This window comes from Pseudomonas sp. NY15435, from assembly GCF_048068295.1.
In the GTDB taxonomy this organism is placed as follows: domain Bacteria; phylum Pseudomonadota; class Gammaproteobacteria; order Pseudomonadales; family Pseudomonadaceae; genus Pseudomonas.
Genome location: NZ_JBLUQA010000014.1, coordinates 1 through 55599, shown reverse-complemented (window position 1 = coordinate 55599; position 55599 = coordinate 1). Strand labels below are relative to the sequence as shown.

General features: G+C 66.1%; 51 protein-coding genes (1 of these 51 only partly in view). 32 read left to right on the top strand and 19 right to left on the bottom strand.

Features of this window, described 5'->3' with window-relative positions:
* The 6 genes from ACNFH5_RS26290 to ACNFH5_RS26265 all read left to right on the top strand — a co-directional run.
* Positions 1–797, top strand: the 3' portion of a protein-coding gene (locus tag ACNFH5_RS26290) for an HlyD family efflux transporter periplasmic adaptor subunit (protein ID WP_416751165.1). 205 nt of this gene lie to the left of the window's left edge; only the last 797 of its 1002 coding nucleotides appear in the window; its start codon lies off the left edge, out of view; its stop codon occupies positions 795–797.
* A complete protein-coding gene (locus tag ACNFH5_RS26285; protein ID WP_416751163.1) occupies positions 797–2605 on the top strand; it encodes an ATP-binding cassette domain-containing protein in 1809 nt (602 codons plus the stop codon). Before ACNFH5_RS26290 ends, ACNFH5_RS26285 begins: the two co-directional genes overlap by 1 nt.
* A complete protein-coding gene (locus ACNFH5_RS26280) occupies positions 2602–3732 on the top strand; it encodes an ABC transporter permease (protein ID WP_416751161.1) in 1131 nt (376 codons plus the stop codon). Before ACNFH5_RS26285 ends, ACNFH5_RS26280 begins: the two co-directional genes overlap by 4 nt.
* Before the next feature lie 147 nt (positions 3733–3879).
* On the top strand, positions 3880–4983 hold the full coding sequence (locus ACNFH5_RS26275) for an ABC transporter permease (RefSeq protein ID WP_416751159.1): 1104 nt from the start codon (positions 3880–3882) through the stop codon (positions 4981–4983).
* Between the two features lie 66 nt (positions 4984–5049).
* On the top strand, positions 5050–5358 hold the full coding sequence (locus ACNFH5_RS26270; RefSeq protein ID WP_416751157.1) for a hypothetical protein: 309 nt from the start codon (positions 5050–5052) through the stop codon (positions 5356–5358).
* Positions 5359–5379: 21 nt separating this feature from the next.
* Positions 5380–6873, top strand: a complete 1494-nt coding sequence (locus tag ACNFH5_RS26265; protein WP_416751155.1) for an efflux transporter outer membrane subunit — start codon at positions 5380–5382, stop codon at positions 6871–6873.
* On the opposite strand, the gene ACNFH5_RS26260 is transcribed toward ACNFH5_RS26265, so the two are convergent.
* A complete protein-coding gene (locus ACNFH5_RS26260; protein WP_416751153.1) occupies positions 6870–7496 on the bottom strand; it encodes a DUF4157 domain-containing protein in 627 nt (208 codons plus the stop codon). The genes ACNFH5_RS26265 and ACNFH5_RS26260 overlap by 4 nt on opposite strands.
* On the opposite strand from ACNFH5_RS26260, the gene ACNFH5_RS26255 reads away from it, so the two are divergent.
* From ACNFH5_RS26255 to ACNFH5_RS26225, 7 genes are all read left to right on the top strand, one after another.
* Positions 7495–7686 carry a hypothetical protein gene (locus tag ACNFH5_RS26255; RefSeq protein ID WP_416751151.1) on the top strand — a complete coding sequence of 64 codons (192 nt, stop codon included), beginning with the start codon at positions 7495–7497 and terminating at the stop codon, positions 7684–7686. The two genes, ACNFH5_RS26260 and ACNFH5_RS26255, sit on opposite strands and share 2 nt — an antisense overlap.
* Before the next feature lie 82 nt (positions 7687–7768).
* Positions 7769–8173 (top strand): YybH family protein, encoded by a 405-nt coding sequence (locus tag ACNFH5_RS26250; RefSeq protein ID WP_416751149.1) that lies wholly within the window; start codon positions 7769–7771, stop codon positions 8171–8173.
* A complete protein-coding gene (locus tag ACNFH5_RS26245) occupies positions 8170–8661 on the top strand; it encodes an AAA family ATPase (protein WP_416751147.1) in 492 nt (163 codons plus the stop codon). The genes ACNFH5_RS26250 and ACNFH5_RS26245 overlap by 4 nt, the downstream gene beginning before the upstream one ends.
* Positions 8662–8719: 58 nt before the next feature.
* Positions 8720–9658 (top strand): class I SAM-dependent methyltransferase, encoded by a 939-nt coding sequence (locus tag ACNFH5_RS26240; RefSeq protein WP_416751144.1) that lies wholly within the window; start codon positions 8720–8722, stop codon positions 9656–9658.
* A gap of 217 nt (positions 9659–9875) precedes the next feature.
* Positions 9876–11525, top strand: coding sequence for a VRR-NUC domain-containing protein (locus ACNFH5_RS26235; protein WP_416751142.1), 1650 nt, complete (start codon positions 9876–9878; stop codon positions 11523–11525).
* Entirely contained in the window at positions 11522–13837 is a 2316-nt protein-coding gene (locus tag ACNFH5_RS26230) for an ATP-dependent DNA helicase (protein ID WP_416751140.1), read from the top strand. The genes ACNFH5_RS26235 and ACNFH5_RS26230 overlap by 4 nt, the downstream gene beginning before the upstream one ends.
* 224 nt (positions 13838–14061) lie before the next feature.
* Positions 14062–14658 (top strand): GNAT family N-acetyltransferase, encoded by a 597-nt coding sequence (locus ACNFH5_RS26225; RefSeq protein WP_416751138.1) that lies wholly within the window; start codon positions 14062–14064, stop codon positions 14656–14658.
* A gap of 17 nt (positions 14659–14675) precedes the next feature.
* Here ACNFH5_RS26225 and ACNFH5_RS26220 read toward each other — a convergent pair whose 3' ends face one another.
* The 9 genes from ACNFH5_RS26220 to ACNFH5_RS26180 form a co-directional block, all read right to left on the bottom strand.
* Positions 14676–16178 carry an aldehyde dehydrogenase family protein gene (locus ACNFH5_RS26220; RefSeq protein ID WP_416751135.1) on the bottom strand — a complete coding sequence of 501 codons (1503 nt, stop codon included), beginning with the start codon at positions 16176–16178 and terminating at the stop codon, positions 14676–14678.
* Positions 16175–17227 (bottom strand): aminoglycoside phosphotransferase family protein, encoded by a 1053-nt coding sequence (locus tag ACNFH5_RS26215; protein ID WP_416751133.1) that lies wholly within the window; start codon positions 17225–17227, stop codon positions 16175–16177. The genes ACNFH5_RS26220 and ACNFH5_RS26215 overlap by 4 nt, the downstream gene beginning before the upstream one ends.
* 4 nt (positions 17228–17231) lie before the next feature.
* Positions 17232–17576 (bottom strand): cupin domain-containing protein, encoded by a 345-nt coding sequence (locus tag ACNFH5_RS26210; RefSeq protein WP_017519228.1) that lies wholly within the window; start codon positions 17574–17576, stop codon positions 17232–17234.
* 137 nt (positions 17577–17713) lie between these two features.
* Entirely contained in the window at positions 17714–18094 is a 381-nt protein-coding gene (locus tag ACNFH5_RS26205) for a cupin domain-containing protein (RefSeq protein WP_416751131.1), read from the bottom strand.
* Complete coding sequence (locus ACNFH5_RS26200; RefSeq protein WP_416751129.1) at positions 18087–19391, bottom strand: nucleotide disphospho-sugar-binding domain-containing protein; 1305 nt, start codon at positions 19389–19391, stop codon at positions 18087–18089. The genes ACNFH5_RS26205 and ACNFH5_RS26200 overlap by 8 nt, the downstream gene beginning before the upstream one ends.
* A gap of 33 nt (positions 19392–19424) precedes the next feature.
* The gene (locus tag ACNFH5_RS26195) at positions 19425–20504 is read right to left on the bottom strand and encodes an ABC transporter ATP-binding protein (protein ID WP_416751127.1); all 1080 of its coding nucleotides are present in this window, start codon (positions 20502–20504) and stop codon (positions 19425–19427) included.
* A complete protein-coding gene (locus ACNFH5_RS26190; RefSeq protein ID WP_416751124.1) occupies positions 20497–21300 on the bottom strand; it encodes an ABC transporter permease in 804 nt (267 codons plus the stop codon). The genes ACNFH5_RS26195 and ACNFH5_RS26190 overlap by 8 nt, the downstream gene beginning before the upstream one ends.
* Positions 21293–22165: an ABC transporter permease gene (locus ACNFH5_RS26185; protein ID WP_084357710.1), complete on the bottom strand. Its 873-nt coding sequence runs from the start codon at positions 22163–22165 to the stop codon at positions 21293–21295. Before ACNFH5_RS26185 ends, ACNFH5_RS26190 begins: the two co-directional genes overlap by 8 nt.
* Before the next feature lie 89 nt (positions 22166–22254).
* Positions 22255–23304, bottom strand: a complete 1050-nt coding sequence (locus ACNFH5_RS26180; RefSeq protein ID WP_017519222.1) for a polyamine ABC transporter substrate-binding protein — start codon at positions 23302–23304, stop codon at positions 22255–22257.
* Positions 23305–23516: 212 nt separating this feature from the next.
* On the opposite strand from ACNFH5_RS26180, the gene ACNFH5_RS26175 reads away from it, so the two are divergent.
* The 5 genes from ACNFH5_RS26175 to ACNFH5_RS26155 all read left to right on the top strand — a co-directional run bounded on the left by ACNFH5_RS26175 (position 23517) and on the right by ACNFH5_RS26155 (position 28309).
* On the top strand, positions 23517–24449 hold the full coding sequence (locus ACNFH5_RS26175) for an FCD domain-containing protein (protein WP_416751121.1): 933 nt from the start codon (positions 23517–23519) through the stop codon (positions 24447–24449).
* A gap of 86 nt (positions 24450–24535) precedes the next feature.
* Positions 24536–25822, top strand: a complete 1287-nt coding sequence (locus tag ACNFH5_RS26170; protein ID WP_416751119.1) for a glycosyltransferase — start codon at positions 24536–24538, stop codon at positions 25820–25822.
* 94 nt (positions 25823–25916) lie between these two features.
* Positions 25917–26456, top strand: a complete 540-nt coding sequence (locus tag ACNFH5_RS26165) for a GNAT family N-acetyltransferase (RefSeq protein WP_416751117.1) — start codon at positions 25917–25919, stop codon at positions 26454–26456.
* Positions 26457–26560: 104 nt separating this feature from the next.
* Positions 26561–27946, top strand: coding sequence for an NAD(P)/FAD-dependent oxidoreductase (locus ACNFH5_RS26160; RefSeq protein WP_416751115.1), 1386 nt, complete (start codon positions 26561–26563; stop codon positions 27944–27946).
* An 18-nt stretch (positions 27947–27964) separates the two neighbouring features.
* Positions 27965–28309, top strand: a complete 345-nt coding sequence (locus tag ACNFH5_RS26155; protein WP_416751113.1) for a cupin domain-containing protein — start codon at positions 27965–27967, stop codon at positions 28307–28309.
* On the opposite strand, the gene ACNFH5_RS26150 is transcribed toward ACNFH5_RS26155, so the two are convergent.
* Positions 28299–29783 (bottom strand): PucR family transcriptional regulator, encoded by a 1485-nt coding sequence (locus ACNFH5_RS26150; RefSeq protein ID WP_416751111.1) that lies wholly within the window; start codon positions 29781–29783, stop codon positions 28299–28301. The genes ACNFH5_RS26155 and ACNFH5_RS26150 overlap by 11 nt on opposite strands.
* A gap of 236 nt (positions 29784–30019) precedes the next feature.
* On the opposite strand from ACNFH5_RS26150, the gene ACNFH5_RS26145 reads away from it, so the two are divergent.
* The 3 genes from ACNFH5_RS26145 to ACNFH5_RS26135 all read left to right on the top strand — a co-directional run bounded on the left by ACNFH5_RS26145 (position 30020) and on the right by ACNFH5_RS26135 (position 33594).
* Positions 30020–31069 carry an ABC transporter substrate-binding protein gene (locus ACNFH5_RS26145; RefSeq protein WP_416751109.1) on the top strand — a complete coding sequence of 350 codons (1050 nt, stop codon included), beginning with the start codon at positions 30020–30022 and terminating at the stop codon, positions 31067–31069.
* A 351-nt stretch (positions 31070–31420) separates the two neighbouring features.
* On the top strand, positions 31421–32581 hold the full coding sequence (locus tag ACNFH5_RS26140; protein WP_416751107.1) for a GGDEF domain-containing protein: 1161 nt from the start codon (positions 31421–31423) through the stop codon (positions 32579–32581).
* Between the two features lie 128 nt (positions 32582–32709).
* Entirely contained in the window at positions 32710–33594 is an 885-nt protein-coding gene (locus tag ACNFH5_RS26135; RefSeq protein ID WP_416751105.1) for a DMT family transporter, read from the top strand.
* Here ACNFH5_RS26135 and ACNFH5_RS26130 read toward each other — a convergent pair.
* The 3 genes from ACNFH5_RS26130 to ACNFH5_RS26120 all read right to left on the bottom strand — a co-directional run bounded on the left by ACNFH5_RS26130 (position 33587) and on the right by ACNFH5_RS26120 (position 38141).
* Positions 33587–34924: an MFS transporter gene (locus tag ACNFH5_RS26130; protein ID WP_416751103.1), complete on the bottom strand. Its 1338-nt coding sequence runs from the start codon at positions 34922–34924 to the stop codon at positions 33587–33589. The two genes, ACNFH5_RS26135 and ACNFH5_RS26130, sit on opposite strands and share 8 nt — an antisense overlap.
* Before the next feature lie 341 nt (positions 34925–35265).
* The gene (locus ACNFH5_RS26125; protein ID WP_416751101.1) at positions 35266–36345 is read right to left on the bottom strand and encodes a C45 family autoproteolytic acyltransferase/hydolase; all 1080 of its coding nucleotides are present in this window, start codon (positions 36343–36345) and stop codon (positions 35266–35268) included.
* Between the two features lie 59 nt (positions 36346–36404).
* Complete coding sequence (locus tag ACNFH5_RS26120) at positions 36405–38141, bottom strand: amidohydrolase (RefSeq protein ID WP_416751099.1); 1737 nt, start codon at positions 38139–38141, stop codon at positions 36405–36407.
* Between the two features lie 106 nt (positions 38142–38247).
* Between ACNFH5_RS26120 and ACNFH5_RS26115 the strand changes: the two genes are divergently transcribed.
* Complete coding sequence (locus ACNFH5_RS26115) at positions 38248–39162, top strand: LysR family transcriptional regulator (RefSeq protein ID WP_416751097.1); 915 nt, start codon at positions 38248–38250, stop codon at positions 39160–39162.
* Between the two features lie 54 nt (positions 39163–39216).
* On the opposite strand, the gene ACNFH5_RS26110 is transcribed toward ACNFH5_RS26115, so the two are convergent.
* Positions 39217–40125: a LysR family transcriptional regulator gene (locus ACNFH5_RS26110; protein ID WP_416751095.1), complete on the bottom strand. Its 909-nt coding sequence runs from the start codon at positions 40123–40125 to the stop codon at positions 39217–39219.
* A 130-nt stretch (positions 40126–40255) separates the two neighbouring features.
* Here ACNFH5_RS26110 and ACNFH5_RS26105 point away from each other — a divergent pair, with 130 nt between their 5' ends.
* The 5 genes from ACNFH5_RS26105 (at position 40256) to ACNFH5_RS26085 (ending at position 43461) form a co-directional block, all read left to right on the top strand.
* Entirely contained in the window at positions 40256–40990 is a 735-nt protein-coding gene (locus ACNFH5_RS26105) for an SDR family NAD(P)-dependent oxidoreductase (protein ID WP_416751093.1), read from the top strand.
* Between the two features lie 32 nt (positions 40991–41022).
* The gene (locus ACNFH5_RS26100; RefSeq protein ID WP_138216719.1) at positions 41023–41238 is read left to right on the top strand and encodes a tautomerase family protein; all 216 of its coding nucleotides are present in this window, start codon (positions 41023–41025) and stop codon (positions 41236–41238) included.
* Positions 41239–41347: 109 nt separating this feature from the next.
* Positions 41348–42544 (top strand): MFS transporter, encoded by a 1197-nt coding sequence (locus ACNFH5_RS26095; protein WP_416751090.1) that lies wholly within the window; start codon positions 41348–41350, stop codon positions 42542–42544.
* 58 nt (positions 42545–42602) lie between these two features.
* On the top strand, positions 42603–43109 hold the full coding sequence (locus ACNFH5_RS26090) for a DUF2938 domain-containing protein (RefSeq protein WP_416751088.1): 507 nt from the start codon (positions 42603–42605) through the stop codon (positions 43107–43109).
* Positions 43110–43263: 154 nt separating this feature from the next.
* Complete coding sequence (locus tag ACNFH5_RS26085) at positions 43264–43461, top strand: hypothetical protein (RefSeq protein WP_416751086.1); 198 nt, start codon at positions 43264–43266, stop codon at positions 43459–43461.
* A gap of 111 nt (positions 43462–43572) precedes the next feature.
* Here the strand turns inward: ACNFH5_RS26085 and ACNFH5_RS26080 are convergent, their stop codons facing one another.
* Both ACNFH5_RS26080 and ACNFH5_RS26075 read right to left on the bottom strand, forming a co-directional pair.
* The gene (locus ACNFH5_RS26080; RefSeq protein WP_416751084.1) at positions 43573–45018 is read right to left on the bottom strand and encodes a SulP family inorganic anion transporter; all 1446 of its coding nucleotides are present in this window, start codon (positions 45016–45018) and stop codon (positions 43573–43575) included.
* Between the two features lie 86 nt (positions 45019–45104).
* Positions 45105–45668: a TetR/AcrR family transcriptional regulator gene (locus tag ACNFH5_RS26075; RefSeq protein WP_416751082.1), complete on the bottom strand. Its 564-nt coding sequence runs from the start codon at positions 45666–45668 to the stop codon at positions 45105–45107.
* A gap of 172 nt (positions 45669–45840) precedes the next feature.
* On the opposite strand from ACNFH5_RS26075, the gene ACNFH5_RS26070 reads away from it, so the two are divergent.
* The 3 genes from ACNFH5_RS26070 to ACNFH5_RS26060 are packed head-to-tail and all read left to right on the top strand — an operon-like array spanning position 45841 to position 51569.
* A complete protein-coding gene (locus ACNFH5_RS26070; RefSeq protein ID WP_416751080.1) occupies positions 45841–46992 on the top strand; it encodes a MexC family multidrug efflux RND transporter periplasmic adaptor subunit in 1152 nt (383 codons plus the stop codon).
* Between the two features lie 21 nt (positions 46993–47013).
* Entirely contained in the window at positions 47014–50145 is a 3132-nt protein-coding gene (locus ACNFH5_RS26065; protein ID WP_416751079.1) for a multidrug efflux RND transporter permease subunit, read from the top strand.
* Positions 50146–50150: 5 nt separating this feature from the next.
* Positions 50151–51569 (top strand): efflux transporter outer membrane subunit, encoded by a 1419-nt coding sequence (locus ACNFH5_RS26060; protein ID WP_416751299.1) that lies wholly within the window; start codon positions 50151–50153, stop codon positions 51567–51569.
* Between the two features lie 355 nt (positions 51570–51924).
* Here the strand turns inward: ACNFH5_RS26060 and ACNFH5_RS26055 are convergent, their stop codons facing one another.
* A complete protein-coding gene (locus tag ACNFH5_RS26055) occupies positions 51925–52233 on the bottom strand; it encodes an NIPSNAP family protein (protein WP_416751078.1) in 309 nt (102 codons plus the stop codon).
* 302 nt (positions 52234–52535) lie between these two features.
* Between ACNFH5_RS26055 and ACNFH5_RS26050 the strand changes: the two genes are divergently transcribed.
* Entirely contained in the window at positions 52536–53228 is a 693-nt protein-coding gene (locus ACNFH5_RS26050) for an MgtC/SapB family protein (RefSeq protein WP_024765777.1), read from the top strand.
* Between the two features lie 54 nt (positions 53229–53282).
* Here the strand turns inward: ACNFH5_RS26050 and ACNFH5_RS26045 are convergent, their stop codons facing one another.
* Positions 53283–53627, bottom strand: a complete 345-nt coding sequence (locus tag ACNFH5_RS26045; protein ID WP_253449831.1) for a cupin domain-containing protein — start codon at positions 53625–53627, stop codon at positions 53283–53285.
* A 243-nt stretch (positions 53628–53870) separates the two neighbouring features.
* Between ACNFH5_RS26045 and ACNFH5_RS26040 the strand changes: the two genes are divergently transcribed.
* Entirely contained in the window at positions 53871–55208 is a 1338-nt protein-coding gene (locus tag ACNFH5_RS26040) for an OprD family porin (protein ID WP_416751075.1), read from the top strand.
* The last annotated feature ends 391 nt before the right edge of the window (positions 55209–55599 follow it).

Below are 55599 nucleotides of genomic sequence, written 5' to 3'. Positions count from 1 at the left end.
ACGTGCTGGCCAGCCTCGACACCCGCACCCTACGCCTGCAGATCGACAAGGCCCAGGCGCAGATCGCCGCGCAGGAGCAGAACCTGTTGCGCCTGAAGAACGGCTCGCGCCCCGAGGACATCGATCGCGCCAAGGCACAGGACAAGGCCGCCCGTGCCCAACTCGACCTCGCCAACACCCAGCTGCGCCGGCTGGAGAACATCCGCGCCAATAGCCCCGGCGGCCGCGCCGTCAGTCAGCAGGACATCGACAGCGCCATCTCGCAGCAGAAGGTCGCCCAGGCCGAGCTGGAAGACCGGCAGAAGTCCCTGCGCCTGGCGCAGATCGGCCCGCGCGCGGAAGACATCGCCCAGGCCGACGCCCAGCTCGCCGCCGCCCGCGCCGACGTGGCGCTGCTGCAGCACAACCTCGACGAAGCCGACCTCAAGGCGCCGCAGAACGCCACCGTGCGCTCGCGTCTGCTGGAGCCCGGCGACATGGCGTCGCCGCAGCGCCCGGTGTACTCCCTGGCGCTGACCGATCCGAAATGGATTCGTGCCTACGTCAGCGAAACCAACCTGGGCCGTATCAAGCCCGGCCTGAAGGCCCAGGTGTTCACCGACAGCCACCCGGACCAGGCCATCGACGGCCACGTCGGCTTCATCTCCTCTGTCGCCGAATTCACGCCCAAGTCGGTGCAGACCGAGGAGCTGCGTACCAGCCTTGTCTACGAGGTGCGCGTGCTGGTGGCTGACCCGGACAACCGCCTGCGCCTGGGCATGCCGGCCACGGTACGCTTCGCCGACGAGCCGCGCTGATGAGCGACGCTCCAGTCATCCGCGCCGAAGGCCTGGCGAAGCACTTCCTGGTGAAAACTTCTTCAGACAAGCATGGGGGCAAGACGGTGCAGGCGCTGAAAGACATCAGCCTGGACATTCCACGCGGTCAGCTCACCGCGCTGGTCGGCCCGGACGGCGCCGGCAAGACCACCTTCCTGCGCCTGGTCGCGGGGCTACTGCAGGCCGACGCCGGCACGCTCACGGTGCTGGACCTGGACGTCCACGCCCAGCCGCAGCAGGTGCAGGACCGCATCAGCTACATGCCGCAGCGCTTCGGTCTCTATGAGGACCTGAGCGTGCAGGAGAACCTCGACCTTTACGCCGACCTCCACGGCGTCCCCCACAAGGAACGCCAGGAGCGCTACCAGCGCCTGCTGGAGATGACCGACCTGGCGCGCTTCACCGACCGCCCGGCGGGCAAGCTCTCCGGCGGCATGAAACAGAAGCTGGGCCTGGCCTGCACCCTGGTGCGTTCGCCGGACCTGCTGCTACTCGACGAGCCCACCGTCGGCGTCGACCCGCTGTCGCGCCGTGAACTGTGGGAGATCATCCAGCAGTTGATCGAACAGGAGCAGCTCAGCGTGCTGGTTTCCACCTCGTACATGGACGAGGCCGAGCGTTGCGCGGAGGTCTTCCTGCTGCACCAGGGCCATCTGATGGCCAAGGGCGACCCGGCCTCGATCCGCGAACACGCCGACAACCTCTGCTTCATCGCCACCCCGCCCCAGGAAGAGCCCGCGCGCACCCTGCAGGCGCGGCTGCTGGACGACCACCAGAACATCGTCGATGCGGTGCCGCAGTCCGGCGAAGTGCGCTTCATCCGCCAGCCCGACGCCGACCAGGCCACCCTCGACAAGCTGCTCGACGGTGCGCCGGTGCGCCAGGTGGACGCGCGCCTGGAAGACGGCTTCATGTTCCTGCTGCGCGCCCGCAGCGACGCCGAGCAGGTCGACATGGAGTCGCTCAAGGCCGGCACCCGTCGCCACGGAGAGGGCCGCGCCGACAGTGACGAAACGGTGATCGAAGTGAAGGACCTGGTGCGCAAGTTCGGCGACTTCACCGCCGTGGCCAGCACCAGTTTCAGCGTGCACCGCGGGGAAATCTTCGGCCTGCTCGGCCCCAATGGTGCCGGCAAGACCACCACCTTCCGCATGCTCTGCGGGCTGCTGCCGGCCACCAGCGGCACGCTGCAGGTGGCCGGGGTCAACCTGCGCCACGCGCGGGCCCAGGCACGGCGCAAGGTCGGCTACGTTTCTCAGAAGTTCTCCCTCTACGGCAATCTCTCCGTCGCCGAGAACCTGCGCTTCTTCGGCGGCGCCTACGGGCTGGGCGGCAAGCAGCTGAAGCAGCGGATGGATGATGTTTCCCGCCAGTTCGACCTCGCCGGCCAGGAGGACTCGCCCAGCGGCCAGCTCCCCGGCGGCTTCAAGCAGCGTCTGGCGATGGCGGTCGGCCTGCTCCACGAACCGGAAATCCTCTTCCTCGACGAACCCACCAGCGGCGCCGACCCGCTGGCCCGCCGTGGATTCTGGCAGCGCATCACGGCGCTGGCGGCGTCCGGCACCACCATCATCATCACCACCCACTTCATGGAAGAAGCCGAGTACTGCGACCGCATCGTCATCCAGGACGCCGGCAAGCTGCTGGCCATGGGCACCCCGCAAGAGGTGCGCGAGCAGGCCGGCGGCAAGGGCAGCACGCTGAACATGGAGCAGGCGTTCATCCAGATCGTCGAAACCAATCGCGTAGAAAGCAACCGCCAGCACGCCAAGGCGGGAGCGGCATGAGCGCCGGCGGCTTCTGGCGGCGCCTCGCCTCGCTGACCCGCAAGGAAGTGCGGCAGCTGGTGCGCGACCGCAGCAACCTGCTGATCGGCATCGGCCTGCCCATCGCGCTCATCCTCATCTTCGGCTACGGCCTGTCGCTGGACGTCAAGCGCGCCATCGTCGCCATCGTCCTCGACGATCCCTCCCCCATAGCCCGTGACGTCGCCGCCGGGATCAGCCGCACCGAGTACCTGGAGCCACACCTGGTGCGCTCCTTCGCCGAGGGCGAAAAGCTGATGCGCGCCCGCGAGGTGGATGCGGTGGTGCAGTTCCCTTCCGACTTCACCCGCAACCTCAATGACGGCCATGCGCAGATCCAGGTGCTGGTACAGGGCTCGGATGCCACCCGCGCCGCCAGCGTTTCCACCTACGTCAGCAGCGCGCTGGCGGGCTATGCCGAGAAGCAGGCCGACCGTGGCGCCGGCTCGGCGAATCAGGCTGGCGCCGTCACCATTGTCCAGCGCATGTGGTTCAACGCCGCCAACACCAGCACCTGGTACCTGGTGCCGGGGCTGATCGTGCTGATCATGACCCTGGTCGGCGCCTTCCTCACCGCCCTGGTGATGGCCCGCGAATGGGAACGCGGCACGCTGGAGGCGCTGTTCGTCACGCCGGTGCGGCCGGTGGAAATCCTGCTGGCGAAGATCATTCCCTGCTTCGGCATCGGCATGATCGGCCTGGCGCTGTGCCTGCTCGCCGCGCGCTTCCTGTTCGACGTGCCGATCTACGGCTCCTTCATCGTCCTGGTAATCGGCTCCATGCTCTACATGCTGGTGGCGCTGGGCATCGGCCTGCTGATCTCGGCGGTGACCAAGAACCAGTTCCTCGCCAGCCAGATCGCCCTGCTCGCCAGCTTCCTGCCGGCAATGATGCTCTCGGGCTTCATCTTCGACCTGCGCAACGTGCCCACCGCCATCCGCGTGATCGGCAACCTGCTGCCGGCGACCTACTTCATGGAACTGGTGAAATCCCTGTTCCTGGCCGGCGACTTCTGGCCAATGATCTTCAAGAACTGCGCCATCCTCGCCGCCTACGCCGTCGCCCTGCTGGGTCTGGCGAGGCTGGTGACGCGCAAACGGCTGGACTAGAACGTGTTCAAGGTCTCGCCGAGCGCAGCCCAGACAAGGCGGAAACGGGCGAAAAAGCGCAGTTTACGTGGTGTAAATGAGCATTTTGAGCCTGTTTCCAACGCAGTATGGGCAAGCGCAGGCAGACATTGAGCAGGTTCTGACGACATGGAATTTCTCTGGCGCATCCTCAACCTCTGGCGCAAGGAACTGCTGGTGATCCTCAAGGACCCGGCCAACCGCATCGTGCTGGTGGCGCCGGTGCTGATGCAGAGCGTGCTGTTCGGCTACGCGGTGACCTTCGACCTGAACGACGCGCCTTACGCCATCCTCGACCTGAGCCACAGCGAATCCTCCACCCGCCTCGCCTCGCGGCTGGACGGCAGCGGCATCTTCCATCGCGTGGCAACACTCACCCGCGTGGAGGAAATCCAGACGGTCATCGACGAGCAGAAGGCCCTGCTGGTGATCCACATTCCCTCGGACTTCCAGACCCGCCTGGCCCAGGGCGACCCGGCACCGATCCAGGTCATCCTCGACGGGCGCAACTCCAACACCGCCGGCTCCGCCGCTGCCGGCCTCGCCGTGGTGGTGGACGAATTCAACCGGGAGCAGGGCCTGGCCTCCGCGCCGATCAGCGTGGTCAGCCGCTCCTGGTACAACCCCAACCTGGAAACCCGCTGGCCACTGATCCCCGCGCTGATCGCCACCCTGAGCATGATGCAGACGCTGATGCTCACCGCGCTCTCGGTTGCCCGCGAGCGTGAACAGGGCACCTTCGACCAGTTGCTGGTCACGCCCTACACGCCGCTGGAAATCATGTTCGGCAAGGCCATCCCACCGCTGCTGATCGGCCTGGTGCAGGCCACGCTGGTGCTGCTGATGGCGCTGTTCTGGTTCCGAATACCCATGGCCGGTTCGCTGCTGAACCTCTACGGCGGGCTGACGGTGTTCACCATCGCCTGCGTCGGGCTGGGCATGTCGATCAGCGCGGTGTCGCTGAACATGCAGCAGGCGATGCTCTATACCTTCGTGCTGATCATGCCGCTGACGCTGCTCTCCGGCCTCGCCACGCCGGTACGCAACATGCCCGAGTTCCTGCAGCTGGTGACCTACGCCAACCCGCTGCGCTTTGGCATCGACCTGATCCAGCGCGTCTACCTCGAAGGCGCGACCCTGGTCGATGTCTGGCACAACCTGATCCCCATGCTGGTGGTGGCCGCCGTCACCCTGCCGCTTGCCTCGTGGCTGTTCCGCCACCGGCTTGCGTAGCGAGTCACCCGGCATGGCGAGCGAATGCAATATCCTGACAGGGCGTTACCTGGGAAATGGACAACCATGAGCGACACCAGCAGCTTCATCGTCTTCGCCGTCACCCAGCTTCTGCTGCCGTTCTGGCTCGGCCACCGGTACTGCCGCAAGCAGGGCATTGCCACTCAATCCTGGCGCGCGGGCGGCATCTACCTGATCGCTCTGTCGGTAGCGATGCTGTTCTTCATCGGCCTGCTGGGCCTGCCCACCCACGTGAAGAATGTCGGCATGGTGACCAACCGCTCTATGGGCCTGGCCTGCGGCGTGATCGGCATTCTCGGCGGTCTACTGATGGGCTACGTCGCGCGACGTTTCGAAAGCACTTCGGATGACTAGTTTTGCAAGAGGGTGTCACCCATGAACCTCACCTTCCGCTTCGTCTCCAGCGCCCTGCTGGGTGCCAGCCTCGCGGGCTGCGCCGTGGGCCCCGACTACGAGGCGCCGAAAACGCAGACGCCGGCCAGTTGGCAGGCCGCCCACTCCGGCAGCGGGCAGCTGCACCCGGCCGAAGGCAGCACCCGCCTCGGCGAGGACTGGTGGACCCTGTTCAACGACCCGGTGCTGAACAACCTGCAGCGCCGCGCCGACAAGGCCAGCCCCGACCTCAACAGCGCCGTACTGCGCTTTGCCCAGAGCCGCATGCAGCGGCAGATGGTGGCCGCGCAGCGCGGCGTCGACGTCAATGCCTCGGCCGCAGTGAATCGCCAGCGTCTGAGCGAGAACGGCTCCAACGCGCTGATGATCCAGCGCATCGCCCCCACCGGCGACAGCGACCAGATCGCCAAGGTCCTGGCCGAACCCTTCACGCTCTACCAGGCCGGCTTCGATGCCTCCTGGGAGCCGGACCTGTGGGGGCGCATCCGCCGCTCCATCGAAGCCGCCGATGCCAGCGTCGATGCACAGCAGGCGATGTTCGAGGAAACCCGCCTGGGCGTATCGGCGGAACTGGCCCGCAGCTACTTTGAGCTGCGCGGCGTGCAGCAACAGATCGCCGTGGCTCAGCAGGACATCGCCGCCACCGAGGAATCGATGCAGTTGATCCAGGTGCGCGCCGACGGCGGGCTGGTGGACGATTTCGACGTCGAACGCCAGCGCGGCCAGCTCGCCGAGCTGCGCTCCAGCCTGCCGCAACTGCAGGCCAGCGAGAGCGCGGCGCTCAACCAGATCGGCGTGCTGATCGGCGCCGAGCCGGGCAGCCTGCGCGAGGACCTGAAACCCGTCGCGCAGACTGCGCCGCAGACACCCGACCTGAGCCTGGGCCTGCCTTCGGAAGTGGCGCGCCGGCGCCCGGACATCCGCGCCGCCGAAGCCCAGCTGCACGCCGCCACCGCCAACATCGGCGTGGCCGTCGCCGACCTCTACCCGACGATCCGCCTGGGTGCGAACTTCGGCTACGAGTCGGTGGAAGACAGCAAGTTCGGCGACTGGGGCAGCCGCACCTGGACGGTCGGCCCGAGCCTGTCGCTGCCGATTTTCGACAACGGCCGGCGGCGCTCGCAGGTCAACCTGCGCAAGCTGGAACAGCAGGAAGCGGCGGTGTCCTACCAGCAGACCGTGCTCAAGGCCTGGCAGGAAGTGGACGACGCGCTGAGCCATTACGGTGCCGAACGCCAACGCAACCAGCGTCTGCAGGAAAAACTGCGCAGTAGCGATATCGCCTATGGCATGGCCAAGGCACGCTATGCCGGCGGCATGACGGACTTCCTGGTGGAACTGGACGCCCAGCGCGCGTACCTGCAATCACGCCGCGACGTGGTGGATAGCGACACCCAGCTGCGCCTGACGCTGATCGCCCTGTGCAAGGCGCTCGGCGGCGGTACGCCGGCGCCGGAAGCCAGCGCCAGCCGCTAAGGACCGTTCTTCTGCGCGGTGACCTTGCCATCGCGCAGGTCCTTGGCGACCCGGCGCTGCATCTCGTAGGCCGGCGCTTCCACCGCGTCGAAGTCCTCGGAATAGCGCGTGGCGAAGCCCTGCACGCCCCACTCCTGGTACTGCTTCACGTGCCACAGCTCGTGAGCCCAGAGGGCGACGTCCTTCTGCGCGTCGTCCTCGCTGCGGAACACAATCACGTCCACCAGGGTGACGGCCTCGGTATCAGGGTTCTGCATGATCGCCTGGCCAGCATTCAGGTCATCCAGCGCACCGATGGAATAGCGTGCGGCCATGAGCACGTCGTCGGGGTAGTAAGGTTGCAGCTGGGCGCGAATCTCCAGCGGGATCGGCTCGGTGCCGCCCTGCACGGCCTGATCGCGGGACTGCTGCAGCCAGACGGCCAATGCCTGGGCGGCCATCTTGCGAGTGTCAGTGAGCACAGGGCCGAGCACGGCCCCCAGGTCTGGCAGGCACATGCAGGTGTCCAGGCACACCTGACGCTGCCCCGCCGGGCACGTCACGGCAAGGGCGTCGACGGACGCGGCCAACCCGGTGAGCAACGCCAGGGCGCGCAGGAAGCGGGTTGCGAGGGAGGATGGCATGAAAAGGCTCCGCTACAGCGTGGAGAAAGACATGGTGCTCAGACAATGGCGCGGCGCGATCATGCCATGCCGCCAGCAAAAAAAGAGCGCTGGCGCGACGGATGAAACTTCTGGTAGCTTCTGCTCCATGAATGCCGCCAACCGCACCTTCCAGCAGATTATTACCACCATCGCTCCGATGGTGGGTTAGCGCATTCCGCGAACAACCAAACCCGCCTCCCGGCGGGTTTTTTAATGCCCGCCGTCCGAGGCTCCCGATCGAGGAGACACTGATGGACCAGGCAACCCACCCAGAGCAGCACCCGCTGCAAGCGCTCATCCAGGCTGCAGACGAAGCCATCGGCCGCGAGGACTTCAACGCCCTGCTCGAGTTCTACACCGACGACGCCCTGCTGGTGGTCAAGCCCGGCCTGCTGGCGCGCGGCAAGGAACAGATCCGCCGCGCCTTCGTCGCCATCGCCGAGCACTTCGGCCACAACCTGCGGGTGCGCCAGGGTCGCCTGGAAATCCTCGAGACCGGCGATATCGCCCTGGTGGTCGCGCAGACTTTGCTCGACACCAGCCACGGCAAGCTGAGCCGTCGCGCCACCTACGTGTTCCGCCGCGAAGCCGACGGCGCCTGGCGCTGCGCCGTCGACAATTCCTACGGCACCGATCTGCTGGAGGTAACCACATGAATTCACCGACCGGTACGCTGCACCTCCTGTGTGGCAAGGCGGCATCGGGCAAATCCCGCCTGGCGCGGGAGCTGGCCGAGGCGCCGGGCACCGTGATGCTGGCCGAGGAACAATGGCTGGCCGAGCTGTTTCCCTGGGGCATCAGCAATCCTGACGACTACCAGCTCTACGCTCGCCGCGTACGCAAGGTCATGGGCCCGCACGTGGTCGGCCTGCTGCGCGCCGGCACCAGCGTGGCGCTGGATATCCCCGCCAACACCCTGGCCGACCGCCGCTGGCTGATTGATCTGGCGGAGCAGGCCGGTGCGGCGCACTGCCTGCATTTTCTCGACGTCGACCCGGCCACCTGCCGCGACCGCCTGCTGGCGCGCCACGCGATTGCCCCGCTCGCCGCGCCGCTGGACCCGGCCGGCTACGAAGCGCTCAACCGCTACTTCGTCGCCCCACGCCCGGAGGAAAGACTGCAGGTGCAGCGCCATGGCGCCTGAGCGCGTAGAATCGCCGCCCCGATTTGCTCCAATCGCCTGAATCAGAAAGACCGGAAAGATGAACACCGACGCCATCGCCACCCTGCGAGAGCAACTGCTCACCGCCCTGAACCCCGTCCCCGCGGAAACCCGCCGCCTGTTCCATGGCCGCGGCCGCCGCTGGCCGGGGCTGGAGCAGGTCACCGCCGACTGGCTGGAAGGCGTGCTGCTGGTGTCGCTGTTCCGTGAGCCTGAAGCGGAGGAGCTGGCGGCCCTCAGGACGATGCTGAGCGACCTGGCTGACAGCGAGGTATGGCGTGCCAGCGGCGCCCGCAGCCTGATGCTGCAGCACCGCTACACCCTGGAAAGCACCATGGAAGTGCTTGCTGGCGAGACCTTCGACGGCTGGCAGATCAGCGAACACGGCCTGCGCTACCAGCTCGACCTGGGCCGCAAGCAGAACAACGGCCTGTTCCTCGACATGCGTTACGGCCGCCAGTGGGTGCAGGCCAACTCCGCAGGCCTGCGCGTGCTCAACCTGTTCGCCTACACCTGCGGCTTCTCCGTGGCAGCGATCGCCGGCGGTGCGCAGAAGGTGGTCAACCTCGACATGGCCCGCGCGGCGCTCAGCCGTGGCCGCGATAACCACCGCCTGAACGGCCACGACCTGTCGAGGGTGAGCTTCCTCGACCACGACCTGTTCAAGTCCTGGGGCAAGGTGAAGAAGTCCGGCCCCTACGACCTGATCATCATCGACCCGCCGAGCTTCCAGAAAGGCAGCTTCGTCCTCGACAAGGACTACGCCCGCGTCCTGCGCCGCCTGCCGGAGCTGCTGGATGGCGCAGGCACCGTACTGGCCTGCGTAAACGACCCGGCCGTCGGCATGGACTTCCTCCTCCAGGGCATGGCCGCCGAGGCGCCGCCGCTGCGCTTCATCGAACGCCTGGAAAACCCACCGGAATTCGCCGACATCGAGGAAGACAGCGGCCTGAAGGCACTGGTGTTTCGCCTCGACTGATCCGCCGGCCAGGCACGGCCCTTGTAGGAGCGAGCTTGCTCGCGAATCCCGCTTCACGCCGGGCCAACCGGTGCAATGCGTTCGCGAGCAAGCTCGCTCCTACAGCCATCCTGAAAACCCAGCGCAAGGCATCTCCCGATGAAAGGCCGCACTAACCCTTGCGGCCAAGCCACCATCACGCCATCCTTGGCACTGTATGTAAAACCAGTGCCTACCGATGTCCGCGCCGCTCGATCCCAGCCTTTACTACCTGACCAACTTCCACCGCGCCCTCGACTGGATCGACGAGCGCTACGCCGACCTGCTCGACGCCGAGGAAGCCCGGTTCATCGCGGACTTCCGCGCGCTGCCGCTGCCTTCGCGGGCGCTGCTGGTGCGGCTGGTCATGCGCAAGGGGCCGCACTTTCGCGCGGGCAAGCTGAGCTATGTCGAAATCGGCGACATTCCCAGCGCCGCCGCGCCGCTATTGGAACTGGGCTGGCTGGACGACGACTACCCGCTGACACTGGAAGAGCTGCTCCCTTTGCTGCTCAAGGACGAACTGCTCGCGCGCTTTCGCGATGACCTGCCGCGCGGTTCGCTGAAAAAGGCTGAACTCTACGAGTACCTGCACGCCTATCACGGGCAGGTGCTGCCGTTCGAAGGCTGGAACCCGCAGCTCGACCCACTCTACACCCTGATGGTGACGCCGCTGTGCGACCGCCTGCGCCTGCTGTTCTTCGGCAACCTGCAGCAGGACTGGTCGGAGTTCGTCCTCGCCGACCTAGGCATCTTCCGCTACGAAACCGTCCCCATCACCGCCGACTCCCGCGCCTTTCGCTGTCGCGACGATCTGGAAGCCTACATCCACCTGTGGAACAGTGCCGTCCGCTTCGAAACAGGCGAGCCCATCGCCGAGCTATTGTCGGAATTGGGCGACTTCCACAGCGATAACACCTACCTGCAAGCCCGCCACGGCCGTCTGCTGTACCGCATGGCCCACCAACTGGAGCGCGAAGGCGAGCTGGACGCCGCGCTGGCGCTCTATCAGCGCACCACCGCCAGTGGCTCGCGGCAGCGGCAGATTCGCGTGCTGGAACGCCTGCAGCGCTTCGAAGATGCCCACGCCCTGGTACAGACCGCACTGGCCGCGCCGGAAAGCGACGGCGAGCTGCAACTGGTGGAGCGTGCGCTGACGCGGCTGGAACGCCAGCTCGGCCTTCCGAACGGAAAAGTGGTCAAGCCCGTACCGCCGCTGCGTATCGACGTGGAACTGCCGCGCCCCGACGTCAACGTCGAATTCGCCGTGCAATCCGTGCTCCACGAGGAAGAAGCGCCCGTGCACTACGTGGAAAATGCGCTGATCTGCAGCCTGTTCGGCCTGCTCTGCTGGGACGTGATCTTCGCCCCGCTGCCGGGCGCCTTCTTCCACCCTTTCCAGGCCGGCCCGAGCGATCTGAACCGTGGCGATTTCGTCAGCCGCCGCGCCGAAGGCTTTGCCGCGCGCCTGGCACTGCTGGACAGCGACGCCTACCTCGCCGCGATCCGTGAAACCTACGTCGCCAAGTCCGGCATCCTCTCCCCCTTTGTGCACTGGGAGCTGCTCGACGAAAACCTGCTGCAGCAAGCCCTGCACTGCCTGCCGGCGGCGCACCTGAAGCTGTGGTTCGAGCGCCTGCTGGCCGACCCGAGGGCCAACCGCGCCGGCATGCCTGACCTGATCCAGTTCTGGCCCGGCGAGGCGCGCTACCGGATGATCGAAGTGAAAGGCCCCGGCGACCGTCTGCAGGATAACCAGAAGCGCTGGCTGGCCTTCTGCGCCGAGCACGGTATGCCGGTGGAAGTCTGCTACGTGCGCTGGCAGGGCGAGGCGAACGAAAGCGAATGAGCTACGCCATCGCCGTGCGCGCGCTGTGCGAATTCACCGCCAAGGAAGGTGACCTCGACCTGCGCTTCACCCCCGCCCCAACCGCCCAGGAAGGCATGGCCGGGCACGCCACGGTGGTCTCCCGCCGGGGGCTGGGCTACATCGCCGAGCTGCCGTTGCGCGGCGAGTACCCGGGCCTGGTGGTCAGCGGCCGCGCCGACGGCTACGACCCGACCGCCAACCTGCTGGAAGAGATCAAGACCCACCGCGGCGACGTTGCGCGCATCCCCCAGAACCACCGGCTGCTGCACTGGGCACAGGTGAAGGTCTACGGCTGGCTGCTGTGCCAGACGCTGGAAATCGACGCCATCGATCTGGCCGTCGTCTACTTCAACGTCATCACCCAGAAGGAAACCGAGTTCCGCGAGCGCTTCGCCGCCGTCGACCTGCGTGCCTTCTTCGATCTGCAATGCCAACGCTTCGTGCAGTGGGCCGAACAGGAAAGCGCCCATCGCGTCGAGCGCGACCAGGGCCTGGAGGCGCTGCGCTTCCCGTACGCCGACTTCCGCCAGGGCCAGCGCATGCTCGCCGAGTCCGTCTACCGCGCCGCTCGCGACGGCCAGACGCTGATGGCGCAGGCCACCACAGGGATCGGCAAAACCCTCGGCACGCTGTTTCCGCAGCTCAAGGCCTTCCCCGGGCAGAAGCTCGACCGACTGTTCTTTCTCACCGCCAAGACTCCCGGCCGGCGCCTGGCTCTCGACGCCCTGGCAACCCTGCGCCAACAGGACGCTGCCCAGCCGCTGCGGGTGCTGGAACACGTCGCCCGCGACAAGGCCTGCGAGCATCCGGACAAATCCTGCCACGGCGACTCCTGCCCGCTGGCCAAGGGGTTCTACGACCGCCTGCCCGCCGCCCGCGAGGCCGCGCTCAAGCAGCGCTGGCTGACCCAGGAGGCGGTGCGCAACGTGGCGCTGGAGCACCAGGTGTGCCCCTACTACCTGAGCCAGGAACTGTGCCGCTGGGCCGACGTGGTGGTGGGTGACTACAACTACTACTTCGACATGACCGCCCTGCTCTACGGCCTTACCGTGCTCAACGACTGGAAGGTCACCCTGCTGGTGGACGAGGCGCACAACCTGATCGAGCGCGGCCGCGGCATGTACAGCGCCGAGCTGGACCAGAGTGAGTTCAACGCGCTGCGCAAGGTCGCCCCGGCCGGGCTCAAAGGCGTGCTGGAGCGCGTCGGCCGGCATTGGAACCAGATGCACCGCGACCAGGAGGTCGACTACCAGATCTACCCGGCGGTACCGGACCTGTTCATCGCCATGTTGCAGAAGGCCGTCAGCGCCATCACCGACCACCTCACCGACCAGCCCACCGGCAACGAGGCCGAACTGCTGCGCTTCTACCTCGATGCTATGTTGTTCTGCCGGCTGGCCGAAGCCTACGGGCCGCACTCGCTGTTCGACATCACCCGCCACGACGGCAGCGGTCAGCGCACACTCTCCACCCTGTGCCTGCGCAACGTGGTGCCAGCGCCCTTCCTCGCCGAACGCTTCAAAGTGGCCCACAGCACCACGCTGTTCTCCGCCACGCTGAACCCGGCCAATTACTACGCCGATCTGCTCGGTCTGCCGGAAGACACCACCTGGCGCGAGGTGGAATCGCCCTTCCGCGCCGAGCAACTGGAAGTCCACGCGTTGGGCAACCTTTCGACCCGCTACCAGCACCGCGAGGCCAGCCTGACGCCGATCAGCACCCTGATGGCCCGCCAGTTCCGCGCCCGCCCCGGCAACTACCTGGCGTTCTTCAGCAGCTACGCCTACCTGCAACAGGCACTGGACCGCTTCGCCACGGAACACCCGGATATCCCGCGCTGGGTGCAGTCGCGCAGCATGAACGAGATCGAACGCCAGGCCTTCCTCGACCGCTTCACCACGCACTCGCAAGGCATCGGTTTCGCCGTGCTCGGCGGCGCGTTCGGCGAGGGCATCGACCTGCCGGGCGATCGCCTGATAGGCGCCTTCATCGCCACGCTGGGCTTGCCGCAGGTGAACGAGGTCAACGAGGAGATCAAGCAGCGCATGCAGGGCATGTTCGGTGACGGGTATGACTACACCTACCTGTTCCCCGGCCTGCAGAAGGTCGTCCAGGCGGCCGGGCGGGTGATCCGCACGCCGACAGACTCGGGAGTGATCTACCTGCTGGATGACCGCTTCAATCAACCGGCGGTGAGGCGGTTGCTGCCGAGCTGGTGGAAGACGCAACGACTGAAGTTCGTCGCCGATCCAGCGCAACCCAAGGAGCCGCAGGGGTTCCTGTTGTTGTAGTGCCTCGCGCCGACGGCCCCGCTTCGCGCTTGGCCTTGTGCCATGCAGTTCGCGAGCAAGCTCGCTCCTCCAAGGACCGCGCAGGACTCCAGCCTGTAGGAGCGAGCTTGCTCGCGAACCCAACCAGCGCCAGCCTTGCCGACTGATCGCGAGCAAGCTCGCTCCTACGAAAAGCGCTCGGCATCCGGTAGGCTCTGGGTTCGTTCCAAGCAGAGCCCCGAAACATGCCCAACCTCACCTGCCCCCACCTGACCGGCGATCACGTCGAACTCATTCAATTGCGCGCAGAACAAGCCGACGCCCTGTTGGCCGCCGCTGCCGATGGAGAGCTGTGGAACCTCAAGGTCACGGTGGTTCCAGGGCCGGATACCGTCGCTGGCTACATCGCCAAGGCCGAGAAAGGCTTGGAAGAAGGCAGCGTGCTGCCCTTCGCCATCCTCGATCGGCGCACTGGGAAGATCGTCGGCAGCACCCGTTTCTGGAAGGTTGACCGCGCCAACCGCAAGCTGGAGATCGGCCATACCTGGCTCGCCCTGTCAGCGCAGCGCACGCCGATCAACACCGAGGCCAAGCTCCTGCTGCTCACCTACGCCTTCGAGGAACTCGACTGCGTGCGCGTGCAGTTCACCACCGACGAGCTGAACGAGAAATCCCGCGCCGCCATCCTGCGCCTGGGCGCCGTGCAGGAAGGCATCGTCCGCCATGAACGCATCATGCCCGACGGACGCAAGCGCAACTCGGTGCGCTTCAGCATCATCGACAGCGAGTGGCCCGAGGTGAAGGCGCGGCTGCTGGAAAGGCTCGGCCGCGCCACGGCCTGATCTCATTGAGGATCAGATCAGCCCTGGTAGAACACTTCGTCGCTATAGGGATACCACCAGGAATGAATCTGCGGCTGGTGGTCGATGATCACCATCTTCGACCGGCGGAACGCGTCCAGCCCCTGGCGACCGAGCTCGCGGCCCATGCCGGACATCTTCCAGCCACCGAACGGCAGCGCATCGTTATCGATCAGCGGGTTGTTCACCCAGACCATGCCCGCTTCCAGGCGGTCCGCCGCTTCCATGGCCTCGGCCAGGTCGGTGGAGAACAGCGAGGCGCCCAGGCCGAAGGGTGAATCGTTGGCCAGGCGCACGGCCTCGTCGAAATCCTTCACCTTGCAGATTGCCGCCACCGGACCGAAGCACTCCTCGTGGAAGATCGCCATGGCCGGAGTGACGTCAGTGAGGATGGTCGGCTCGTAGTACCAGCCCACCGGGAACTGTTCCGGGACGCGTCCGCCGCAGACCAGCGTGGCGCCCTTGGCGATGGCGTCGTCCACCAGGCGGATAACCTTGGCGCGGGCTGCCTCGCTGACCATCGGGCCGATCTCGGAGCGCTCCAGCCCGTGGCCGATGCGCAGCGCGCGGGTGCGCTCGGCGAAGCGGGCGACGAACTCGTCATGCACCTCATCGACCACATAGAAACGCTCCGCCGAGGTGCAGATCTGCCCACTCAGGTGGAAGGCGGCGGTCACTGCGCCAGCCGCCGCGACTTCCAGCGGCGCATGACGGGAGATGATCATCGGGTCGCTGCCGCCGGCCTCGATCACCGCCGGTTTCATCCGCTCGGCACAGGCCACCGCCACCGCCTTGCCGGCAGCCACGCTGCCGGTGAAGGCCACGGCGTGGGTGCGCTCGGACTGCACCAGGCGCTGCGCGGTGCTGGCATCGCCAGGCACACAGCTGATCATCCCCGCCGGCAGTACCTTGAAGTGCTCCATGAATTTCAGCGTGCACAGCGTGGTGCTTTCCGCCGGCTTGACGATGCAGGCATTGCCCGCCGCCAGCGAGGCAGCCAAGGTCCAGCACATCAGCAGGATGGGGAAGTTGAACGGCATGATGTGCACGCTCACCCCATAGGGCTCGTAGCGCACATGCTGGAACGAGCCGAGCTGCGTGGTGCCGGCCACCTTGCCGGCCTCGTCGCGCGCCATCTCGGCGTAGTAGCGGAAGATCGGCGCGCAGTTGGCCAGCTCGCCCATGGCCTCGGGGAATGGCTTGCCCATTTCCAGGGTCATCAACCGCGCCACTTCGCGCTGGGTGGCCTGGTCGGTCTCGATGGCATTCGCCAGCTGATGCAGGATCGCCGCACGGGATTTCGCGTCCACGCGTTTCCACTCGCGCTGGGCGGCATTGGCCGCGTCGATGGCAGCGTCTACGTCCTGCGCATCGCACAGGGCAATGCGACCGACCTGGATGAGGTCGGCGGGGTTGATGATGTCGCGCACGCGCTGCGTCGCCACGCCCTGGTAATGCGGGCCGATGAAACGCAGGGGCAGATCAACGTGGAAGTCGGTCATGGAATGCTCCGCAGGGATTCGGATGAGGCCAGGCGCTGGGCGATCACGTCGCTCTCCAGCGGCTGGCGCCAGTTCGGCAGATGGGAATCGAGCAGCGCCGCCAGCGGACGCAGGTGCTCGTTGTCGAGCGCGCGCTGGAACAGGCGCAGCACACGCGGCAGGTGTTTGAGGTAACCGTGCTTGCCATCGCGTTTGGCCAGGCGCACGAAGATGCCCAGCACCTTGGCGTGGCGCTGCGCGGCGAGCACCTGGAAATCCGTCATGAAGCGCCGGCCGTCCACTTCCGGGCGCTGGCTGAGGTAATGGGTGAGCAGGGTCACGCGCAGGGTTTCGGGGATGTCGCGGCGCGCGTCTTCGAGCAGCGACATGAGGTCGTAGGCCGGTGCGCCGAACAGCGCGTCCTGGAAGTCCAGCAGCCCGCACGCCGCCACGCCCGCCCTACCCTCCAGCAGCATCAGGTTGTCGACATGGTAGTCACGCAGCACCAGCACCTCGCGGCGCAGGGACACGTCACGCCAGAGCGCGGCGAATTCCGTCAGATAGCGCTCGCGAAGTTGCGCAGCGGCTTTCTCGCCGACCAGCAGCGGCGCATACCAGTCGATGAACAGCACCGCCTCCTCAGCCAGCTTCTGCCCGTCGTAGGCCGGTACGCCCTCGGCTGCTTGTGGGCCGGCGCGATGCAGGCGCACCAGGGCATCCACAGCGAGACGGTACAACTCCGTCTCGTTGTGGCCGGCAGCGAACAGCCGGGTGTAGGTGGCGTCGCCAAAGTCCTCGATCAGCGCCAGGCCCAGTTCACGGTCGGCGGCCAGCACGCCGGGCGCCGACAGCCCGCAGTCGCGCAGCAGTTGCGCCACCCGCAGGTAGGGTGCCAGCGGCTCGGCGCCGGGTGGCGAGTCCATCAGCAGCAGGCCCCTGCCGTCGACGCGGAAGTAGCGCCGCGCCGAGGCATCCGCCGGCAGCGCGGTGATGGCCGCGCCGGCCAGGCCGCTGCTCGCCAGGAAAGTCTCGCGGGCGGCGGTACGGGTGGTTTCGCAAGGCAGGTTCATGGCATCACCGGATCATGTAGACCTTCTTGATGGTCTCGTGCACGGTGCACACGCCCTTCCAGTCCTTTGGGAAGAAGGCCGCGGTGTCCGGCTCGATCTCGATCACCTCGCCGGACTCGTGCACGTAGGTGCAGCGGCCTTCGAGGAAGTGGCAGAACTCGTCGCTGGTCACGTGGCAGAACCACTTGCCCGGCGTGCAGTGCCAGATGCCGCATTCGGACTGGCCTTCGGGCCCCTTGTGCAGGACCACGCCGCTGACATGGGACTCGCCCTCGAGCATGGTCGGGATTACGCCCCAGTCCTTGAGTTCGGTGACTTGCAGCGGGCGATGGATAACGGGGGTCTTCATGTCTTTCTCCAGCAATGGCCACCCACTCGGGCGGCCGGATAAGGCATAGGGCGAATAACCGCTTGCGGCTATCCGCCGATGGGTTCGGCGCAGGATCGACGGCAGATAACGCTTGGGGCGTTATGCGCCCTACGAAATCACGCCAGCATGTAGAGATTGCGCAACGTGGTGTGCACGGTGCATTCGCCGGTCCAGCCGGCCGGGAACAGCACCAGGGTGTCGGGCTCGACCTCGATCACTTCGCCCTCGTCGGAGCGATAGGTGGCGCGCCCGGAAACGAAGTGGCAGAGCTCGTCACGTGGAATCGACAGCCGCCAACGGCCGGGGGTGCAGACCCACAGGCCGGTTTCCGGGCTGTTGTTCGGGCCCTTGAACAGCAGGCGGCCGCTGGAGTGCGAGACGCCCTCCAGCGCGTCGGACTGCACGCCCCAGTCCACCAGGTCGTCATAGTCGCGGGCACCGCGGATGTACGGTGCGCTGGCGGCGCCATTAAAGAAGGGGCTCTTGCACTCAGGCATGGTTCACCGCCTTGCCCTGGGCGAGCTGGTCGAGGATACGCGCGGCGTCTTCCGGGCCCTTGCGCGAACGCATGTAGTCACTGGTGCGCGCGAGGCGCCCCTTCATCAGTTCGTCGCCCAGCAACTGGGCGATATTGCGCGCCAGGTCTTCCTCGCTCCAGTCGTAGCGGTCCATGCGCAGGCCGTGGCCACTTTCCTGGGCACGCATGGCATTGTCGTGGCCGTCCCAGACGTAGGGCATGACGATGGCCGGCTTACCGAAGAACAGGCACTCGGTGAAGCTGTTGTTGCCGCCGTGGTGGATTACCCCGTCGACCTGGGCGATCACCGAGGGCTGCGGGTACCAGTTGGAGACGATCACATTGTCCGGCAGGTCGGTGTACTTCTCCACGTGCTCGCCGACGTTGAACAGCGCGCGGTACGGCAACTTGCCGATGGTGGTGACCAGACGCTTGAGCAGGTCGACATCGCCCGAACCCAGGCTCCCGAAGCTGACATAGAGCAGCGGCTTGTCGTTGTGCGCCTTGAACTGTGGGATCTCGTAGGGCTTGTCGGTGCGAACGCAGCCCTGCAGGTAGTGGAACTGCCGCGCCGGCAACGGATGGCGGCGCTGGAACTTCACCGGGTCCGGGTACAACAGCAGGTTCATGTAGGGCGATTCTTCGAAGAAGGTGCCCAGCGGATACGGACGCTCGCCACACTCGGCGAGGAAGTCGTTGAAGTCGGCATGGATCGGCGCGATCACTTCTTCGAAGCGTTTCTGGAAGCGCGCGTGACCGTCCTTGTCCTCCACGCTCATCCCCGACAGATACGGCGGGATGTCCGGGTCATGCACTTCGTTTTCCGAGCAGGAGATGATCCGCACCCACGGCTTGCCGTAATGCTTGATGGCCGGGAAGAGGATCACGTTGTCCACGCAGATCAGGTCCGGCTTGATCCGGTCGAGGATCGCCGGCAACTCCTTCTGCGCCCACTTGGAGGTGGAGACGATGGCCTCCCAGCACTCCTTCACGTAGTTGTCGAGCTGGTCGATCGGGGCCTTGCGGAAGTTGGGGATGTGGCCGTTGATGAAGTCGGTCCAGTAGCGCGCCATCTCTTCCGCCGGCATCGGCTCGGACATGTTCACGTAGTGCTCCTCGAAGCCGTAGGCCGAGTACACCCCGGTCATCCCCGGATCGGTGAGGAACACCGCCTTGTGCCCCAGCGCCTCGCAGGCCTGGGCGATGCCTACCGAATTGAGGGCCGGGCCGTAGGCGGCCTCGGGGAAGAAGGCGATGACCTTGCGTTCACTACTCATGGTGCTCTCCTGTAAGTCTTGTTCTTGAAGCAATCAGTGAGTCAGCACGCGGCCGTGCCGCGCATCCCAGCCCAGGCGCACCGGCATGCCGGCGGCAAGGCGCAAGAAGTCGTAGTCCGAAGACGGCACGCGGACGATCAGCGGCTTGCTGGAGAGCGCCGTGTTCACGTGCAGGTTGGTGTCCAGGCCGTGGTAGGCGACCTCCGCCACCTCGCCATGGATCTGGTTGTCGGTGGCCGGCGTGGCATCGGTGAGCACGCGCAGACGTTCCGGGCGCAGCGCCAGGGTCACGCTCTCGGGGCTCGACTCGGCGGTGGTCTCGATGTTCAGCACCTGGTCGCCGGCCTGCAGGCGATTGGTGCCCACGCGCCGCCCCTCGATCAGGTTGCTGACGCCGATGAAGTCGGCGACGAAGCGACTGCCCGGGTTCTCGTAGAGTTCGCTGGGGCTGCCGCACTGGCAGACCTTGCCGTCACGCAGCACGGCCATGCGGTCGGACATGACCAGGGCTTCTTCCTGGTCGTGGGTGACCATGATGAAAGTGATGCCGCTCTCGTGCTGCAGACGCTTGAGTTCCAGCTGCATCTTCTCGCGCAGCTTCTTGTCCAGCGCACCGAGGGGTTCGTCCAGCAGCAGCACGCGCGGGCGCTTGACCAGTGCGCGGGCCAGGGCGACGCGCTGGCGCTGGCCACCGGAAAGCTGGTCCGGGCGACGGTTGGCGAGCGGGCCAAGCTGCGCGGTTTCCAGCACCGCGTCGACGCGCTGGCGAATCTCGCCGGCGGGCAGCTTCTCCATCTCCAGGCCATAGGCGATGTTGCTGCGCACGGTCATGTTGGGGAACAGCGCGTAGGACTGGAACATCAGGTTCAGCGGCCGCTTGTTCGGCGGCAGCGGCGAGATGTCCTGGCCGTTGAGATAGATGGCGCCGGAGCTGGGCGTCTCGAAGCCGGCGATCATCCGCATCAGCGTGGTCTTGCCGCAGCCGGACGGGCCGAGCAGCGCGAAGAACTCGTTCTCGCGGATCGCCAGGGACACCTGGTCCACCGCCGTCAGGCCCTCGCCATAGGATTTGCTGACCTGGTCCAGCACCAGCAGGTCGGAAGACTTAGTCATGGGCTTTGGGCACCTTGTTCAGACGTTGGGAGGCGAACAGCGCGGTGAAGCTGACCAGCATCACCAGGGTGGCGAGGGCGTTGATTTCCGGGGTCACGCCGAAGCGGATCATCGAGTAGATCTGCATCGGCAGCGTGGTGGAGGCGCTGCCGGAACCGGAGTTGAAGAAGGCGATGATGAATTCGTCCACCGACAGGGTGAACGCCAGCAGCCCGCCGGCCAGCACGCCGGGGAAGATCGCTGGCAACAGCACACGGCGCGCGGTGGTGAACCAGCCGGCGCCCAGGTCGATGCTGGCTTCGAGGATCGAGTAGTCGAAGTGCTTGAGCCGCGTGCGCACCACCGCGCAGACGAAGGCAATGTTGAATACCACGTGGCTGAGGATGATCGAGTGCAGCCCCAGGCTCATCTTCAGCAGGTTGAAGAAGCTCAGCAGCGCGATGGCCAGGACGATATCGGGGATGATCATCGGCGCCATCAGCAGGGTGTCGGCGATGTTGCTGCCTTTCCTGCCGCTGCTGCGGGCGCGCATTTCCACGCCCAGCGCAAGCAAGGTGCCGAGCACGCAGGCGATGAAGGTGGAGGTCAGTGCGACGATCAGCGTGTTCAGCGCCGCGTGCTGGATCGACGCGTTGGCCAGCAGCTTGGCGTACCACTTCAGCGACGCGCCGCCCCATGCGGTGGGCAGGCCGCTGGCATTGAACGACAGCAGGATCAGCACCAGGATCGGCACATAGAGGAAGGCGTACACCAGCCACAGGTGTGTGCCGAGGGCGATGCCGGATGAGTTACGCATGGCGTTCGCCCTCCGCGCCCTGGGCCCGGCGCGAGACCATGGCCTGGATGAACAGCAACAGCAGCATGATGCCGATCAGGAAGAAGCTCAGCGCCGCACCGAAAGGCCAGTCCCGCGCGGTGAGGAATTGCGCGTAGATCAGGTTGCCGACCATCTGCACCTGCTTGCCACCCAGCAGGTCGGCGGTAATGAAGTTGCCGATGGAGAGCACGAAGACGAATACCGCGCCGGCGGCCACGCCCGGCACCGACAGCGGCAGGATCACCCGGCGGAAGGTGGTCCAGCCGGAGGCGCCGAGGTCTCGCGAGGCTTCCCAGAGCTCATTGTCGATGCGCGACAGCGAGCTGTAGATGGCGAGGATGACGAAGGGGATGTAGTTGTAGACCAGCCCGAGCACCACGGTGGCGTCGGTGTAGAGCAGGCTGATCGGCTCGCCGCTGTAGCCCAGCAGGCTGAACAGTCGGTTGAGCAGGCCTTCGCGGTTGAGCAGCACGATCCAGGCGTAGGTGCGGATCAGGTAGTTGCTCCAGAACGGCAGCATCACCAGGAACAGGTACACCGCCTGCCGGCGCGGCGTGGTGCGGGTGATGGCGTAGGCCGCCGGGTAGCCGATGATCACCGCGAACAACATGGCCAGGCCGGCGATCTTCGCCGAGCGCAGGAGGATGTCGAGGTACAGCGGGTCCACCGCGCGGCGGTAGTTTTCCCAGGTGAACACATAGTCGATGCCGCCGTAGGCACCGCGCTCGAGGAAGCTGTAGACGAGCACCAGCAGGCACGGCAGCAGCAGGAACAGGGCCAGCCAGCCCAGACCGGGCGCGAGCAGCCAGGCCGACAATTTGCGGTCGGCGGATAAAGCGGTCATGCGTAGTTCCCCCAACCCCACGCCAGGCGGGGTGCTTCAGGGTTATTCCGGAGAGAATTGCGGGGCGCCAGTGCGACGCCCCATCGGCCTTACTGGGCGGCCATGATTTCCGTTACGGCGCGGGTGTACGCCTTCTGCGTCGAGCCACCCACATCACGCAACTGCTGTTGCTTGACCAGTTCGGCCGGCGTGGTGGTGAGGTTCGGGTACTTGGCCAGCAGGTCCGGCTTCAGGGTCGCCATCGCCGCCTGGTTGGGTACCTTGTAGAGGATGTTTTCCGCGACCCAGGCGTGGTTCGCCGGCTCCAGCATGTAGTTGATGAAGCGGTAGGCGGCGTCCGGGTTCTTCGAGCTTTTCAGCACGACCATGGTGTCCACCCACAGGTCGGAGCCCTCTTTGGGCACGACGAACTTGATCGACTCGTTGGCCTGGGTGCCGTAGTTGCACCAGCCGTCCCAGGCGTGGGCCATCAGCGCCTCGCCCGAAGCCAGCTTGGAGTAGAAGGTGGTGTCGTCAAAGGACAGCAGGCGTTTCTTGGTGGCGATCAGTTGGTCGCGCACCGCGTTGATCTGGTCCGGGTTGCCGTCGTTCACCGACCAGCCATTGGCGAGGAAACCCGCGCCCAGCAGCCAGCGGTCGGTGGCCAGCATGGTGGTCTTGCCTTTGAGAGCGTCGGAGGGCTTGAGCAGATCGCTCCAGCTCGAAGGTGCCGGGCTGACCTTGTCCGAGCGGTAGCAGATGCCGGTGGTGCCCCAGGTGTAAGGCACGGAGAAGTGGTTGCCGACGTCGTACTCGAGCTTCTGCGCTTCAGGGTAGAGGTTCTTGAGATTCGGCACCTTCGCCGGATCGATCTCGGCGAGCAGGCCCTGCTTGTGCAGGATCTCCGCAAAGGGCGAGGACACGAACACCACGTCGTAGCCTTCACCACCGGAGGCCATGAGCTTGCCCATGATCTCTTCGTTGGTGGCGTGGAGGGATTTGTCGGCTTCGAGGCCAGTGGCCTTCTGGAATTTCTCCAGGTTATCCGGGGCCATGTAGCCGTCCCAGATGGAGATCACCAGATCCTTGGCACTGGCCGTGGTGGCGGACAGCGTGAGCGCGAGGGTCGCCCCTGCGTAGAGCATGGTCTTCAGCTTCATCTTGCGCACCTGACGATGGTTGTTTTTGTGTGTCGACGGCAGCGGAACGAAAAGCGTACTACATGTCTTTTTTTCAAAATAAAAACCGAACCGCTGGCGAAGTCAACAATTTCCTACAACCATTTCCATATTCTTGTTGGACCACCCCCGCTGTGGCATAAGGGGTCGCCCCGCGCCAACAAGCCTGCCGGGGCCCGCTGGAGAGAAGCCGCTTGAGCAAGGACACCGAGAAAAGACCACGCACCAACCACCTGGAACTGGCCCGGCGGATCATCGAGCACGCCCAGGACACTGGGCTGGGGGATGGCGACGGCCTGTCCGAGCAGCAATTGGCACGCACCTTTGGCGTATCGCGCACGCTGATCCGCGCCGGCCTGGACCTGCTGCTGGAGCAGCAACTGGTGGCCCACGAGCCGGGCAAGGGCTATCGGCTTTCGGCAGACCCTTCTGCCCAGGTGCTGGGCCCCGCCCTGCCCCAGGCCGAGGAGGAAGCCCTCGCCGCCTCGGTCCTGCGCGACCGCATGGCCGGCCGCCTCGGCAACAGCCTGAGCGCCAGCGAACTGATGCGCCGCTATGACATCAACCGAGTCGCCGCACAAAAGGTGCTGGCCCAGCTCAGCGAAGACCAGGTGCTGGAACGCGGCGCCGGGCAGAGCTGGTCGTTCCGCCCGCTGCTGAACAACCTCGCGGCGCTGGAAGACAGCCTGCGCTACCGCCTGATCCTCGAACCCGAAGCTTTGCTTGCCCCCGGCTTCGACCCGGACCTGGCGCGCCTCGCCCTGCTGCGTGGCGCCATGGAAGAGCTGCTCGGCGCGCCCATCGAGCGCTTCGACGTGGCGCAATTCCGCGAACTGGATATCGGCTTCCACGAGCTGATCGCCCAGGGTTGCGGCAACCGCTTCGTTGGCGACTCGCTGCTGCAGCACCAGCGTCTGCGCCGCCTGCCCAACCTGCTGCCGATGGTCAGCGTGCACCGCCTGCAGGAAGCCCTGCGCGAGCACCTGCGGATCATCGAGCAGATCGAGCGCGGCCAGCTGGAAATCGCCGCGGACCTGATGCGCCTGCACCTGCGGCTGTCCTTCGCGCAGCGCCCGCAGACCGCCAACCGCGGGATTCCGCAGTCATTTGCCGGGGCACGCCGCTAAGTATTTTTCACTCATGGTGTTTTTTTTAACGAAAAAATGCAGTATCAGTTTCACGCAGTGCCCGTGAGCAACACCCGGATGTGCCCATGACGCAAAGAACAAGAACCATCGCCTTCTTCCCCGAAGCCAGCTTCGGCGCCGCGCTGAACTGCATTGGCATCGCCCAGGCCCTGCGCGAGCTCGGCGCGCGCCCGGTGTTCATCTGCCACGCGCATTTCCAGGGCATCTTCGCCGAGTACGGTTTCGCCGAGTACCCACTGCAGCTGGACTCGCCGCTCTCCGCCGCCGACCACCAGCACTACTGGGAGCGCTTCATCGAGCGCAACGTCCCCTACTTCGACCAGCCGCCCCTGGCGCAGATCGACAGCTATGTGGCGCCGGCCTGGGAAGCCATCATCGACACCGCCATCGAGTCGGAGAAGCCGCTGCAGCAGTTGCTCGCCCGGCTGAAGCCCGACGCCATCGTGCTGGACAACGTGGTCAGTTTCCCGGCCATCTCGGCCGCCGGCTGTCCCTGGGTGCGCATGGTCTCGTGCGCGGAAACCGAGTTGCCCGACGCCGCCGTGCCGCCCTACCTGTCCGGCGCCAGCAGCAGCGATGCAACGGCCTGCGCGACGTATCGCGAGCACTACCTGCAAGCAACGAAAGCGGCCCACGAGCGCTTCGCCCGCTTCCTCGCGGAGTGCGGCCACCCCGCCCTGCCCGCCGGCCAGTTCCTCGAGGATTCGCCCTGGCTCAATCTGCTGCTGTCGCCGACACCGGTGCGCTATGAGCGCGAAAAACCGCTGCCGGCCGAGCGCTATCTGTACCTCGACGGCTGCGTGCGCAGCGAGGCGCCGTACATCCCGCCGCAATTTCCCCGGCATGACGACGCGCCGCTGATCTACGTGAGCTTCGGCAGCCTGGGCGCCGCCGACGTAGCGATGATGCGCCGGCTGATCGACGCCGTGGCGCAACTGCCTTACCGCTTCCTGATCAACGTCGGCGCCTACCGCGAGCACTACGACACGGTGCCGGACAACGTCTACCTCGACAGCTGGTACCCGCAGCCTGCGGTACTGCGCGAGTGTCAGTTGTTCATCCACCATGGCGGCAACAACAGCTTCTGCGAGGCGCTGTATTTCGGCCTGCCGTCGGTGATCATTCCCTACTGCTGGGACGGCCACGACAACGCCCGGCGCGCCGAGGAAGTCGGCGTCGCGCGCTACCTGCCGCGCTTCGAGAATCCGCTCGTGGCGCTGCCCGGCGCGCTGGCCGAACTGCTCGCGGACACTGCCATGCAGCAACGACTGACCGCCGTGCGCGAACAGATGCAGGCCTCGCGCGGCACCGACGCTGCGGCGCGGGCGATCCTGGAAATCTGCGCCGACTGACACGCACACTGGCACCCTCGAAGACCTTGCGATTGGCACTCTGCTACAGGCCAATCCACACGTAAGCTGGGCTCCCATTATCCCGGAGCCCGGCATGACCACCTTCAATGACCAGCCGACCCTGCTCGGCGACACCCTGCACCTGCGTCCGTTACGCGCAGAGGATTTCGACGCTCTCTACGCTGCCGCCAACTCAGCGGAAACCTGGGCCGGCCACCCGGCCACCGAGCGCTATCGCCGCGAGGTCTTCGAGCCCTACTTCCAGTTTCTGGTGCACGCCGGCGGCTGCCTGCTGGTCCTCGACCGGGCAAGCGGCGAAGCCATCGGCTGCTCGCGCTATTACCCGGTGCCGGACCAGCCAGACGACATCGGCATCGGCTTCACCTTCATCAACCACCGCTACTGGGGCGGCGCGACCAACCGCGAGCTGAAGTCGCTGATGCTCGGCCACGCCTTCGCGCAGTTCGAGCGCGTGTGGTTCCACATCGCGCCGAGCAACATCCGCTCGCAGAAAGGCACGGCGAAACTGGGCGCGGAGCTGGCCTACGAGGCGGTGCTGGACCTCTCCGGCACACCCGTCCAGTGGCTCTGTTATGAACTGCCACGGGACCGCTGGGCCAAGGGCGCGATTTGAGCATTTGTATGAAACGGCAGTGCTTGAACGTTAGGAATGGATGATAGGTACGCAGGCCCACTCCAGCGAGATTAGGGGGAAACAACAACCCACGGACTCTCGCCATGAAACGCTCGCTCTGGCTCCAGGAAATCGCCGACGAACTCACCCCTTCCGCACCGTTGCGCGAGCATCTCGATGCCGATGTCGCGATCATCGGCGGCGGCTTCGTCGGGCTGTGGACCGCCCTGCGCCTGCTCGAGCTGGACCCGACATGCCGCATCGTGATCCTCGAGCGGGACATCTGCGGCGGTGGCGCCTCCGGTCGCAACGGCGGCTTTGTCATGTCCTGGTGGCCGAAGATCAGCTCGCTGGTGGCGCAGTGCGGCCAGGAGGAAGCGCTACGCCTGGCTCGCGCTTCGGAGGCCAATATCGCGGAGATCGGCCAGTTCTGCGAAGAGCATGGCATCGATGCGCACTTTCGCCGTGGCGGGTGGCTGTGGACCGCCACCACCGCGGCCCAGCGCGGCTCCTGGAAAGGTGTGCAGCGCACCTGCGAGAGCCTCGGCGCCCAGGTGTTCCGCACCCTGCCGGACAACGAAGTCGAGCGCCGCGCCGGCTCGCGCCAACACCTGGAAGGTGTGATCGAGGACAGCAACGCCACCGTGCAACCCGCCCGCCTTGCCCGCGGTCTGCGCCGGGTCGCCCTGGAAAAGGGCGTGCGCATTTTCGAGAACACCCCTGTGGACGACATCCAGCGCAGCCAGCCGGCCGTGCTGCGCACTCCCGAAGGTTCGGTGACCGCGCCACGCGTCGTGCTCGCCACCAACGCCTGGGCCGCGCAGATCCCGGAACTGAGCCGCCTGGTCCTGCCGGTCACCAGCACCATAGTCGCGACCCGACCCATGCCCGAACGGCTGGAGCAGATCGGCTGGACCGGCGGCGAATCCATCACCGATTCGCAACTGATGGTGGACTTCTACCGCACCACCCAGGATGGCCGCATCGCTTTCGGCAAGGGCACCGGGATGATCAACTATGCGAGCCGGATTGATGACAGTTTCGACGACAACCCGCGCCTGACCGAGGAAACCGAGCAGGACTTCCGCCGCACCTATCCCAACCTCGCCGACGAGGCCATCACCCATGCCTGGTGCGGCCCGATCGACCGCACCTACGACAGCATGCCGGTGTTCGGCCACCTCGACGGCGCGCCCCACATCTTCTACGGCATCGGCTGGAGCGGCAACGGCGTCGGACCGACCCGCCTGGGCGCACGCATCCTTGCCAGCCTGGTGCTGGGGCGCAACGACGAATGGAGCCGCTGCGGCCTGGTCGGCCGGCAGCCCAAGCGCTTCCCGCCCGAGCCGGTGCGCTATGTCGGCGGCCTGATGGTGCGCGGCGCGGTACAGCGCAAGGAGCAGGCCGAGGCACAGAACCGCAAGCCGTCGTGGATCGACCTGCGACTGGCCAAGTTCGCCCCCGTGGGCCTGGAAGATAAGAGCGCCTGAGTGCGCGAGGAGAACGCCATGAACCAGCCGATCCACCTGCCCGACACTGCCCGCTTCGACCTCCCTGCCGCCGTGCCGGCCAAGGAGCCGGTCGGCTCGCCGATCGCCGAGGCGGCTACCCATGCCGCCGAAGGCCAGGGCGGCCTGCTCACCGGCGTGTGGGAGTGCACGCCGGGGCGGTTCCGCCGGCAGATCCTGCAGCGCGAGTTCAGCCATTTCATCAGCGGCCACGGCTTCTTCGTTCCCGATAGCGGCGAGCCGATCGAGCTGCGCGCCGGTGACGCCATCCTCTTTCCGGCAGACTGCCAGGGCACCTGGGACATCCGCGAAACCCTGCGCAAGAGCTTCGTGATCATCCCTTGAGGCCGGCACCGATCCCGGCGATCTGCGCCGCTCGAAGGGCAATCCAGAGCACCGCGACGTCCTCGGTGGAGTCCAGCGAGAGGCCGGTGATCTCCTCGATCCGGCGGATGCGATAGACCAGCGTCTGCCGGTGCACGCTGAGCCGCTCGGCAGTCTTCTGCCACGAGCGGTTCTGCTCCAGGAACACCAGCAGGGTGTGCTCCAGCTGGGCGCCGTGCTCGCCGTCATAGTCGGCCAGCGCTCCCAGCGCCCGGCGGTGCACCAGCACCGCTTCCTCCAGGCTGGAGGGCAGCCACAGCAGCTCGCCGGCGGAACGCGCATAGTGCGCCAGCGGGCAACTGGCCGAGGTGTGCGCCAGGGCCAGGCGCGCTTCACGCAGCGCCTCGCTGGTGCGCCCCGCGTGGCCCAGGGGGTCGGACAGCCCCAGCGGGCAATCCAGCGCCTGCTGTACCGTCTGCGCCGAATCGGCACTCGCCAGCAGCAGGATCAGTTCCTCGCCCTGGGCCCGCGCCAGCACCGCCACACCCTGCAGGTGCAGGCGTTGGCTCCAGCGCTCGGGTAGTTCCGCCTGGCAGCGGGCAATGCCGAACAGCGCCTTGCCCACCGGGAAGCCCATCGCGCTCAGGCGCTCGTGGGCAGGCCGCTCGCTCAGCCGCTGCCGCAGCAGATCATCCAGCAGCTCCCAGCCCTGACGCAGAAGCCGCTCCTGCTCGACCTGCTGGCGCTCCAACTCGATGCCCAGCACCGCCGTGACATGGTGCAGCAGGCCGTAGTCGAGCAGGCCGCCGCACGCCAGGACCTTGCACGCCGGAATCGATGGCAGCGCCATGGACAACGCTTCGCCCTCCTCGGAGGCATGCCGGGTCACTGTGGTTGCTGTGCCGCTGCGCCTGCCCAGGCGCTCGCGCCAGCCTGACGGCAAAGGCGCAAGACCCGGATGCCAGGGCTCCAGGGTCTGGGCGTCGAACAGATAGAGGCACGTGCGCAGATCCGCGGCCAGGCGTTGCAGGAGAAACTCCAGGCCGTTATTGCGCAAGCCCATGCGGGCACTCTCATAGATGCGCGTCACCGCGCCGCGGCGCTCCAGCTCCTCCTGCTTGCTGGTGTCGATGATCGCCCGCGCCACCGCCGAGAACGGCACCGACTTGTGGATCAGCAACAGAGGGAAGTCCAGGCGTTGCGCCGTGGCCAGCAGCGACTCGATGTTCCTGGGCGCCTGCATGTTCTCACCCAGCATGAGCCCGGCGACACGGGCCGCGGCCAACCGTTCGACATAGTCGCGCTGGGGCTCCGCACCCGCCGGGATGCCTATGCCGGTAGTCATCAGCAGCTCGCCCTCGCCCAGCCACTGCGCCGGGTCCGGCAACTCGCACGCATGCGCCCAGCGCAGTTTCCTGCTGGCATGGCTGGCGCCGGCCACCAGGCGGGTCGCCAGGGCGGGATCGTCAATGATGTCCTGTATGGAAATGGGCATGGGGTCTCCAACAGACGGTGGTTCTGCACACAGATCGCGGGCGCCGGGCAAGGATCACATCGGGCGCGCGAGCTGAAATCCGTACAAAGGTATGAACCACCCAAGAGCGATTTGTAAATCTGTCTGATGTCTCGCCGAGCGCGCCGCGCGGAGACTGGAGCACAGGCCGTGTCGTCACCGACACCCGGCCCCCTGTCTTCACGCAGCCTCACGAAGCCCCATCGGAGCCCATAACAATGCCAAAGTCTCTGAGCAGCGCCGTTGTCCTTTCCCTCGCCTGCCTCCCCCTGACCGGTCTTTCCGGCCTTGCCCTGGCCGATATCACCGTCGCCTCCCAGGGCGGCGCCAACAAGGCCGCGCAACAGAAAGCCTATTACGAGCCCTACAGCGCCCAGACCGGCAGCAAGATCATCGCCGACGAGTTCAACGGCGAGATGGCCAAGGTCAAGATCCAGGTCGATACCGGCAGCGTCACCTGGGACGTGGTCGAGCTCGAAATGCCCGAACTGACCCGCGCCTGCGACGACGGCCTGCTGGAGGAACTGGGCAGCGACCCGGCCATCGCCGCCATGGCGCCCAAGCTGGTCAAGGGCGCCATCCAGCCGTGCGGCGCCGGCATCTTCGTCTGGTCAACGGTGCTGGCCTACAACGCCGACAAGCTGAAAGTCGCACCCACCGGCTGGGCTGACTTCTGGGACGTGAAGAAGTACCCGGGCAAGCGCGGCCTGCGCAAGAGTCCGATGTACACCCTGGAATACGCGCTGATGGCCGACGGCGTGCCCTACAAGGACATCTACGACCTGCTCGCCACCCAGGAGGGCCAGGACCGTGCCTTCCGCAAGCTCGACGAGATCAAGCCATACATCCAGTGGTGGGAAGCCGGCGCGCAACCGCCGCAGTACCTGATGTCCGGCGACGTGGTGATGAGCGCGGTATACAACGGCCGCATCGCCGCGGTGCAGAACGAAACCAATCTGAAGGTGGTGTGGGACGGCGGCATCTACGACATCGAGACCTACGCCATCCCCAAGGGCGCGAAAAACGCCGCCGAAGGCCGCAAGTTCATCGAATTCGCCCTGCAGACCCAGCAACAGAAGGCCTACTCCGACCATATCGCCTACGGCCCGGTTAACCTCGCCGCCGCCGCTGAGATTGCCCCCGCCCAGGCCCGCGACCTGCCGAGCGCGCCGCAGAACCTGGACAAGCAGTTGGCCATGAACGCCAGCTTCTGGGCCGACCACGGCGAGCAGCTGCAACAACGCTTCAACGCCTGGGCGGCGCGCTGAAGCCAGCCAGGGCGCTTCCATCGCCAGAACCCCTGCACCAGCAACATGAGAAAGGCCCGCCACTGGCGGGCCTTTACCTTCCGAGCTCCGTCGCTCCTCGCCAATACCCACCAGCCGAAGCTCCTGACGGCGAGCCTCGCTGCAGCCATCGCCAGGCAACGCAGGCTATCTCCGCATCGCCGGCACGTCCTCGCTCATGAAGTCCGCCAACCGGCCGATACATCAATTGCCTGGCACAATGCCTCTGGTTAGGCTCCGAGACCCGGAACAACCCCGTCGAGTACGCCAGGTACGCGCCCAGCACTCCTGCGACACTCGCCCCCTATGCGACGTTTTCACTGACGCGAGCCCATGGTCACCACAGTCATCCTCAGCATGCTCTGCGTGCACCTGCTCTGTTTCTGCGTGATGTTCCTGCTGATCAGCACCAGGTTGAATGGCAAGAAGATGGGCATGGAAGTCTTCGCCCTCGGCAACCTGCTGCTGGGGCTCGCCTACATCCTGCAACTGCTAGGCGGCCCTGCGAACTGGGGGGCGATGAGCCTGATCAACCACACGCTGACCCTCTGCGCCCCGGTAGCGTACGTGCTGGGCGCCCTGCGTTTCTTCGATCGCCCGACCCCGGTCTGGCGGCCACTGCTCGCGCTGGCCGCCCTCTATACGGCCTTGCAGGTGGTGGTGCAGTCAACGCTCGGCAGCGAGGCGCGCCATGCCTTGCTGGCAGGCTCGTGCGCGCTGCTCTTCCTGGCCATGGCGGTGGCGGTGCTCTATGCGCGGCGCACCGTCGCCAGGGACCTGCGAGTCGAAATGATCGTGTTCGCCGTGCTGATCGGCGGAATCTGCCTACTGAACGCTGCGAAGTTCGTGATGATCCTCCAGGGAGGGCTGGCGGCGCTCGATATGAGCAGCGGCTTCCAGAAGATCTTCTACATCTACATGTCGTTCCTTGGCACCGTGCTTCCGCCTTGCGCCGTCTGGCTCGTGCTGCGCCGCCTCACGGATGAACTGCGCACCATGGCTGCCCATGACCCGCTCACCCAATTGCTCAATCGGCGCGGGCTGACCGAGGCGCTGGATGTGCATTTCCGCTCCCACGGCGCTGTGTCCGCTTACCTGCTGATCGTGGATATCGACCATTTCAAGCGCATCAACGATACCCACGGCCACAAAGTGGGCGACCTGGTGTTGTGCCGTGTGGCCGCGCTGCTCAAGGCCACTGCCCGCCAGGGCGACCTGACGTGCAGGCTGGGCGGGGAGGAGTTCGTCCTTGTCGCGCTCGACACGGACAGGGCCGGTGCCTTCCAGTTGGCGGAGCGTGCGCGTGCCGCCATTGAGCACAGCGAAGTACTGGGGATCGACACCGACCAGCCGATCCGTTGCACCGCGACCATCGGCGTCTCGGACAATTTCACCAGCACACAAGCGCTCGATACGTACATGCAGCAGGCCGACGCCGCGCTTTACCGGGGCAAGGCGTCGGGGCGCAATCGCGTCGAATGCGCATACGCGTAGCACAGCGCCCGCAGACAGAAAAAACGTCGCTGCGCCGCCTTCCCAAGCGTCACCAGCGCCCGGCAAGATAGCTGCATTCGCCGCCGCGCTTCGGTGGCCCACCTTCTGCCTCGCGTCACCGGAGTCGTATGCAACCGCGCGACCTTGCCGCCTACCTGTTCCTCGCGATCGGCTGGGGGTTGTCCTTTCTCGTGCTGCTCAAGGCCATCGCCGGGTTCGGTTGGGTCGGCGCAGTCAGCTTCCGCGCGCTGATTGCCAGCTTCACGCTGTTTGCGGTGGCAAGACTGTCCGGGCGCCGGCTGAATTTCGACGGGCTGTGGAAGCCGCTGTGCGTGGTCGGCGCGACGACGGTGGCTGGCCAACTGATCGGCATGACCTACGCCACACCACGCATCGGCACCGCCATGGCGGCAATCTTCGTCGCCGGGATTCCGCTGTTCTCCATGCTCATCGGCCGCCTCTGGGGCCTGGAGCGCATTACCTGGAGCGGCCTGGGCGGGTTGGTGCTGGGTTTCTGCGGCATGGTGTTGCTGGTGGGGTTCCCGGCGGTGCCGGTCACCCACGAGTTCATCCTCGGCTGCGCGGCGTCGGTATTCGGCGCAGTGTGCGCGGCCTTCGGCAGCAATTACGCGAGCTTGAAACTGCGCACCGCCGGGCCCTGGGAAGTGACCTGCGGCGCCTTCGGGATCGGCGGGCTGCTGACCCTGCCGCTGCTGATCTGGGTGCCGGTGCCCGGCACGCCGCAGCCCATCGACTTCCTCTTCCTGCTGCTATGCGGCTGCGTGCTCAGCGCGGTGAACTACGTCGTCTACTTCCAGCTTGTGGCGCGCATCGGCGCCACCAGGACAATCAGCGTGGAATTCGTCGTCACCGTGGTCGCCGTGCTGGTCGGCGCACTGGTACTGGGCGAGAGCCTGTCGCTGATGCAGGGCGTAGGTGCGCTGATCATCCTGACCGGCTGTGCCCTGGTGCTCGGCCTCGTTCCGGGCACCAGGGCGCGCGCTGTCAGTTGATCGCCTGCAGCGATACGGTGTCTGGCGCAGCGTCGTCGCGGTCGATCACCTCCATGGGCAGGTGCGAAGTTTCCCGTAGCAGCCAGGAACACACCGCCACCAGCAACAGTGCCGCCGCGCCGTAGAGCGCCACGCCGAACGGATTGCGGCCGGTGGCGATGAGGATGGCCGTGGCAATGCTCGACGCCGTGCCGCCGCCCAGCGCCGCACCGATCTGGTAGCTGAAGGAAATCCCCGAATAGCGCATTTCCCGCGGGAACTGCTCGGCGAGAAACGCCGGGATCGGCCCCTGGGTCGCGCCCATGAAGAAGCCCACGGCGACGTACGCCAGCAGCGCCAGCGGCAAGCTGTGCAGCCCGATCAGCGGGAAGAAGGCAAACAGCCCCAGCGCCATGATCGCCGCCCCGAAGATCATCACAGCGCGGCGACCGAAGCGGTCCGACAGGTGCCCGAAGAACGGTGCCGAGGCGACGATCGCCACCGACAACGAGAAGTCGAACAGCAAGGCCTGACTGCTGCTGTATCCGATATCGGTGGCGTATGCGAGGAAGAAGGTACTGCCGATGTAGGCGATGGTGACGTAGCCGAAGGCGATGCCGATGCACAGCAGCAGCTCGCGCGGACGGCGGCGGAAGGCCTCCATCAGCGGCATGCGTGCCTCGGCCTTCGGCGCGGTCCTGGGCTGCGGCGCGGTGTTCTGCAGGCGCGCGTAGAGACCGATCAGCACCAGCAGGCCACCGAGCCAGAACGGGATGCGCCAGGCGATACCGCTCAGGTCATCGTCGAAGGCGAAGCTGACGATGGCGAACACTGCCGAGCCGAAGATACCGCCGATGCCAATGCCCATGCTCGTGAAGCTGCCCCACAGGCCGCGGCGCCCCTTGGGCGCGACCTCGATGCCGAACAGCGCCGCCCCGCCCCACTCGCCTCCGGCGGCGAAGCCCTGCACCAGGCGCAGGAGCACCAGCAGGACGGGCGCAGCCGCACCGATACTGGCGTGGGTTGGCAGGAAGCCGATCAGCAAGGTACTCAGCCCCATCAGCACCAGGGTAGCGACCAGCGCCTTCTGCCGGCCGTAGCGGTCCCCCAGGTGGCCGAACACCACGCCGCCCAGCGGACGGGCAAAGAAGCCGGCGCCGAACGCCGCAAAGGCGACCAGCACGGCGGTCAGGCGATCCATGCCGGGGAAGAACAGCTGCGGGAAGATAAGTGCGGCGGCGTAGCCGTAGATGACGAAATCGTAGAACTCCAGCGCGGTACCCATGCCGGAAACGCAGAAGGTGCGAAAGGCCGAGCGCGAGCCGGGAGCTGCGGGCGTGTGGTCGATCATGGCGGTTCACTCTTGTTTTTGTGGCAACACGAAACCCGCGCGGCGGCTGCGGGGCCGTCGCGGGGCGTGGGTTTGTATGTGGTGATACGCAGGGCGCATAACCCGGAGTGGGTTATCCGCCGGTAGCTCGGCGGCGGATAACGCTGACGCGTTATGCGCCCTACGGACTAATGGAGCTCTGACGCGCCCCTCTCCCTAACCCTCTCCCTGAAGGGAGAGGGGACTGTCCGGCATCAAGCGGAACACCTTGCCAATCGGCAACTCCGTCAGCTCCCTCTCCCTTCGGAGCGGGGCGCGCAGCCAGGGCTGGGGAGAGGGTGCGACCAGCTGGCATCACGTTTTCAGAAACGCAGGAACCCCTCATCCGCCAGCTTCTTCGGCGTGCCGGCGACGTATTCCAGGGCGCAGTTCGTGGTGTCCAGGCCGATGCTCAGCAGGGTTTCCCAGCGTTCGGTATCCGGTTCGGACATGTCCGGGTGGAAGCACACCACCGCCTGGTCGCCGTCCGCGCCGCAGAAGGCGTCGGCACGTTCGCGCAGGGCCTTGCCGGTCATGCCGGCGGTAGCGGCCTTGAGGTGCTCCAGGCGCGCGTAGGTGGTGGACACGTCCGCCGTGCGCTCGCCCCAGCTCAGTTCACCGTCGAGGAAGTGGTTGGTGTGCAGCAGCCAGCCATCCTCGCGCGGCACCACTACGGCGGTGTGCGCGGGGCTCATCTCGATGCTGGCGGCGCGGGCGCGCACGTCGTTGCGGGTGAACACACTGAGCACGGTGGATGCGCTGACCCGCGCCGAACGGGCCATGTCGATGGCCTCGGTGACGCTGGTGGCTTCTTCCAGCACGCGACGGGCGATCGCATGCACTGGCACGCCGGCGCTGCCGTCGTCACTGGTGTGGTGCAGGATGTTGAAGTGCACGCCGAGCCCTGCGCTGTTTACGCCGATCTTGCCGAGCATGCCGAACTCGGTGAACAGCTTGGCGGTCAGGCCGGTGCTGCCGGTGAAGCCCAGCAGCAGGCCGTGCGGCACCAGGCTGTCGTGCCAGTCCCAGGTCTGCAAACTGCGCGGCGCAGTGCTGCCGGCGGGTGCATGGACGGAGGTGGAGCATTCACCTTCTACCGGCTGTTCGGGCATCACCGCGAGAATTTCGGTGCGGGCGTTCAGCGCCGCCAACTGCCACAGCGGCAGGCCGACGCCCAGGGCCAGGCCTTCGACTTCCTTCGCCAAGGCCGGGCACCAGTCGGCCAGTGCTGCCAGGCTGGCTTCACCGATGGCGCGCGCCTTGTCGATCTCCACGCCGACGCGCGGGAAGAAATCCAGGTACAGCGCCACGCTCTGGCGGATCTGCTCGGCGAAGGTTTCGCCGATCTGCCGGCCACGCTGCAGCGGGTCGCGGATGTCGGTGGTGAAGGTCTGAAGAATCACGGCAAGGCTCCTGCAATTGCTTTTCATCGGGGTCGCAGCGCCGGGGCGCTGCGGTTGGATCAGAGTTTGTCGCTCGGACGACTATAGACTTCGCGGCCGGCGAACCAGGTCTTGAGCACTCGGGTATCACGCAACGCCTCGGGCTTGACCGTGAACACATCGCGGTCGAGCAGGATCAGGTCCGCCTGCTTGCCCGGCTTGAGCGACCCGATGCTCGATTCCAGGCGCATGGTGCGCGCGGCGTTGAGGGTGTAGGCCTGGAACATGGTCTGCCGGTCGATGTCTTCGGCGGCGTTGAGCACACCCTTCGGGCCGACGCGCTGGATCGCCTGGTAGATGGCCTTCCACGGATCGGGCGTGGTGATCGGCCAGTCGCTGGCCCCGGAAATGGTCGCGCCGTTCTTCAGCAGCGAGCGCGCCGGGTACATGTGCAGGAAGGCCATGGCGCTGACGTAGGGTTTGACCAGGTCGACGCTGTTCTCGTCGGCGGCAGCCCAGTACAGCTGCATCGCGGCAATGACGTCGAGCGCCTTGAAGCGCGGGAAGTCCCTGGGATTGACCATCTGCAGGTGAGTGATCGAATGCGGGATGCCGCTGTGGCGATCCTTGCGCGCCTGCTCGATGCCATTGAGCGATTCACGTACCGCGCGGTCACCAATGGCATGGATGTGCACCAGCCAGCCGCGAGCATCGGCGGCGCTGACCAGCTCACCGAAGTGCCTGGGATCGATCAGCAACTCGCCGTACTTCTTCGAATTGCTGTAGGGCTCGAGCATCGCCGCGCTCTGCGCCGGCACCTCGGCCACGCCGTCGGCGAAGACCTTGATGCCCGGCAACGTCAGATTGGGAACATCGATGAATTGCTGGCGCACCTTGTCCAGCTCGTCGAGGTCGGCCGGTGTGGCCTTGGAGTCGGCCATCAGCAGCGCGGCGACGTGTGCCGTCAGCCCGCCCTGCTCCGCCAGCAGTTTGTAGGCCGGCAGCACGCCGACGGAGTCGTTGTGGATGTCGCCTCCGGGATTCTCGTTCGCCAGGGGTTCCATCCAGGCGGTGATGCCCAGCTCGTGGTAGTAGCTCTGCGCGCCCTTCAGCGCCTTGAGCAGCTCGTCGTTGCTGGCCAGCGGCAACAGCGCCTGCACCGGGTACAAGCCGGCATCCACCAGGAAGCCGTTGGGCTTGCCGTCGGCGCCGTGGCCGATGGTGGCCTGCTCCTCGCCCTTCAGCGATTTGACCTTGGCCACGTCGATGCCCGCCAGGTCGAGCAGAGCCTGGTTGGCCCAGCCAGTGTGGTAGTCGCCGCCCGCCAGGAGGATCGGCTGCTTCGCCCATTCACCCTGGTTGAAGCGCTGCTGCAGCTCGCCGAGCTCGTCCCAGTACGCCGTGGGCACGCCGCCGACATAGAGGAACTGGCCACGCCGCGCGCGGCCGTCGTCACGCCACTGGCGCAGCTTGCTCTCGAACTCGGCCAGCGGCAGGTCCTGGTTGTCCAGGTTGGCCTGGAGCATCTGCAGGCCGCCCTTCACCAGGTGGGTATGGGCATCGATGAAACCGGGCATCAGCACCTGACCCTGCAGGTCGATGACCTGGGTGGACGGTTGCCGGAGCTTGAGAACCTGCGCATCGGAACCCACCGCAAGAATGCGGCCGTTCTCTACCGCCACCGCCTGCTGCAGCGCCTGGCCGGGTTCGGCGGTGTAGACCTTGCCGCCGTGGAAGATGAGGTCGGCGGCGGCCATAGTTTCCATAGAGGAAAAAGCGCAAGCCGCCGACACCAGCGCCGGAATCAGTAGTTTCATCGCAAAGCCTTCGTTATTGTTGATCTGTGACGAAGGTTAAGCAAAAGCCCCGGCGGCTTTAACACTGACTTCCCGCACAACTTCTGTTCCTGTCAGGAAGCAATCCATGGACAAGATGACCGCCCTCACCATGTTCGTCGCCACCGCCGACCACGGTGGCTTCAGCCGCGCCGCCGAACAGCTGGGCAAGACGCCCTCGGCGATCACCAAGGGCGTGGCACAGCTGGAGGCGGATCTGGGCCAGCGCCTGTTCGAGCGCACCACGCGACGCATGGCGCTGACCGAAGCCGGGCACATCTACCTGGAAGGCGCACGCCAGGCGCTGATGCAGTTGCAACGGGCCGAAGAAGAAGTGGAACAGCTGCAGACCGAATTGCGCGGCAGCCTGCGCATCGTCTCACCACCCTCCTTCGCCCCGGCCTTCTTCAACGCGGTGTGCTGCCGCTTTCTACGCGAGCACCCGCAGGTGCGCCTGGAGGTGGACCTGCTGGACGAGTTCGTCGACCTGGTGGAAGGCGGCTACGACATCGCCCTGCGCGACGGCCCCATCGACCTGCCGGACGTCATCGCCCAGCCGCTGATCGAGAACCGCCTGTTGCTCTGCGCCAGCCCCACGTACCTCGCGGAAAAGGGTCTGGAGGTGACGTTGGAGAATTACGAGCAGCACGACTGGCTGATCTTCCGCCACCCGCTGCTGAACCGGAATTTCTGGTGGGTGCAGAAGGACGGCGAGCGCCTGCGCATCCGCCAGCCCGTGCCGCGTATCGCCAGCGACAACTACGATTTCCTGCTCTCCTGCCTGCTGGACGGACAGGGGCTGCAGTTCCTGCCGCAATGGAGCGCGCTGCCCTACCTCGAAAGCGGCGAGCTGGTGGAGCAGCTACCCGATTGCTGGCGCGACCAGAGCGCCTTCGGGCCCTGGGTGCATGTGCTCTACCTGCCGCACCGGCGCAGCACGCGCAAGGTGCGGGTGTTTATCGAGTACCTGCGGGAGCATTTGCAGGGGAAGGGGCTGGTCTGAGCGATCCCTTCAGGACCGGCGCCGTGGCGAACCTATCGCCAATGAAGCCTGCTCCTACGTGCGCGTCTCCAGCATGAACTCGATGAACGCACGCACCCGCGACGGTACGTGGCGCGCATGGGGGTAGATCAGCAGGAATGGCCGTGTGGTCTGGCCGTAGTCTTTCAGCACCTCCACCAGTTCGCCCCGCTCCAGTTCGTCCTGCACGGTAAATCGATACGTCTGCATCAATCCGCCGCCACACTTGGCCAGGGTCGCGGTGGCGAGGTAGTCCTCCAGCACCGTGAAGCTGCCGGCTGTCTCCCTCTCCACCGGCTTGCCATTCACGCGGAATGTCCAGGGCACGCGCCGCCCGGTGCTGGGCAGTTCGAACTGGATGCATTCGTGCCTGGCGAGATCGTCCGGCGTCTGCGGTATGCCGGCCTGCGCCAGGTACTCGGGCGTGGCGACGATCACGTTCTCCGCCTCCTCCAGGCGCCGCGCCACCAGGCTCGAATCCGCCGGGTCGCGGCCACGGATCGCCAGGTCATACCCCTCGCCCGCAAAGTCGATGTTGCGGTTGCTGACGTGCACATCCACCTGCACCTGCGGATAGCGCCGGCGGAACTCCGGCAGCCGCGGGAACAACCGGTAATGCGCGTACGGCGTCGGCACACTGATACGCAACCGCCCGGATGCCACGCTCTGGCCTCCACTGACAGCGCGCTCGGCGTCCACCAGTTGGGTCAGCGCCTGGCGGCATTGCTCGAAGTAACTGCGGCCGTCCTCGGTCAGGCGCATCTGCCGCGTGGTGCGTACGAACAGACGCACGCCCAGGCGCTCCTCCAGGCGCGCCACCGAACGGCTCACCGCGGCGGGTGTGATCCCTGCCTCGTTGGCCGCCGCGGTAAAGCTGCCGGTTTCCGCGGCGAGGCAGAACAACTCGATGCTGCCCAGTTGCAGGTCGTCGAAGTGGCGGGGCATGGCGCTCTCGATTGATTACATGGAGTATCAATTCAAATGCCGTCGACCTCATTTTTCAAGCCTAGATTGCAGCCTAGATTGGCCTCCAGGACGCGGGCACCTCGCCCCGCCACACTCTCGGAGCAATACCATGAGCAAGACTGTCATCGTCACCGGCGCCTCCAGCGGCCTCGGCTTCGCCATCGCCCGCGCCTACCTGGAGCGCGGCTACAACGTGGTCGGCAACGCCCGCACCCAGGCCCGCCTGGACGAAGCCGCCGCCCGGCTCGGCAACCCGCACAACTTCCTTACCGTCGCCGGCGACATCGCCCAACCGGGCACCGCCAAACGCCTGTTCGCCCAGGCCATCGAGGCTTTCGGCCAGGTGGATATCCTGATCAACAATGCCGGCATCTTCATCGCCAAGCCGGTGGGCGACTACACCGAGGAAGACCTCGAATCCATCGTCGACACCAACCTCAAGGGCTTCTTCTACCCGTCTCAGGTTGCCGCGCAGCACATGTCCGCCAAGGGTTCAGGACATATCGTCGCCATCACGGCTTCCATCGCCATGCAGCCCAACGTGAAGGTCCCGGCGCTGCTGCCGGTACTGATCAAGGGCGGCCTGAACAGCGCGGTGCGGGGCCTGGCGCTGGAGCTGGCGTCTGCCCACGTGCAGGTCAACGCCGTGGCACCGGGAATCATCGAGACCCCGCTGCACCCCGATGACGAAGGCACCCGCGCATTCCTTCGCGGCCTGTCGCCCAGTGGCGAGATCGGCAATCCGCAGGATATCGTCGACGCGGTGCTCTACCTGACCGATTCGACCTTCGTCAGCGGAACCATCCTCAACGTCGACGGCGGCTCCACCACTGGCGTCTGGTAAGCCAACCTTTCGAACAACAACGGAGAATCGCAATGCCCTACGTGAACATCCAGGTGACCGACGAAGGCGTCACCGCCGACGAGCGCCGCCAACTGATCGAAGGCGTCACCGAACTGCTCGAGCGCGTGCTGCGCAAGCCGCCGTCCACCACCTATGTGGTGATCCAGGAGATCGCCACCGACGCCTGGGGTGTAGGCGGCAAGACCGTTGCCGAACTGAAGGCACAGGGCAAGCACGGCAGCAGCTGACCGCGCGGGCACGCCGAGGGCTCAGCAGAGCCTTCGGCGCTTGCCATGCACCAAGCTGGTGCTGATAGGATCGGGCGTCTACCCGCTCCTTCGACAGCCGAGGCATGGAATGCTCGCCGCGCTCAAGCGTTACCCGCTACAGGTCAACCTGCTGCTCAGCGGCACCTTCCTGCTCACCATGGGCCGCGCCATTACCCTGCCCTACCTGGTGATCTACCTCTCGACCCAGTTCGGCCTGCCCGTCAACCGCATCGGCCTGATCATGGGCGGCGCGCTGTTCGGTGGCTCGTTGCTGAGCCTCTACGGCGGCTTCCTGATCGACCGCATGCCGGGCTTTCGCCTGATCCTCGGCTTTGGCACCTGCTTCGTCGCCGCCTTCGCCGGCATGCTGCTGACCACGCAGCTATGGCTGTTCTTCCTGTTCCTGCTGGGCTTCAACTTCGCCTACTCGGTCACCGACGTGGTGGTGAAGACCATCTTCGGCCGCCTGCTGCCGTCCGGTGAACAGGGCCGCGCGTTTTCCATCCGCTACACCCTGATCAACCTGGCCTACGCCATCGGCCCGTTCATCGGCGCCGCCCTGGCGCACTGGAGCCAGCACCTGCCCTTTGTGCTGTCGGCATGCCTGGGCGCACTCTTCCTGCTGGCCTTCGCGCGCTATGGCGACCGTGGCATGCGCCCCGCTGAAGGTGTCGCCCCGCCGTCGTTCATCGCGGTGATCGGCGTGCTGGCCAAGGACCACCGGCTGATGTACTTCACCATCGGCGGCGTGCTCACTGCCGTGGTGTTCGGCCAGTTCTCCGCCTACCTCTCGCAATACCTGGTGGCCACCGGCACGGCGGAGTACGCCTATCAGGTGATCCAGACGCTGCTGGGGGTCAACGCCGTGACGGTGATCGCCCTGCAGTACCTGCTGGGCAAGCGCATCGGCAATGAGCACCTGCAGCGCTGGCTGATCGTCGGTCTCGGATTGTTCGTGCTGGGCATCATCGGCTTTGGCCTGTCTCAAAGCCTGTGGCACTGGGGGCTGGCGATGGTGGTTTTCACCCTGGGCGAGATCATCGTGATTCCCGCCGAGTACATGTTCATCGACCGCATCGCCCCGCCACACCTGCGCGGCGTGTACTACGGCACGCAGAACCTGGCCAACCTCGGCGGCGCCTTCGGGCCGATCCTGGTGGGCTACTTCCTCGCCCTGTTCGCGCCGCACTGGGTGTTCGTCATGCTCGGCGTCTTCATCGTCGGCGGCGGGGTGTTCTATGTGCTGGGGTCCAGGCTGAGCCAGCGCACCGCCAGCGGGGCTTGACCTCAAGTCCACTTGAACCGGGATGCTGGTTCCATCGACTCACTCGAAGGAATCAGCCATGCCCACCCCCCTCTCGCTCCTGCTGCACGTCGCAGCCATCGGTATCGGTGCCACCCTGCTGATGGATGGCTGGGCCGTCCTGCGCAAGCAACTGCTGGGCGTGCCGTCGCTGGATTACGCCCTGCTCGGGCGCTGGGTCGGCCATATGCCGCGCGGCCGCTTCTACCACCCAGCCATCGGCCAGGCGGCACCGGTGCGAGGTGAACGCGTGATGGGCTGGCTGCTGCACTATCTGACCGGCATCGTCTTCGCCGTGGCGTTCGTCCTGCTCGCCGATTCTGGCTGGTTGTGTCGCCCCACCTGCGTCGCCGCCCTGATCTTCGGCATGGTGACGGTGCTGGCGCCCTTCCTGCTGATGCAGCCGGCATTCGGCCTGGGCATCGCCGCCGCGAAGACAGCCAACCCGACGAAGGCGCGACTGCACAGCCTGCTAACTCACCTGGTCTTCGGGGTCGGACTGTATGTGACGGCCTTCCTGCTTCACCCATTCTTGTGCGGTGCCTGAACAACCCGCCCCCTCAGATCAGAATTCATTCGATGGCGAAGACTTCAACAAAGGGTGCATCCTCGCGTTCCGATTGAGATGCCGAACCCGGCAACTGGCCACACTTCGCCTGGACACACACCGGCGAGCCTGTCATCGCATGCCGGAGATCATCATGTCGAACCATCGCAACCACCTTCTGCGTACCGTTCGGACCACCTCTTTCAACAACGAAGTCGCCGCCGAACTGCTGCGCGAGCTGTGCTCCTGCAACGTCACCGAAGAGCAGGCTCGGCGCATCCGCTGCGCCGCGCGCCAGCTGATGCTCGACGCCGATGCGCTGGAATGTGTCTGGCAAGAACTCAACAGCTAGACCGCCTGCGCTTTTGCAGGAGCGAGCACGCGAACCACCCAGCGCCGGCATCCCCTGAAACCCCATTCGCGAGCAAGCTCGCTCCTACAGGTTCGACCGTCTCGCGAATGCTCAAGCGTGCTGGGCGCCGGCCCGCTTGAGCAATTGCTTGCAACGCTCGGACAGGTGCACCACCCGCAGGTGCTTGCCAGCCTTGTGGTAGCGCTCGCGCAGGGTCATCAATGCGGCGATGGCGGAATAGTCGACGAAGCTCAGGTGCGCGCAGTCCAGGGTCACCTGCTGCGGGTCATTCGCCGGGTCGAACTGATTGAGGAAAGGCGTGGTGGATGCAAAGAACAGCGTGCCATGGACGCGATACCGCTTGCTGCCATCGGCCTCGTCCTGGACGTCCGCATACAGCTCGCGGGCATGCTTCCAGGCGAAGTCCAGCGCCGCCAGGATGATGCCGCAGAACACCGCCATGGCCAGATCCGTGGCGACGGTGATGGCGGTCACCGCGATGATCACCAGCACATCGCTCACTGGCACCTTGTTCAGTACCCGCAGCGACGCCCAGGCGAAGGTCTGCTGAGACACCACGAACATCACGCCCACCAGCGCCGCCAGCGGAATGCGTTCGATCAACGGCGAGAGGAACAGCACGAAGAGCAGGATCATCACCCCGGCGACCACACCGGAAAGCCTGCCGCGACCACCGGAGCTGAGGTTGATCACCGTCTGGCCGATCATGGCGCAGCCGCCCATCCCGCCGAACAGGCCGGAGACGATGTTGGCGCCGCCCAGGGCCACACACTCGCGGTCGGGGAAGCCGCGGGTCTGGGTGATCTCGTCGGTGAGGTTCAGCGTCAGCAGGGTTTCCAGGATGCCGACCATGGCCATGAGGAAGGCATAAGGCGCGATGATCCGCAGCGTTTCCAGGGTCCAGGGGATGTCCGGCAAAGCGAACTGCGGCAAGCCGCCGGCGATGTGCGCCATATCGCCCAGGGTGCGCGTCGGCAGGCCGAGCAGGTAGACCAGCAGGCCCACACCCAGGATCGCCACCAGCGCCGGCGGTACCGCACGGGTCAGCTTCGGCAGCCCGTAGACCACTGCCATGGTCAGCGCCACCAGGCCCAGCATCACGTAGAGCGGGTTGCCACTGAGCCAGTGCTCGCCGTCCTTGAAGTGCTCAAGCTGAGCCATGGCGATGACGATGGCCAGGCCATTGACGAAGCCCAGCATCACCGGATGCGGCACCATGCGCACCAGCTTGCCCAGGCGCAACAGGCCGAACAGGATCATCACCAGTCCGCCCAGCAGCACCGTGGCCAGCAGGTACTGCACGCCGTGCTGCACCACCAGCGCAACGATCACCACCGCCATCGAGCCGGCGGCGCCGGACACCATGCCGGGGCGGCCGCCAAACAGCGCGGTGAGGGTGCAGAGGATGAAGGCGCCGTACAGGCCCATCAACGGGTTGAGATGGGCGACCAGGGCGAAGGCGATGCACTCGGGCACCAGCGCGAAGGACGTGGTCAGTCCGGCCAGGACATCGGCACGCAAGCGGGCGGGTTTCATTTTCTACTCGGGACGGGGACTGCGAAGGGGCCGCAATGGTACGGAAAACCGCCCCACCCGGCCACCCGCCGATCCCGCGCCCGCACTCAGGCCTGGTTTTTTACCAGCGCACCGTGGAGGAACAGCTGCTCCAGCACCTGCGCGGAGCTGGAGCTGGCCGCGCGGCCATAGCGCTCGGCGTCGACCATGCCGTAGAGCATGGAGAGGAAGAGTTCGGTGAACACCGCAGCGGTAATGTCGATGCGGAACCTGCCGCTCTGCTGACCGCGCAGGAAGAAGGCGTCCACCGCCTCGGTGTAGTAGCTCCAGCGCTCGGTCGTCGCCTGCATGTCGAGGTTCTCGGCGCGGTACTGGAACAGCAGGAAGTTCAGCATGTCGCGGTGTCTGAGGTGCTCGGCGATCAGACGACGCAGCGCCTCCAGCGGTTCCGCCTGTTGCAGCTCCGAAGCTTCGAGGATCTGCCGGATCACCACATGGCCGTAGTCCTCGAGCATTTCCATCAGGCCGTCGCGGGTGCCGCAGAAGCGATGCAGCGTCGCCTTGCTCACCCCCGCCGATTCCGCCAGCTCCTTCAGCGTCGCCCGAGGGCGGTCGACGATGGCGACGGCCAGCGCCTTGAGCAGACGTTCATCGTGGGCGGAGAGAGTCATTCGGGGGCCTCGTGTCAGGTGGCGGATCGTCTCATTGTGCAGAAAGAAGCCTCTCTTTTGAAAGGTCATGACACATTTTATACACCACAGAAGCAAATGAGACATTATTGACTCATTTTGAGTTTGAAAGGATCATACGCACCTTTCCAGATAGACAGATCCCAGGTGAAACATGGGCAGGTTGCGTGCAGTAGGGACAATCAGTGCGTTGGTGGCAGCGTTGGCGCTGGCCGGTTGCGGACAATCCGGTGAACCACCGGCGGCCGCGGAGGCGGCGCGCCCGGTGGATGTGGTGGCGGTGGCAACCGAACCTCTCACCCTGACGTCGGAGTTGCCGGGGCGTATCGAGCCGATGCGCGTCGCCGAGGTGCGGGCGCGGGTCGCGGGCATCGTGGTGCAGAAGCGCTTCGAGGAAGGTGCCGACGTGAAGGCCGGCGACCTGCTGTTCCAGATCGATCCGGCGCCGCTCAAGGCTGCCGTGTCCCGCGCCGAAGGCGAACTGGCGCGAGCGCAGGCGGCGCAGCAGGAAGCCCAGGCACGGGTGAAGCGTTACGAGCCACTGGTGAAGATCGAAGCGGTCAGCCAGCAGGACTTCGACACCGCCACCGCCGACCTGCGCAGTGCCCAGGCGTCGGTGCGCTCGGCCCAGGCAGACCTGGAAACCGCACGCCTGAACCTGGGCTATGCCTCGGTCAAGGCGCCGATCTCCGGGCGCATCGGCCGCGCGCTGGTGACCGAGGGCGCGCTGGTCGGCCAGGGCGACGCCACGCTGATGGCGCGTATCCAGCAGCTCGACCCGATCTACGCCGACTTCACCCAGCCAGTAGCCGACGCCCTGCGCCTGCGTGAAGCGCTCAAGAGCGGCAACCTCCCCGCTGGCCAGAGCCAGGCCCTGAGTCTGCGCGTCGAAGGCACACAGTACGAGCGCCAGGGCGAGTTGCTGTTCACCGATATCTCGGTGGATCGCGGCACAGGCCAGGTCTCACTGCGCGGCAGGTTCGACAACGCCGACGGCCTGCTGCTGCCGGGCATGTACGTGCGCGTCACGGCCCCGCAGGGCACCGACGCCAAGGCCATTCTGGTGCCGCAACGCGCCGTGCAGCGCGCCACCGACGGCACCGCTCACGTGCTGGTGATCGGCGCCGAAAGCCGCGTCGAGACCCGCCAGGTGCAGACCGGCGCCATGCAGGGTTCGCGTTGGCAGATCAGCCAGGGCCTGGCCAGCGGCGACCAGGTCATCGTCGGCGGGCTCACCGGCCTGCAACCGGGCGCCAAGGTCGAAGCCCGTCACGCTCAGGAGCAACAGCAGGCGTCGCGTCAGTAAGGCAGCGCCGAGGAATTCCCCATGTCACTGTTCTTCATCAAGCGCCCCAACTTCGCGTGGGTGGTGGCGCTGTTCATTTCCCTGGCCGGCCTGCTGGCGATTCCGCTGCTGCCGGTCGCCCAGTATCCCAGCGTGGCGCCGCCACAGATCACCGTCACCGCCACCTATCCCGGCGCCTCGGCGCAGGTGCTGGTGGATTCGGTCACCAGCGTGATCGAGGAGGAGCTCAACGGCGCCAAGGGCCTGCTCTATTTCGAATCCACCAGCAACTCCAACGGCATGGCCGAAGTGGTGGTCACCTTCCAGCCCGGCACCAACCCGGAGCTGGCCCAGGTGGATGTGCAGAACCGCCTGAAGAAGGCCGAGGCACGCATGCCCCAGGCCGTGCTCACGCAGGGGCTGGAGGTCGAGCAGACCAGTGCAGGCTTCCTGCTGATCTACGCGCTGAACTACAAGGAAGGCTCCCGGCGCACCGATACCACCGCCCTGGGCGACTATGCCGCGCGCAACATCAACAACGAGCTGCGCCGCGTACAAGGCGTCGGCAAGCTGCAGTTCTTCTCCTCCGAAGCCGCCATGCGCGTGTGGATCGACCCGCAGAAACTGGTCGGCTACGGTCTGTCCATCGATGACGTGGGCAACGCCATTCGCGGGCAGAACGTGCAGGTGCCGGCCGGCAGTTTCGGCGCGTCCCCCGGCAGCACCGAGCAGGAGCTGACTGCCACCCTCGCCGTGAAAGGCACCCTGGACGATCCGGCGGAGTTCGGCCGTATCGTCCTGCGCGCCAATCCGGACGGTTCCACCGTCAAGCTGGCCGACGTGGCGCGCCTGGAAGTGGGCAGCGAGAGCTACAACTTCACCGCGCGCCTGGACGGCAAGCCCACCGTGGCCGGCGCCATCCAGCTCTCCCCTGGCGCCAACGCCCTGCAGACCGCGGCCCTGGTGAAGGAACGACTGGCCGAGCTGTCGGTGAACTTCCCCGACGACGTCGAGTACTCGGTGCCCTACGACACCTCGCGCTTCGTCGACGTGGCCATCGAAAAGGTCATCCACACCCTGCTCGAAGCCATGGTGCTGGTATTCCTGGTGATGTTCCTGTTCCTGCAGAACGTGCGCTACACCCTGATCCCGGCCATCGTCGTGCCGGTGTGCCTGCTGGGCACGCTGACGGCGATGTACCTGCTGGGCTTCTCGGTGAACATGATGACCATGTTCGGCATGGTGCTGGCCATCGGCATCCTGGTGGACGACGCCATCGTGGTGGTGGAGAACGTCGAGCGGATCATGGCCGAGGAAGGCCTCTCCCCGCCTGCCGCCACCGTCAAGGCGATGGGCCAGGTGTCCGGCGCGATCATCGGCATCACCCTGGTGCTCTCGGCGGTATTCATGCCGCTGGCGTTCATGGCCGGCTCGGTGGGCGTCATCTACCAGCAATTCTCCCTGTCGCTGGCGGTGTCGATCCTGTTCTCCGGCTTCCTCGCCCTGACCTTCACCCCGGCGCTGTGCGCCACGCTGCTCAAGCCGATCCCGGCGGGCCATCACGAGAAGCGCGGCTTCTTCGGCGCCTTCAACCGCGGCTTCGCTCGCCTGACCGAGCGCTACACGCGGCTCAACAGCGCGCTGGTGAAGCGCGCCGGGCGCTACATGCTGATCTACGCCGGCATCGTCGCCCTGCTCGGCTACAGCTACCTGCGCCTGCCGGAATCCTTCGTGCCGGTGGAAGACCAGGGCTACATGATCGTCGACATCCAGCTGCCGCCGGGCGCCACCCGTGCGCGTGCCGACGTTACCGGCCAGGAACTGGAGCAGTTCCTGAAGTCCCGCGAGGCCGTGGCCTCGTCCTTCCTGGTGATGGGCTTCAGCTTCTCCGGCATGGGCGAGAACGCCGCACTGGCGTTCCCGACCCTGAAGGACTGGTCCGTGCGTGACAAATCGCAGTCCGCCGAGGCGGAAACCGCGGCGATCAACGAGCGCTTCGCCGGCATCAGCGACGGCGCGATCATGGCCGTTACCCCGCCGCCGATCGACGGCCTGGGCAACTCCGGCGGCTTCTCGCTGCGCCTGCAGGACCGCGCCGGGCTCGGCCGCGAGGCGCTGCTGGCGGCCCGCGACCAACTGCTCGGTGAGGCCAACGGCAATCCGAAGATCCTCTACGCCATGATGGAAGGCCTCGCCGAGGCACCCCAGCTGCGCCTGGAGATCGACCGCGAGAAGGCGCGCACCCTGGGCGTCAGCTTCGAGTCCATCAGCAGCGCGCTGTCCACCGCCTTCGGCTCCTCGGTGATCAACGACTTCGCCAACGCCGGCCGCCAGCAACGCGTGGTGGTGCAGGCCGAACAAGGCGACCGGATGACCCCGGAGGCCGTGCTCAAGCTCTACGTGCCCAATAGCAACGGCGAGCTGGTGCCGCTGTCCGCCTTCGTCAGCACCCGCTGGGAAGAAGGCCCGGTGCAGCTGGCGCGCTACAACGGCTATCCGTCGATCCGCATCGCCGGCGACGCCGCTCCTGGCGTCAGCACCGGCGAGGCCATGGCCGAAATGCAGCGTCTGGTGAGCGAGCTGCCGGCCGGCATCGGCTACGAATGGACCGGCCTCTCCTACCAGGAGAAAGTCGCCAGCGGCCAGGCGAGCCAACTGTTCGCCCTCGCCATCCTGGTGGTGTTCCTGCTGCTGGTGGCGCTCTACGAGAGCTGGGCGATCCCGCTGTCGGTGATGCTCATCGTGCCCATCGGCGCCCTCGGCGCGGTGCTCGCGGTGACCGTCACCGGCCTGCCCAACGACGTGTACTTCAAGGTCGGCCTGATCACCATCATCGGCCTGGCAGCGAAGAACGCGATCCTCATCGTCGAGTTCGCCAAGGAGCTCTGGGAACAGGGCCACAGCCTGCGCGACGCCGCGATCCAGGCGGCACGCCTGCGCTTCCGACCGATCATCATGACCTCCATGGCCTTCATCCTCGGCGTGGTGCCGCTGGTGATCGCCAGCGGAGCCGGCGCCGCCAGCCAACGCGCCATCGGCACCGGGGTGATCGGCGGAATGCTCAGCGCCACGCTGCTGGGGGTGATCTTCGTACCCATCTGCTTCGTCTGGCTGCTGTCGCTGCTGCGTCGCCAACCCAAACCTGCGCATCAATCCACGGAGGCCGCGCAATGACCACCCTGCGCAAACCTGCCTTTGCCGCCAGCGCGTTGCTGCTGGCGATGATTCTGGGCGGTTGCTCCATGGCGCCCACCTACGAGCGCCCGCAAGCGCCCGTGGCGGCGAACTGGAACAGCCCGGCCGCGGAAAACGGCCAGGCGGCCAGCAACCTCGACTGGCAGACCTTCATAGTCGACAGCGAACTGCGCAGCCTGGTGAGCGTCGCCCTGGACAACAACCGCTCGCTGCGCCAGACCCTGCTGGACATCGAACAGGCCCGCGCGCAGTACCGCATCCAGCGCGCCGACCGCGTGCCGGGGCTGAATGCAGCGGCCAACGGCAATCGCCAGCGGCTGCCCGGCGATCTGTCCAACAGCGGCAGCTCGGCGGTGAGCAGCAGCTACCAGGTCGGCCTGGCCTTGCCCGAGTACGAGCTGGACCTGTTCGGCCGGGTGAAGAGCCTGACCGACGCCGCGCTGGAGCAATACCTCTCCACCGAGGAAGCCGCCCGCAGTGCACGCATCGCGCTGATCGCCGAGGTCAGCCAGGCCTATCTCACCTACTACGGAGCCCAGCGCCGCCATTCGCTCACCGAGCAGACCCTGGTCAGCCGCGAGGATTCGCTGAGCCTGATCAGCCAGCGGCGCACCGCCGGCGCGGCCACGGCGCTGGACTATCAGGAAGCGCTCGGACTGGTGGAACAGTCCCGCGCCGAGCTGGAAAGCAACGCACGGCAGAAACAGCAGGCGCTCAATGCCCTGGTGCTGCTGCTCGGCACATCCGATGCGGCCAAACGCATCCCGCAGGTGCCGCAGGACAAGCCCATGCTGATCCAGGACATCGCGCCCGGCACCCCGTCGGAACTGATCGAGCGGCGCCCGGACATCCTCGCCGCCGAGCATGTGCTCAAGGCGCGCAACGCCGACATCGGTGCAGCCCGCGCGGCGTTCTTCCCGCGCATCAGCCTGACCGGCAGCTTCGGTACGTCCAGCGCGGAAATGTCCGGTCTGTTCGACGGCGGCTCACGTTCGTGGAGCTTCGTGCCGACCCTGTCGCTGCCGATCTTCGACGCGGGGCGCAACAGCGCCAACCTCGACCTCGCCAAGGTGCGCAAGGATTCGGCCGTGGCCGCCTACGAAGGCACCATCCAGACGGCGTTCCGCGAAGTGGCCGACGCGCTCGCGGCGACCGACACCCTGCGCCGCGAGGAAGCCGCGCGCCGGGCCCTGGCCAACACCACCAACGAGACGCTGAAACTGGCCAAGGCGCGCTACGAAGGCGGCGTCGACAGCCACCTGCGCTACCTCGACGCGCAGCGCAGCAACTTCGTCAACGAGTCGGCCTACATCGAGACCAGCACCCAGCGGCAGATCGCCCTGGTGGACCTGTTCCGCGCCCTCGGCGGTGGCTGGAGCGGCGAAGTGACGGCGCAACGCTGACCCAGCACCTCCACGTAGGGCGCATAGCCGGGAACGGGTTATCCGCCGCCATGGCGGAGCGTTATGCTGCTCCTCTGCCGGCGGATGGCAATCGCGGACGGAGTCCGCTCCTACGAGAGGCCTCTGCGCAAGGGCCGCCCCTCACCCTAACCCTCTCCCAGGGGGAGAGGGGACCGCTTGGTACAGGATGAATTCGGCGTCAGCCGGCACGGACGGCTCCCTCTCCCTCCGGGAGAGGGCTGGGGTGAGGGGAAAGCATCGGTACGGACTTCCCGAGAAAGACAATTACCCCTACCGGGCTTGATACTTGCGTAGCGGACTTTGTCCGCACAGCTTGGTGCACCACAGCGACCGCTCAGCCGCCAAACACCGGCCGGAAGAAGCTCCGCTCGTAGCTGAGAATGCAGCGGGTATCCTCGGCGTAGCGGAACGCAGCCTGGCATTCGGGATCGTCCATGGACTGCTCCCGGTAGCGTTCGTAGTCGGCCAGGCTGGGGAAGGTGAACATCGCCAGAGCAATGTTGCTGGCGCCCTCGGAGGGCAGGAAGTAGCCATGGTGCTGGCCGCCGAAGCGCTCCACCAGGGGAATCCACAGCCGGCCGTAGTGTTCGAATTCCTTGAGCTTGTAGGGGTCCAGCACGTAGCGCAGGTAACAGGTGACCATCTTGCCAACTCTCGTCCAGTGAAAGGGACCGCCACTCTACCCATTCCTGGCGGCAACGCCTAAACGGCCTCCCCGGCATATGGCTCTTCGTAGGAGCGAGCTTGCTCGCGAACAGACCTCCCGGCGACCTCGTAGTCAAGCGGTTCGCGAGCAAGCTCGCTCCTGCAGCTCACGGCCCACCTGTGACATGTCAGCCCGTATCGCCCGCCAGCCCATTAGACTGGACGCACCTCCCTATTCACCAGGGCCACGATGCCCCTTTCCACGGGTGCCGGCCCAAGGCCGGCGCGGAGCACAACGGCATGTACTTCGATATCATTCTCGACCTTTTCGCGGCGCTCTGCTTCGGCGCGCTGATCGGCATGGAGCGCCAATGGCGCCAACGCTTTACGGGCGTGGCCACCCATGGGCTGGTGTCCCTCGGTGCGGCCACCTTCGCCACCCTGCCCTTCCTCATGGGCGCGGAGGACCAGGTGGTGCGCATGTCGGCCCAGGTGGTCACCGGCATCGGCTTCCTCGGCGCCGGTGTGATCATGCGCGACGGCCTCAGCGTGCGCGGCCTGAGCACCGCAGCCACGGTCTGGTGCACTGGCGCGGTGGGCGTGCTGGCAGGCAGTGGCTTCCTCGCGGCAGCGCTGGTCGCCACCCTGCTGATCGTGCTGTGCAACCTGACACTGCCCTCGGTGACACGCTGGATCCAGCGTCACGCGCCGATAGAGCCGAGCAGCGAGCGCTACTACACGGTCGAGGCCGTCACCGAGGCGCACCAGGAAGCCTTGGTGCGCTCAACCCTGCTGCGTCGCCTGAGCGCCAACGGCCTGGCCCTGCAAAGCCTGGAAAGCCACGCACGCAAGACCGGCGGCGAAGTGGAAGTGGCCGCGCTGGTCCTTGCGCCCAGCGACAAGGACAGCCTGCTGGAAGCCCTGGTCGGCGAGCTGGCATTGGCGCCCTACGTGTCGGCAGCCAGTTGGTCGGTCAGCGACGGGCCACAATGAACGCCACGCCATGAAAAAGGGAGCCCTCCGGCTCCCTTTTTCATGGCGCACACATCAGGCGAAAACGAAGTACTTGCGCACCGTCTCCACCACTTCCCAGGTGCCCTTCATGCCCGGCTCGATGACGAATACGTCGCCGGCGCGCAGGTGGATCGGCTGCTCGCCCTCGGGGGTGATGACGCAGTAGCCGTCGAGGAAGTGGCAATACTCCCACTTCTCGTAGTTCACCTCGAACTTGCCGGGGGTGCAGATCCACGTGCCCATGATCTTGCTGCCATCCGCCGACAGGTAGGCGTTGAGGTTGACGGTGTGCGGGTCCCCGCCGATGCGCTGCCACTTGGTGGCGTCCAGCACGGGAGTCGGGCAGGTGTCGCGCAGGACGGTGATGAAGTCGGACATGTCAGCTCCAGGTCGTTTCAATGAGGGTTCGCCACCCTATGCATCGGCCGGCCGCAGCGATTGCCTGGTTCCGACATCGGTTTGCCTGCCAGCGCTACCTCGCCACTGCCTGACAGATTTGTCATCCACCGCTCACCTCATCGTTATCCGCGCTCCCACACGATGCCCGTGGCCCTCGCCACGCCTGGGCGAAAACAACAACAGCAGGCGGTAACCAGACCATCCTGCCCTTAGGAGCACATCATGTACCGACACACGTTCCCGCTGGCAGCTTCGCTGCTGGCACTGGGGGTCGCTTCGCCGACCGTCCTCGCCGAAGGCAAGTCCGAAGAGAAGCAAGAAGGCTTCCTCGAAGGCGCCAGCCTGGAAATCCTCAACCGCAACCTCTACTTCAACCGCGACGCCCGCCACGGCCAGTCGATGCCACCGCGCGGCAACGGCTACTCGGAAGTCTGGGCCCACGGGATCATCGGCAAGTTCGAGTCCGGCTTCACCCAGGGTACGGTCGGCGTGGGCGTTGACGCCTTCGCCATGGTCGGCTTCCAGCTCGACACCGGCGACGGGCGCAACGGCGCCGGCAGTTCGGTGGACGTATTGCCCACCGACAGCGACGGCCGTACCGAGAGTGACTACGCCAAGGCCGGCGGCGCCGCCAAGGTGCGCCTGTGGGACACGGTGCTGAAGGTCGGCGACGTGTTCCCGGAAACGCCCGTGGTGCATTACGGCGACTCGCGCCTGCTGCCGGAATCCTTCCGTGGCTTCACTCTGCAGAACACCAGCCTGGAAGGCCTGACGCTGCAAGGCGGCCGCCTGCACTCCATGAGCCAGCCGCAGTCACGGCAGATGGACGACGGTTTTGCCACCTTCTACGCAGGCCCGGTGGACTCGGCCTGGCTCGCCTATGGCGGCGGCGACTACAGCATCAACGACAACGCCAGCGTCAGTCTCTACAGCAGCCGCCTGAAGGACGCCTGGAACCAGTACTACTTCGGCACCGCACTGAACGTCCCGCTCAGCGAGGCCGTGGAGCTGTTCGGCGGCTTCAACTACTACAAGTCGCAGGATGAAGGGCGCGAGCTGCTCGGCGAGTTCAACACCAACATCTGGAGCGCCAGCGCCGGCGTGCACGTCGGCGCCCATCGCATCGCCGTCAGCCACCAGCGCAACAACGGCAACAACGACTTCGACTACCTGCGCCAGGCTGACTCGATCTACCTCGACAACTCCATCCAGTACAGCGACTTCAACTCACCGAAAGAGCGTTCCTGGATGGTTCGCTACGACCTCGACATGGCCACCTACGGCGTGCCCGGCCTGAGCTTCATGACCCGCTACGCCCGCGGCTCCGACGCCGACTACTCCAACGCCAATGCCGTGTACATGCGCCGCGACGACAACGGCGACCCGCTCACTGACCAGAAGCGCTGGGAGCGCGACATCGAGGCCAAGTACGTATTCCAGGAAGGCCAGCTCAAGGACCTGTCCCTGCGCGTGCGCCAGGCGACGACACGTGCCACCGCCTTCGAATCGGACCTGGACGAAGTGCGGCTGATCATCGAGTACCCGCTGGCCGTGCTGTGAAGCCGACGCCTGGCGGGCGGATGACGGAATTGTCAGCCACGCCTCAGCCTCCCGTTAGGTGCCCCTGGGTATAACGGAAGGCATCACCGCCCCCCAAGGCAACCGGTGATGATTTCCCCCGCAAGACTGCTCCGCTTCCTGGCGCTCCACGTGCCCCTTTGGAGGAAGAGGAACCCTCGGCGCCCGCAAGGGCGCCTTTTTTGCGCGTCGAAAACTGGCCCTGGGACGGAACTGTAGGAGCGAGCTTGCTCGCGAATCGCACGCTACCGTCCTACCCGACGAGCACACCCGTTAGATGGCATGGTTTCAATGCGGCTCGCGGCTCTGATCGCGGACGTAGTCCGCACCTGCGGGGTAGGCACCGGCGCCGGGCGATTCGCGAGCAAGCTCG

Bases quoted from the DNA above. Each gene is read 5' to 3' on its own strand.
- ACNFH5_RS26285 (WP_416751163.1), top strand. From the start codon at position 797: ATGAGCGACGCTCCAGTCATCCGCGCCGAAGGCCTGGCGAAGCACTTC.
- ACNFH5_RS26280 (WP_416751161.1), top strand. From the start codon at position 2,602: ATGAGCGCCGGCGGCTTCTGGCGGCGCCTCGCCTCGCTGACCCGCAAG.
- ACNFH5_RS26275 (WP_416751159.1), top strand. From the start codon at position 3,880: ATGGAATTTCTCTGGCGCATCCTCAACCTCTGGCGCAAGGAACTGCTG.
- ACNFH5_RS26270 (WP_416751157.1), top strand. From the start codon at position 5,050: ATGAGCGACACCAGCAGCTTCATCGTCTTCGCCGTCACCCAGCTTCTG.
- ACNFH5_RS26265 (WP_416751155.1), top strand. From the start codon at position 5,380: ATGAACCTCACCTTCCGCTTCGTCTCCAGCGCCCTGCTGGGTGCCAGC.
- ACNFH5_RS26255 (WP_416751151.1), top strand. From the start codon at position 7,495: ATGAAAAGGCTCCGCTACAGCGTGGAGAAAGACATGGTGCTCAGACAA.
- ACNFH5_RS26260 (WP_416751153.1), bottom strand. From the start codon at position 7,496: ATGCCATCCTCCCTCGCAACCCGCTTCCTGCGCGCCCTGGCGTTGCTC.
- ACNFH5_RS26250 (WP_416751149.1), top strand. From the start codon at position 7,769: ATGGACCAGGCAACCCACCCAGAGCAGCACCCGCTGCAAGCGCTCATC.
- ACNFH5_RS26245 (WP_416751147.1), top strand. From the start codon at position 8,170: ATGAATTCACCGACCGGTACGCTGCACCTCCTGTGTGGCAAGGCGGCA.
- ACNFH5_RS26240 (WP_416751144.1), top strand. From the start codon at position 8,720: ATGAACACCGACGCCATCGCCACCCTGCGAGAGCAACTGCTCACCGCC.
- ACNFH5_RS26235 (WP_416751142.1), top strand. From the start codon at position 9,876: ATGTCCGCGCCGCTCGATCCCAGCCTTTACTACCTGACCAACTTCCAC.
- ACNFH5_RS26230 (WP_416751140.1), top strand. From the start codon at position 11,522: ATGAGCTACGCCATCGCCGTGCGCGCGCTGTGCGAATTCACCGCCAAG.
- ACNFH5_RS26225 (WP_416751138.1), top strand. From the start codon at position 14,062: ATGCCCAACCTCACCTGCCCCCACCTGACCGGCGATCACGTCGAACTC.
- ACNFH5_RS26220 (WP_416751135.1), bottom strand. From the start codon at position 16,178: ATGACCGACTTCCACGTTGATCTGCCCCTGCGTTTCATCGGCCCGCAT.
- ACNFH5_RS26215 (WP_416751133.1), bottom strand. From the start codon at position 17,227: ATGAACCTGCCTTGCGAAACCACCCGTACCGCCGCCCGCGAGACTTTC.
- ACNFH5_RS26210 (WP_017519228.1), bottom strand. From the start codon at position 17,576: ATGAAGACCCCCGTTATCCATCGCCCGCTGCAAGTCACCGAACTCAAG.
- ACNFH5_RS26205 (WP_416751131.1), bottom strand. From the start codon at position 18,094: ATGCCTGAGTGCAAGAGCCCCTTCTTTAATGGCGCCGCCAGCGCACCG.
- ACNFH5_RS26200 (WP_416751129.1), bottom strand. From the start codon at position 19,391: ATGAGTAGTGAACGCAAGGTCATCGCCTTCTTCCCCGAGGCCGCCTAC.
- ACNFH5_RS26195 (WP_416751127.1), bottom strand. From the start codon at position 20,504: ATGACTAAGTCTTCCGACCTGCTGGTGCTGGACCAGGTCAGCAAATCC.
- ACNFH5_RS26190 (WP_416751124.1), bottom strand. From the start codon at position 21,300: ATGCGTAACTCATCCGGCATCGCCCTCGGCACACACCTGTGGCTGGTG.
- ACNFH5_RS26185 (WP_084357710.1), bottom strand. From the start codon at position 22,165: ATGACCGCTTTATCCGCCGACCGCAAATTGTCGGCCTGGCTGCTCGCG.
- ACNFH5_RS26180 (WP_017519222.1), bottom strand. From the start codon at position 23,304: ATGAAGCTGAAGACCATGCTCTACGCAGGGGCGACCCTCGCGCTCACG.
- ACNFH5_RS26170 (WP_416751119.1), top strand. From the start codon at position 24,536: ATGACGCAAAGAACAAGAACCATCGCCTTCTTCCCCGAAGCCAGCTTC.
- ACNFH5_RS26165 (WP_416751117.1), top strand. From the start codon at position 25,917: ATGACCACCTTCAATGACCAGCCGACCCTGCTCGGCGACACCCTGCAC.
- ACNFH5_RS26160 (WP_416751115.1), top strand. From the start codon at position 26,561: ATGAAACGCTCGCTCTGGCTCCAGGAAATCGCCGACGAACTCACCCCT.
- ACNFH5_RS26155 (WP_416751113.1), top strand. From the start codon at position 27,965: ATGAACCAGCCGATCCACCTGCCCGACACTGCCCGCTTCGACCTCCCT.
- ACNFH5_RS26150 (WP_416751111.1), bottom strand. From the start codon at position 29,783: ATGCCCATTTCCATACAGGACATCATTGACGATCCCGCCCTGGCGACC.
- ACNFH5_RS26145 (WP_416751109.1), top strand. From the start codon at position 30,020: ATGCCAAAGTCTCTGAGCAGCGCCGTTGTCCTTTCCCTCGCCTGCCTC.
- ACNFH5_RS26140 (WP_416751107.1), top strand. From the start codon at position 31,421: ATGGTCACCACAGTCATCCTCAGCATGCTCTGCGTGCACCTGCTCTGT.
- ACNFH5_RS26135 (WP_416751105.1), top strand. From the start codon at position 32,710: ATGCAACCGCGCGACCTTGCCGCCTACCTGTTCCTCGCGATCGGCTGG.
- ACNFH5_RS26130 (WP_416751103.1), bottom strand. From the start codon at position 34,924: ATGATCGACCACACGCCCGCAGCTCCCGGCTCGCGCTCGGCCTTTCGC.
- ACNFH5_RS26120 (WP_416751099.1), bottom strand. From the start codon at position 38,141: ATGAAACTACTGATTCCGGCGCTGGTGTCGGCGGCTTGCGCTTTTTCC.
- ACNFH5_RS26115 (WP_416751097.1), top strand. From the start codon at position 38,248: ATGGACAAGATGACCGCCCTCACCATGTTCGTCGCCACCGCCGACCAC.
- ACNFH5_RS26110 (WP_416751095.1), bottom strand. From the start codon at position 40,125: ATGCCCCGCCACTTCGACGACCTGCAACTGGGCAGCATCGAGTTGTTC.
- ACNFH5_RS26105 (WP_416751093.1), top strand. From the start codon at position 40,256: ATGAGCAAGACTGTCATCGTCACCGGCGCCTCCAGCGGCCTCGGCTTC.
- ACNFH5_RS26100 (WP_138216719.1), top strand. From the start codon at position 41,023: ATGCCCTACGTGAACATCCAGGTGACCGACGAAGGCGTCACCGCCGAC.
- ACNFH5_RS26095 (WP_416751090.1), top strand. From the start codon at position 41,348: ATGCTCGCCGCGCTCAAGCGTTACCCGCTACAGGTCAACCTGCTGCTC.
- ACNFH5_RS26090 (WP_416751088.1), top strand. From the start codon at position 42,603: ATGCCCACCCCCCTCTCGCTCCTGCTGCACGTCGCAGCCATCGGTATC.
- ACNFH5_RS26085 (WP_416751086.1), top strand. From the start codon at position 43,264: ATGTCGAACCATCGCAACCACCTTCTGCGTACCGTTCGGACCACCTCT.
- ACNFH5_RS26080 (WP_416751084.1), bottom strand. From the start codon at position 45,018: ATGAAACCCGCCCGCTTGCGTGCCGATGTCCTGGCCGGACTGACCACG.
- ACNFH5_RS26075 (WP_416751082.1), bottom strand. From the start codon at position 45,668: ATGACTCTCTCCGCCCACGATGAACGTCTGCTCAAGGCGCTGGCCGTC.
- ACNFH5_RS26070 (WP_416751080.1), top strand. From the start codon at position 45,841: ATGGGCAGGTTGCGTGCAGTAGGGACAATCAGTGCGTTGGTGGCAGCG.
- ACNFH5_RS26065 (WP_416751079.1), top strand. From the start codon at position 47,014: ATGTCACTGTTCTTCATCAAGCGCCCCAACTTCGCGTGGGTGGTGGCG.
- ACNFH5_RS26055 (WP_416751078.1), bottom strand. From the start codon at position 52,233: ATGGTCACCTGTTACCTGCGCTACGTGCTGGACCCCTACAAGCTCAAG.
- ACNFH5_RS26050 (WP_024765777.1), top strand. From the start codon at position 52,536: ATGTACTTCGATATCATTCTCGACCTTTTCGCGGCGCTCTGCTTCGGC.
- ACNFH5_RS26045 (WP_253449831.1), bottom strand. From the start codon at position 53,627: ATGTCCGACTTCATCACCGTCCTGCGCGACACCTGCCCGACTCCCGTG.
- ACNFH5_RS26040 (WP_416751075.1), top strand. From the start codon at position 53,871: ATGTACCGACACACGTTCCCGCTGGCAGCTTCGCTGCTGGCACTGGGG.